Here is a 56173-nt window from a genome sequence, read left to right as displayed (position 1 = left end):
CGGTCATGACGGCGACGGGTACGGAGATGAAGCCCACCGTCAGCACCAGTGCGAGGACGTTGGCGATGGTCTTGAGGGCACGGTCACGGGTCGCGTTACCCGCGCCGAGGGTCTGGGCGGCACTCCAGAAGCCGTGCTGGACGTGGAGTCCGAGGGCGAGCATGGCGACGATGTAGATGGTGTTGCCGTACCAGGTGGAGAAGGTGTCGATGACGTTCTGGTACGGGTGCCCGGACTGGAATCCGCCGGAGTGCACGGTGCCCGTCGTCAGGTCGAGGATGTGCCAGACGATGAACAGGGCGAGGATGATCCCGCCCCAGCGCATGGTGCGGGTGGCGTAGCTCGCCCGGGGCTTCTTGTGGACGTACTTGCTGGGCCGTGCCCTGATGTCGCGACGGCTCAGCTGGTACGCGGAGGTGGCATGCAGCACTACGGCGGCGACGAGCACGACGCGGACGATCCACAGGGCCCACTCGTAGTGCAGGAAGGGCTCGCCCATGGTCCGCAGCCAGTGCGCGTAATGGTTGAACTCGCCGGATCCGAAGAAGATCTTCAGGTTGCCGATCATATGGACAACCAAGTAGAGGAGCATGACCAGGCCGCTCACGGCCATGATCGTCTTCTTGCCGACGGACGAGTCCCAGAGCGTACGCGTCATGGACGGCCGTCGGTCCGTCCGTGTTGCCAATGCCATGGACACGACGCTAGGGCCGAAAGGCCCCATCAGTCCAAGACATGGAGCAGCTCATCTTCATAGGCGTGGGCTATCATGCCCGCTAGGCTGAGTGTATGCAATTCCAGCAGCTGACGTACTTCGTGGCCGTGGCCGAGACCCGTCACTTCACTCGCGCCGCCGAGGAGGTGCATGTTTCACAGCCCTCGCTCTCCCAGCAGATCAGAGCGCTGGAGAACGAGCTGGGGGCGGAGCTGTTCAGCCGGGCCCGCGGCAACATCACCCTCACCGATGCGGGCGAGGCCCTGCTGCCGCTCGCCCGGCGTATCCTCGCGGATGCCGACACCGCACGCCACCAGGTGCAGGAGCTGGCTCAGCTGCGCCGGGGCCGGGTCCGGCTCGGCGCCACACCCAGCCTCTGCACGGGCCTGCTCCCCGACGTTCTGCGCGCCTTCCACGACCGGCATCCGGGAATCCAACTGCTGCTGGAGGAGGGCGGTTCGCTCGACCTCGTACGGGAGCTGGCACGCGGAGCACTCGATCTGGCCCTGATCGTGCTGCCGCTGCCCGCGGCGTCCCCCGCGCTCACCACGGTCGAACTGCTCCAGGAGGATCTGGTCGTGGTGTCGTCGGCACAGGCGCCGCGGCCCGGCCGGGGTGGGAGCGTGAGGATCGCCGACCTGCAGGGGGAATCCCTGGTGATGTTCCGGCACGGCTACGACCTGCGCGAACTGACGGTCGCCGCCTGCCGCGCGGAGGGCTTCGAGCCGTCGTTCACGGTGGAGGGCGGGGAGATGGACGCGGTGCTCGGCTTCGTCCGGGCAGGGCTCGGGATCGCTGTGGTGCCCAGCATGGTCGCCGTCCGGGCCGGCCACGACCTGCGGACCACGCCGCTGGCCCGCCCGGGCCTGCGGCGCACGATCGCGCTCGCGCACCGCAGCGATGTGGCACCACCGCGCGCGGCGCGCGAGCTGCAGAAGGTGGTACTCGCAGCCGGACGGCCCTGAGCCGGCCCCGGGCCGCCGGTTACGCGGCCTACGGCCGCGCTTCGTTCTCGATCGCCGGACGGGCTTGATCTTCGCGATTGAGCACGGGACGTCGACCGGACGGCCTCGGCGCCTTCACTCCCCCGCCCCCTCACACCGCGTCGGCCAGCAACAGTGAGTGGATCCGGTCGGGCGCACCGGGGCGGGCGTAGTACCACCCCTGGGCCGTGTCGCACCCCAGCTCCCGCAACTGCTCCGCCTGGGCCCCGGTCTCCACGCCCTCCACCGTCACCGCGAGGTCCAGGCTGTGCGCCAGCGAGACGATTCCCTCGACGATCTTCAGATCGACCGGATCCGCCGGATGCTGCTGCATGCCCTGTGTGAAGGAGCGGTCCAGCTTGAGGACGCTCACCGGAAGCCTGCGCAGGTTCGCCAGGTTCGAGTACCCGGTGCCGAAGTCGTCGAGTGCTATGTCGACGCCCATGTCCGCCAGTTGCCGCAGCGGCTTCAGCAGATCGTCGTCGGCGCCGATGAGCGCGGACTCGGTGACCTCCAGGCACAGGGCCCCGGGTTCGAGCCCCGACCGCTCCAGCACGTCGACCGTCTCGGCGACCAGCCGCGGATGGTGCAACTGGGTCGGCGAGAGGTTGACGTTTATCCGCAGCGGACCGCCGTCGCTGTGCCGCTCCTGCCAGAAGTGGGCCTGCCGCACGGACTCCTCCAGCACCCAGCGGCCGAGCGGCACGATCAGCCCGGTGTGTTCGGCGAGCGGGATGAACCGGTCGGGACCGAGCACCCCGTGCTGCGGATGGCACCAGCGCACCAGTGCCTCCGCACCGTGCACCGTGCCGTCGCCGAGGTGCACGAGGGGCTGGTACTCGATGAAGAACTCACCGCGCTCCAGAGCGGCGGGCAGCGCGGTGGTCAGCCCGTGCCGGGTGATGGCACGGGCATCCGCCTCGGCGTCGGCGAGCTCGAAGCGGTTGCCGCCCGCCGACTTGGCCCGGTACATCGTGATGTCGGCGCTGCGCAGTACCTCTGCGGCGCTGCGTTCACCGGCCGGCCCTTCGACGATCCCGATGGAGCCGCGTACGGTCAGCTCACGGCCCTCCAGCCGGATCGGGGTTCCGAGCACGCCGAGGATGCGGCAGGCCAGCTCGTCGACCTCCTTCCGGGTGTCGGGGCCGGTGGTCAGGGCCACGAACTCGTCGCCGCCGAGCCGAGCCACCATCTCGCCGGGCGCGGTCGCACAGGTCTGCAGCCGGTCGGCCACCTCGACCAGCAGCCGGTCCCCCGACGCGTGGCCGAGGCTGTCGTTGATCGCCTTGAAGCCGTCGAGGTCCAGATAGCACAGGCCGAAGCGACTGCCGTCGTCGGCGGAGAGCGCCTTCTCCAGCCGCTCGAAGAACAGTGTCCGGTTGGGCAGGCCGGTGAGCGCGTCATGCGTGGCCTCGTACCGCAGCCGCAGGTTGAGCAGCCGACGCTCCGTGGTGTCCTCCATCAGCGCCAGCTGATACTCCGGCCTGCCCTCGGAGTCGCGCAGCAGTGACACCGTCAGATTGGTCCACAGCACGGTGCCGTCGTTGCGGTAGTACGGCTTTTCGACCCGGTAGTGCTCGCGTTCGCCACGTACCAGCTCGTTGTAGTACTTCCACACCTGGGGCGAGTCCTCGGGGTGGACCCACTCGTTGAACTTGTGGCTGCGCACATGGTGCTCGAGCCCGCCGAACATCCGGGTGAGCGTGTCGTTGACCTCCAGCACATTGCCGTCCAGGTCGGCGATCCCGATGCCGATGGCCGCGTCCCTGAAGACGGCGCGGAAGCGTGCCTCGGTGGCGTGCAGAGCCTGCTCGGCATCCGAGCGGGCGGTGAGCGCCGAGCGGGCGATGGCCTCCTGTTCGGCGAGGGTCCGCTCGCGCAGCGCCCCGGTGAAGCCGCCTGCGAGGGCATGCTGTATCCGGGCGCAGCGGGCTCTGCTGTCCTCGGTCGACAGTGCCGTCGCGCCGTTGCTTCCGCAGTAGAGCACGAGGTAGGACTCGATGACGCCGAGCGTGCTGCTGAGTGCGTCCGGGTCCGTGCAGTGTGCGGCCACGAGGGCGACGCCCACCTCGCTCGCGGGCGTCGCGTCGAAGGGCCGCGCGTGCAGGATGTCGCTGAGCCCGCGGGCCAGCGGCAGCAGATGCTGTTCGAACTCCGTGCGCGTCATGGAGGTGGCCGTCGACGGGAAGGTGGCCCGGCTCCAGATCGTGGCGAATCTCCGGAGCCGGTCCTCGGGCCCGTCGGGCTCCGTGTCGGGCGCTCCGGACGACTGGGCGGGAATGCTCACGCCTTGCGTCCCACCCCTGCGAAGCCGGAGAAGGCAAATGGGTCCTCGTGCTCCACCGCATGGGGGGCGTCGGGGCGCCAGTTCGGCATCGACACGAGTCCGGGCTCGACCATCTCGTGTCCCTCGAAGAAGCGGGCGATCTCTTCGCGCGACCGCATGACCAGGGGGTTGCGGATGTTGTTGTAGACGCCGACCGCGCCGCCCGCCTCCTCCTGGGTGAGCGGAATCCCCTCGTACGAGGCGTGGGTGATGACGATGAGGCTGCCGGGGACGAGTTGCCCGCGCAGCTCGGCGACCGCGGTGTGCGGGTCGTCGGAGTCCTCGATGAAGTGGAGTACGGCGACGAGCAGCAGAGCCACCGGCCGGTCCAGGTCGAGCAGTTCGGAGATCACCGGGCTTTTCACGATCTCCTGCGGACGGCGCAGATCCCCGGCGGCGACCACCGCCCGGTCGTTTCCTTCGAGTACGGCCCGGCTGTGCGCGACCGCGACGGGGTCGTGATCGACATACGCCACCCGGGCCTCGGGGTCGGCCGCCTGTGCGACTTCGTGCACATTCCCGAAAGTCGGTATTCCGGAACCGATGTCCAGAAACTGGGTGATGCCCTGACTCACCGCATAACGCACGGCCCTGCGCATAAAGGCGCGATTCGCCTGCATGATCTTGGGGAGTCCCGGCATGAACTCCATGGCCTTGCGAGCCGCTTCCCGGTCCACCTCGAAATTGTGCGATCCGCCCAGATAGAAGTCGTACATGCGAGACACGCTCGGCACCGAAATGTCTATGCCTTGCGGTGCCCAGGCGGGACGCTCCATCGATGTCTCCAACAAGTCGCCACGGCGATCCGGCCATGTTCATGGTCAGTGTTGACCAGAGGCTACTGATCGACCGCCAGGAGAGCGAGCGGAAACGGAAATTAGCCGTCCGTTATTGGTCACACACCAGTGGCATGTGCAACCGGCCCGTCGCTGCGTGTGACATCCGGCGACGGACCGGCCCGGAGGGGCGCTGTCGGGCTACTTGGGGGCGCCCACAAGTTTGGCGTCGGGGGACACCGCGTACCATGTGCCCCCGGCGCCCTGGCCGTTGGTGTCTCCGGGCTTCACATCGCCGGAGAAGGTATAGACCGGCCAGCAGTCGATGGCTTGTTGCTTGATTCCGTCGGGCCGATTGAAGGTGACAAAACCCTTGGTCGTGACGCCTTTGACGTCTTTCTTTGCCAATGGGGCAACGACCGGCCACTTCGAGAGACAGGAACCTGTGCAGGCCGACTTCATCGGCCAGGCGACATCCTTCTTGAACCGATAGACCGTCATGCCGCGCTTGTCCACGACGATGTCCCCGAGTTTTGGATCCTTGCGGACCGAAAGCCCCGCGAGTTCGGCCGGTTCGGCGCCCGCCGGGCTGTCGGCGTTCACCGCGGCCTTCTTGCCGTCCGGTGCGGACGCGAACCAGGTGCCGCCCACGCCCTGCCCATTGGCGTCGCCGGGCGCGGTGTCCTTGGCATAGCGGTACATCGGCCGGCCCGCAATGGTGAGTTGCCGGGTGCCGTCGGAGCGGGTGACCTTGCCGATCAGTGCGGGATCGGTACCGGCCGCTGCCGTGACATTGCCCGCGGGCACCACCGGCCAGATCTTCGCGCACTCGCCTTCGCAATTCGACTTGGGCGGACTCGCGGTGTCCTTGTCGAAGCGGTAGAGCGTGAAACCCTCACTGTCCGTGAGGACTTTGCCGAGCTTCTTGCTGTTCCACACCCCGAGCCGGCCGGCCTCCTCGCCCGTGCCGCCCTGCTCCGCGCCGTCGGAGCCGTAGCCGCTGCCGGAGCCGTAACCGCCGCCGGAGCCGTAACCGCTGTCCGATCCGTAGCCGGTTCCCGTCTCCTGTCCGGCCGGGTCGGCGTTGCCGACGTTCTGCCCGTTGGGCGTCTCGGTTCCCTTGTCCTGACCGCACGCCGTCGTCAGCGTCAACAGGGCCGCCGCCGTCACTGCGAGCGAGGCGTTCCGCCAGGTGCTGCTCATGTCAACTCCCGTTCGTACAAAGCGAGTTATGACGCGTCTTCGCGCCATCCATGGCCTTGGATACGGGCGGCGGGCCCCTCTTTGTTCAACGCGTTCACAGAATTTCCCTGAGCCGCAAACACTCGGCGCCCCATGTCCCCACCATCAGGGGAATCCGGTGCGCCCCCGGCGTGCCCTGCGACCGGCCGGAACATGCTCCTCGTCGTGTACGGATCACTCATAGGACGGCTCACGGCAGCCGTCGCACTTCTCTGGCTGCTGACCGCCCCGGCACCCGCGGTGGCGGACAGCTGCGCGTACGCCTCCATCGGTGAGGGCGGCGCGAGTTCGGCGGTCGCCGTGTCGGGCAACGGTCACTGTCACGCGGGCCCGGCGCCCAAGCCGACTCCACCGCCCGCACCTCCGCCCCCTCCACCTCCACCACCACCCCCACTTCCTCCCCCTCCGCCTCCACCACCCCCTCCGCCACCACCGCCCCCCGCACCACCACGACCGGAACCGGAGCCCGTGCCACCGCCTCCTTCACCCTCACCCTCCGTACGCCCCACGCATCCGGTGCCCCGGCCCGTGGCGCTCCCCGCCTACCGCAAGCCGCCGCGCAAGGTCCCGCGACGCGGCACCTCCCTGGTCACCCTCACCCTGCTGATCACGGCCCCCGCGGTGTTCGCCGTCGCCGTGCTGCGTCCCCGCTCCCGATGACCTCCGGAGGAACCCATGTCGGAATGGCTTGTTCTCACCCTCGCGATGGTCGCGGCGAGCGCCGTCGTCCTGACCATCGCCGTACTCAACAACCGTCGGATCAAAGACGATGACGACCCGTCCGAGACCCCCGACGTCATCGAGTACATGACGATGATGATCGGCGTGGTCTACGCGATCGTGCTGGGTCTCGCCATCGCGGGCGTCTGGGAGGGCCGCAGCGCCGCCCAGGAGTACGTACGCCAGGAGGCCCAGGCGCTGCACGAGGTGAACGTCCGCTCCGCCGTCTACCCGGCCGGGGCGCGTACGCGCATCCGCGCCGACGTCGACGCCTACGTCCGCCACGTCGTCCACGACGAGTGGCGGTCGATGACCGAGCACGGCTCTCTCACCGACGAGGGGGCCCGGCTCCTGGGCAAGGTGCGCACCGATGTCGCCGACTACCGGCCGAGGAACGATCACGAGGGGCAGGCATATCAGCCACTGGTCGATCAGGTCGCCGCAGCCGACGACGCACGCAGCGCACGCGGACAGAGTGCCGGTGCGACCATGCCGGGCGTGGTCTGGTTCGGCCTGATCATCGGGGCGCTGGTCACCGTCGGGCTGATCTTCACGCTGCAGATCCGCAGAACCTTCCGCGAACTGCTGCTGGCCGGCCTCTTCAGCGTGCTGATCGCATTTCTCCTCTTCCTGATCTGGGACTTCGACTCCCCCTTCGGCCGGGGCATCTCGGCCACCGCGGCACCGTTCCTCGATCTGTTCCCCGGCGCGGCGGGCGGTTAGCGGTCCACCGGAATGCCGACGGTGCGCCGCCCGGGGGAAACAGGTGCCCCGGGCGGCGCACTCCGATCGCGAACAAAATGCGCAACTTCTAGCGTTTGGCGCGTCGAGGCGCATTTCTGACGCTATGTGGAAATCCGTTCCGCAACTGCTCCTCGGGGACCCGGAGGATTCACCCATGCGCGCAATAGGTGCCGCACCCGTCGCCCTGCTCGGCGCCGCCGCTCTCGCCCTGACCGCTCCGGCTGCAACCGCATTCGCCGCGACGTCGGGAGGCGCGTCCTCCGCGACCGGATACACCGTCACTCCGTCGGTGATCGCGCCGGGGAGCCAGGTCGTCCTGGCCGCCCGGGGGTGCTCTACAACCGCCACAGCCGGCTCCGGAGTGTTCGACACGGTCACCATTCCCAGGGGCGCGGCCGTCGCGGCCACGGTCGACTGGGACGCAGAACCTGGCGCCGCCTACGAGGTGACGTTCATCTGTAATACGTCACCCGGCTCCACGACGAAGGCCGGACTCACGGTCCGCGCGGCCTCCGACGCACCCGCCACGAGTACCCCGGTCTCGCCGGCCGGTGTACAGGGCGGACTCGGCGGCAGCGTCGACAGGATGAACGCCGCGGAGATCGCCGCCGGAACGGCGCTGGCGGTGGTCACGGCCACTGGCACCATCTATGTCGTACGTGAGCGCAAGGGGAGCCGCCCGCACTGAGAGCAGGGCAGTGCGGCCTGATACGCCCGTCGCCCCGGGTCCTCCTGCAGGACTCGGGGCGACGGGCGTATCAGGCCGGCACCACCCGTTCGCCCTTCACTGATCGCCGCCCGGCCGTCCCGCGCCTAGCGTTCCAAGCGTCGCGACGAAGGGAGAATCATGGGCCGGGACAACTGGCGCGTCGAACGGACCAGGCACTCGCCGTGGGGCGCTCTCGCCCTGGTGCTGCTCACCGGCCTGGCATTGATGCAGAACGGCGCGGACTTCTCCCTGGGCCCTCCCCGGCCGGCCGCCTCCACATCGGTCGATCTCCATCGGGCAGCCCCCGGAGTACCCAGCGGCAGCCCTGTCCGGGACGTTGCCGCAGCCCGGGCCGGGGTCGGTGCCGGGACCGGATAGCCTCACTGCCGTGACAGACCAACAGCCCCACCAGTTCGAACGTGGCACAGACGGCCCAAGAGTGATCGTCGCAGGCCTCGACGGGTCCGATTCCTCCATGCATGCCGCGGCGTACGCGGCGGGGCTCGCCCGTCGTCAGGGGGCCATGCTCGCCCTCGTCTATGTCCAGCCCGTGCTGCCCGCGGGGGCCGCGCTCGGCGCACCGGTCGCCGATACGACCGGAGAGGTCGCGGAGGAGCTGGTGAACGAGATCCGGGAGGCGACGGAGCGGATCAAGGACATATGGGATGTGCGCTGGGAGTTCCACACCTTCCGCGGTGATCCCTACAACGGGCTCGTCACAGCGGCGGAGGAGCTGAAGGCCGATGCCGTCGTGGTGGGAGCGTCGGAGTCGGCCGGGCACCGGTTCATCGGATCGGTGGCGATCCGGCTGGTGAAGGCGGGCCGTTGGCCCGTCACGGTGGTGCCGTAACCGTCGCGGAATCCTCGCCTCGGTCGGACGGCACGCCTTCTTTCGCACCGGACTCACCTGGGCCATCATGAGCGCCCGTCAGGGACAGCCGTCAGCGGAGAGGTGACTCATGGCAAGGCTCCGAGTGGGCGAGGGTGTACTGCGCCGCAAGCCGATCGAACAGATCGACGAGAAAGCGCCGGCGGGGGACGTCACCACTCAGCTCACCAGAACGCTCGGGTTGTGGCAGCTCACGGCGATCGGCGTGGGCGGCATCATCGGCGCGGGCATCTTCACCCTTGCCGGCACAGTGGCGAACGGCACCGCCGGGCCCGCGGTCCTGATCTCCTTCCTGATCGCGGGCGTGGCGAGCGCGGCGGCCGCCTTCAGCTACGCGGAGTTCGCCGGTCTGATCCCGAAAGCCGGCTCCGCCTACACCTACGGCTACGCGGTACTCGGCGAGCTGGTGGGCTGGTTCATCGGCTGGGACCTGCTGCTGGAGTACACGGCGATCGTGGCCGTGGTCGCGATCGGCATCTCCGGCTACTTCAGCTTTCTGCTCGGGGAGACGGGGCTCGAACTGCCGAAGTGGATGCTGGGCGCGCCCAGCACCGGGTCGGGCCATCGGGTGGACCTGTTCGCCGCGCTGCTCTGCCTGCTCGTGGCGTACCTTCTGACCCTCGGCATCAAGAACGCGGCCCGCTTCGAAACGGTCGTGGTGGTCCTGAAGGTCCTGGTCGTTCTGCTGGTCATCGGCGTCGGCGTGTTCCACATCAACACCGCCAACTACAACCCGTTCTTCCCGTTCGGGGTGAGTGGTGCCTTCACCGGTGCGGCCACGGTGTTCTTCGCGGTGTTCGGGTACGACGCCATGTCGACGGCGGCCGAGGAGTCCAAGGACGCCCAGCGGCACATGCCGAAGGCGATCCTGTACTCCCTCGGAATCTCCATGGTGCTCTATGTGGCGGCCTGTCTGGTGCTGACGGGGATGCAGAGCTACAAGGACATCGACCCGGAGTCCGGATTCTCCACGGCCTTCAAGTCGGTGGGGCTCAGCGGACTCGCCGATGTGATCGCGGTGGGCGCGATCATCGGCATCCTCACGGTGATGTTCACCTTCATGCTCGGCGTGACCCGGGTGTGGTTCTCGATGAGCCGCGACGGGCTGCTGCCGAAGTGGTTCGCCAAGACCCACCCGACCCGGCACGTACCGACCCGGGTGACCTGGATCGTCGGCGCGGCCTCGGCCGTGATCGCCGGGTTCCTGCCGATCGGCGAGGCTGCCGAGCTGACGAACATCGGCATTCTGCTGGCGTTCGTGGTGGTGTGCGTCGCGGTGATCGTTCTGCGTTACAAGCAGCCCGATCTGCCGCGTACGTTCCGCACCCCCGGCATGCCGTTCGTGCCGGCCCTGGGTGTGGTGTTCTCGATCTGGCTGATCACCTTTCTGCAGTGGCAGACATGGGTGCGGTTCGCGGTGTGGTTCCTGATCGGTCTGGTGATCTATTTCGGTTACTCGTACCGGAAGTCGGAGATGGCGAAGACACCGGAGACGGGTACGGGGGCGGATACGGGTACGGGTTGATCCATCGCCTGCAAGAACACCCGGTCGACCGCCGCCCGACCGTTCACCGCACCATTCGCCGCACTGTGCGACCGCTCGTCGCACGGAGCCGCCCGTCGCCTGTTCCTCGGCGCCCCGATGCGTTCGTATACGCCAGTCGGCAGCGAAGCGGCAAGGAGCCACTGCGGGGAAGGGCGTTCACGATGACCACCACGACGACCGATGAGCGGGCGCTGGCGGATCTCCAGCGGGACCACGGCCCCGCCGTTCTCACTTTCCTGCTCGGGCTGACCTTCGGCGACCGGCAGCGGGCCGAGGATCTGCTCCAGGAGACGCTGGTGCGGGCCTGGCAGAACCCGGAGGCCTTCGACGCTCCGTACGACTCGATGCGGCCCTGGCTCTTCACCGTGGCCCGGCGCCTCGCGATCGATGCGCGCCGCTCCAGGCAAGCCCGGCCGACCGAGGTGAGTGACATCATGCTGGAGGCCGCCGCGGGCGGGAAGGACACCGCCGAGTCCACGGTCTCGGCCCTCGACGTACGCGATGCGGTACGCACCCTCAGCCCGGAACACCGTGCGGTCCTCGTCCAGATATATTTCCGTGGGCTGAGCGTGGGCGAGACGGCCCGGACTCTCGGTATTCCGGCGGGCACGGTCAAGTCCCGGTCCCACTACGCGCTGCGTCAGCTCTCCCGTAACCTGCCGGGCTACTCCAGCAGATCCTCCACGGTGATCAGGGCGAGCAGCGACACGGCCTCCGCGACCTCCATGTAGTCGGCGGCGCAGCGGTCGCAGGACTGCAGATGGCGGGAGACCGTTCGGGTCTCGCCGTCCGTGAGCGCATCGAGAACATAGGCGCCGAGCGACTGCCGCACGTGCGGGCCCTCTCCATGATCGGCGGTCATCGCATCCTCGTGTCGTGGACGGATCCGGTCGTGACGGATCCTGTCTTTCTGGCCACGTAGGGCGCGCTCCCCCGGTTCAATGCTCCGTGAAGCCCGGTGCCGAGAAGAGAAAGAGGCGAGACGGGATGCACCCGGAACGTCAGGATGGAACCAGTGGGGGCGGGCTGCTGGTCCCGATGGCCTGGATGTACGCCGAGTACATCGCCGACGAGCTGCTGCGGACCGGCGATCTGATGGAGCCGTCCACGCTGGAGTACCGCGCGGGGCGGGATGCGCTCGCGCTCACCGTCTTCCTCTCCGACGGCAGGGTGCCCGACGCCCTGCCCGCGGCCCGGATGGACGAGCTGCGGCTGTTGACGGCGTACGGTGCGGCCTGGCGCGGCTGGGTCTGTGAGCGGCTCGACGCACTTGAGGCGGCCCCCGGGCTCGCGCCCGGCGACGCGGATCCCGATCTGGCGCTGGCCCGCGCGGCCTGGCGGTGGCTGGAGGAGACCGAACTGCTCGCGGCCGACCTCGATACGATCGGTCCGCCGCCCTGGGAACCGATGAACGGCGGGGCTGACGCGGAGGAGGCGGCCCAGGTGTGGACACCGGCCTGGCAGCTGGGGCTGCCGCTGGGGCATCTGGCGATCCATCTGCACTGATCGCCGCCCCACCGAGTGGTCAGGAACCGTGCACCCCAGCACGGTACTTCGGCAGCCGTACCGTGACCTTCATCCCGGCGCCGATGCCCGTCTCGATGACGAGTCCGTAGTCGTCCCCGTACACCTGGCGCAGCCGTTCGTCGACGTTGAGCAGCCCGATCCCGGTCGACTTGCCGCCCTCGCCGCGCAGGATGTGGCGCAGGCGTTCCGGATCCATGCCGGTGCCGTTGTCCTCGATGACGACCTCGGCCTCCGACCCGGCGTCGAGTGCGCGGATGGTGATGCGGGTGGGGGTCTCCCCCGCTCGAACGGAGTCGGGAGCCCGGGGAAGGGTGACGGCTCCTTCGAGGCCGTGTTTGACGGCGTTCTCGACCAGGGGCTGGAGGCAGAGGAACGGCAGGGCGACGGGCAGTACTTCGGGGGCGACCTGGAGGGTGACCGCAAGCCGTTCTCCGAAGCGGGCCCGTACCAGTGCCAGGTACTGGTCGATGGAGTGGAGTTCGTCGGCGAGGGTGGTGAAGTCACCGTGGCTGCGGAACGAGTAGCGGGTGAAGTCGGCGAATTCCAGCAGGAGTTCACGGGCCTGCTCGGGGTCGGTGCGGACGAACGAGGCGATGGCGGCCAGTGAGTTGAAGATGAAGTGCGGGGAGATCTGGGCCCGCAGCGCCCTGATCTCGGCCTCGATGAGCTGGGTGCGGGAGCGGTCGAGTTCGGCGAGTTCCAGCTGTACGCAGACCCAGCGGGCCACCTCTCCGGCCGCTCTCGCCAGCACCGCGGATTCGCGCGGGGCATAGGCGATGAGGGTGCCGAGGACCCGGTGGTCGACGGTGAGCGGCACGGCGACGGCCCAGCGCAACGGGCAGTCGAGGTCGTCGCAGTCGCTGTGGAAGGCGGTGTCCCGGCCGCTGGCGAGGAGGTCTCGTACCTGGTCCATGACGTGCCGGCCGTGGTGTTCGCCCTCGCCGTCCCAGACGAGCACCCGGTCGCGGTCGGTGAGGCAGAGGGCGTCGGTGCCGAGCAGGGAGCGGAGCCTGCGGGCGGATTTGCGGGCGCTCTCCTCGGTGAGTCCGGCGCGCAGTGGGGGCGCGGCGAGCGAAGCGGTGTGCAGGGTCTCGAAGGTGGCGTGCTCGACGGGGGTTCCGACGTCGCTGGTACGAACCGGGCGGGCGGTGCGGCGGCCGAGCAGGAAGCCCGCGCCGAGCAGCAGGAGGACGAGTACGGCGTATCCGGCCCCGGTCATCGGTTTCTCCCCGAGGTCAGGAGGGCCCTGCAGTGGGCAGTGCGACGCCGCGAAGCCCGCTGCCGGGCCCTCACAGCGCTTCCGGCAGGTGGAAGCGGGTCATGGCGGCATTCGTACCGGGAGGTATGGAGCCGGGCGTGGCCAGGGACACCAGGACCATGGCGAGGAAGCCGACCGGCACCGACCAGACGGCGGGCCAGGCGAGCAGGGCGTGCGGCCAGCCGGGCGGGCGTACCGCGCCGCTGACGGTGATGGCGACGGACAGGAACGCGGAGCCGCCGCCGAGCAGCAGACCGGCGATCGCGCCGGGCGGGGTGAGCCCCCGCCACCAGATGCCGAGGACCAGCAGCGGGCAGAAGGAGGACGCGGAGACGGCGAAGGCCATCCCCACCGAGTCGGCCACGGGCACCCGGCTCACCATCAGCGAACCGGCCAGCGGTACGCACATGGCGAGGACGGTGGCCAGCCGGAAGTGCCGTACCCCGCGCGACGGGAGCACGTCCTGGGTGATGACTCCGGCGACGGCCATCGTGAGGCCGGAGGCGGTCGACAGGAACGCGGCGAATGCGCCGCCCGCGATGAGCGCGCCGAGCAGGTTCCCGCCGAGCCCGCCGATGACGCGTTCGGGCAGCAGCAGCACGGCGGCGTCCGCGTCCCCGCCGTGGATCAGCTCGGGGGCGTACAGCCTGCCCAGTGCGCCGTAGACCGGTGGCAGCAGATAGAACAGGCCGATGAGGGCGAGGACAGCGACCGTCGTGCGTCTGGCGTCGCGGCCATTGGGGCTGGTGTAGAAGCGGACGACGACATGCGGGAGGCCCATGGTGCCGAGGAACGTCGCGACGATCAGCCCGTAGGTGGCGTACAGCGGATGGTCGGCGCGGAACACGGAGAGCTGCTCGTCGAAGTGGACGCGGGGCTGCCCGTCGCCCTGCCAGGCGAGCACCAGGAAGATCGCGGGGACGAGGAGTGCGGTCAGCTTCAGCCAGTACTGGAAGACCTGTACGAAGGTGATGGACCGCATGCCGCCCGCGGCGACGGCGATGACGACGACGGAGGCCACGAGCACATCGCCGAGCCAGCCGGGCGCCCCGGTCAGGATCTTGAGCGTCAGCCCCGCGCCCTGGAGCTGCGGTACGAGATAGAGCCAGCCCGCCGCGACGACGAAGACGCTCACCAGCCTGCGCACCTGCCGCGATTCCAGCCGCCCCTCGGCGAAGTCGGGCAGGGTGTACGCCCCCGAGCGGCGCAGCGGTGCGGCGACGAACACCAGCAGCACCAGATAGCCCGCGGTGTATCCGACCGGGTACCAGAGCATGTCCGGGCCGTGCACGAGCACCAGGCCGGCGATGCCGAGGAAGGAGGCGGCGGAGAGGTATTCGCCGCTGATCGCTGCGGCGTTGAGCCGGGGCCGCACGGTGCGTGAGGCGACGTAGAAGTCGGAGGTGGTACGGGAGATGCGCAGCCCGAAACCGCCGACGAGGACGGTCGCGACGACGACGGCGGCGACGGCCGCCACCGCGTACGTATGGCTCACTGTGCGGGGCGGCCTTCCACGAGCCGGGCGAAGTCGCGTTCATTGCGCTCGGCCCGTCGCACGTACCACCAGGCGGCCAGGGTCAGTGGTGGATAGGCGGCGAATCCCAGGACGGCCCAGACGAGCGCGGCGCTCTGCAGGGCTTCGAAGACGAGCGGCAGTGTGCCGACGACGACGGCGAGGACGGTGAACGCGGTGAGTCCGGCCCTCAGTTGGCTGCGCATCAGCGACCGGACGTAGGCGCCGCCGAGTGCGGTCTGCTCGTCGATCTCCGACTGGGTGCGGTAGCGCGGCAGCGGGCGCACCCGCCGGGGCTCCCCCGTCACCACTTCACGCCGGGGTGTTGGCTCTGCGGACATGGGCCCGGAGTGTACGCAGCACCGGACGGTCGTGGGAAGGGGTTCGAGCCCGGGCAGAGCCTGGTCAGCGGCCGGTCCGGCGCATCAGCAGATCGCGCAGCGCGCGGGCGTGGCGACGGCTCACGGCGAGCTCCGCAGCGCCGATGCGCACGCTCATGCTGCCCGCGTCGAGCCGGAGTTCGTCGATCCGCCCCAGCGCGACGAGATGGCGGCGGTGGATGCGTACGAAGCCGCGCGAGCGCCAGCGTTCCTCCAGAGTGGTGAGGGGGACGCGGACGAGGTGGCTGCCGTTGTCGGTGTGCAGCCGGGCGTAGTCGCCCTGGGCCTCGGCGTAGGCGATGTCGTCGACCGGGATGAACCGGATCACTCCGCCGAGCTCCACCGGTATCTGGTCGTTCGCGGTGTCGAGTGCGGGTGCGGAGCGGTCGCCGACCTGTTCGGCCACGCGCCGTACCGCTTCGGCGAGGCGTTCGCGGCGGACCGGCTTGAGGACGTAGTCGACGGCTTTCAGGTCGAAGGCATGGACGGCGAAGCCCTCGTGTGCGGTGACGAAGACGATGAGCGGGGGCGCGGCGAATCCGGCCAGCAGCTGGGCGACGTCGAGACCGGTGAGGCCCGCCATGTGGATGTCGAGGAAGACGACGTCGATGGCGGACGGGTCGTCGGGGCCCGCCTCGACGGCGCTGCCGATGCGGCGCAGCGCCTCGGTGGCCCCGGTGGCGCCCTCGGCGCTGCGGATGCGGGGATCGGCGCGCAGGAGGTAGAGGAGTTCCTCCAGGGCGGGTTCTTCGTCGTCGACGGCGAGTACGCGCAGCATGGGGCGGAGTTTAGGACGTACACGGGGGTTCCGCGCTGAGTGATTCACCGCTTCTTTCCGTACCGGACAGCATGCGCACCCTGGAACCTCATCGTGATGTCGGCGCCCATGCACTGGGTGTACTCGGCGCCGCCGATGCCTTCCGATTCGAGGAGCATCTGGCGGAGTGTGCCCGGTGCCGGCTCATGGCGGCGGAGTTCGCCGGGGTGGTGGCCGTGCTTGAGCGGTACACCCGGCCGACACCGCCGGGGGTCGGTCCGGTGGAGCGGGCGAGCCCCGGGTTGTTGCGTCGCGCGGTGGGTGCGGCGGCGGCCCGGCGGCGCCGGAGCCGGGGGCGGCGGATCGCACTGGTGGCGGTCGCGGTGATCCTGACGGCGGGCGGTCCGTTCGCGGTGGCCGGCGGGCCGGGCGGGGCGGGGGCACAGCGGTGGGCGGGGTCGGACCGGGCCTCGGGGGCTGCGGCAGTGGTGACGACCCGGGCGCGTGAGTGGGGCACGGATGTGGATCTCGATGTGGCGCGGGTGCCGGCGGCGGGGGTGTGCGCACTGGTCGCGGTGGGGCGGGACGGGAGTGAGGAGACGGTGGCCACCTGGTCGGTGCGCGGTCCGGGGCCGAAGCCGGTGCTGGTACAGGGCGGGGTCGCGCTGCGGCCCGAGGGGATCGACCACTTCGAGGTGCGGACGGCGGCCGGGCAACGGCTGCTGCGGATCACTCGCTGAACCGCGCTACTTGAGCAGTCTGGAAAGCCGTCGGTCGGCCAGCGGTTTGCCGCCGGTCTGGCAGGTCGGACAGTACTGGAGCGAGGAGTCGCTGAACGACACCTCGCGGATGGTGTCCCCGCATACGGGGCAGGCTTCGCCGGTGCGTCCGTGGACGCGCATCCCGCTCTTCTTCTCGGCCTTGAGCTTTCCGGCCGCCAGTCCGCTGGAGCGTGTGACCGCGTCGCGGAGCGTGGTGCGCAGCGCGGTGTGGAGCCGGGTGATCTCGTCGTCGGTGAGGTTCGCGGTGAGCAGATACGGAGACATCTTCGCGGCGTGCAGGATTTCGTCGCTGTAGGCGTTGCCGATGCCGGCGATCAGGGACTGGTCGCGCAGGGCGCCTTTGATCCGGCGGCGTTCCCCGGCGAGCAGTGCGGCGAACACGTCACGGTCGAAGGAGTCGTCGAGGGGGTCGGGGCCCAGGCGGGCGATGCCCGGGACCTCGGCCGGGTCGTGCACCAGATATACGGAGAGGCGTTTGGTGGTGCCCGCCTCGGTGAGGTCGAAGCCGTCGCCACCGGTGAGTACGGTACGCAGCGCCAGGGGCCCCTTGCCGGGGCGCGGCGGCGCGGCGGGGAAACTCTCCTTCCAGCGCAGCCGGCCGGCCCGGGCGAGATGGGTGATCAGGTGCAGCGGGCCGACGCCGATGTCCAGGAACTTTCCGTGCCGGGCGATGCCCGTGACCGTGGCGCCGTGCAGGGCGGTCAGCGGTGGGTCGTACGTCTTCAGGACGCTGACGGTGAGCGGCAGGACGCGGTCGATCTCCTTGCCGACCAGGTGGTCGGCAAGGAAGACCCGCAGGGCTTCGACTTCCGGCAGTTCGGGCATGGTTCCAGACTGCCGAAGCCGTCGCCCGGATGCCTGTCAGAGGCCGTAGACGCGCTCGGCAGTGGTGGCGAGGACGTGCGTTCGCTCGTCGTCGGTGAGGGCATCGGTCAGGGTGTGTGCCGCTTCGACGACCTCCTCGTACGTCGCGGCGAGCCGGCACACCGGCCAGTCGGAGCCGAACATCAGCCGGCCCGGTCCGAAGGCGTCCAGGACGGTGTCGGCATAGGGGCGCAGATCGCTCACGGTCCAGGAGTGCACATCGGCCTCGGTGACCAGGCCGGAGAGTTTGCACACGGTGTTGGGGCGGGCGGCCAGGGCCCGGAGGTCGTCGGCCCAGGGGTGCAGTTCACCGGTGGCGACGGGCGGCTTGCCGGCGTGGTCGAGTACGAAGGTCAGCCCGGGCAGCAGGGCGGCGGCCTCGACGGTGGCGGGCAGCTGGTGGGCCTGGACGACGAGGTCGTAGACGAGCCCTGCGTCGGCGACGGCACGCAGTCCGCGCCGGACGTCGGGGCGCAGCAGCCATTCGGGGTCGGGTTCGCCCTGGAGCTGGTGGCGGATACCGACGAGCCGGTCGCCGCCGGGCAGTTCACGCAGCGCGGCAAGGGTGTCGGCGACGTCCGGCGCCGTGAGGTCGCACCAGCCGACGACTCCCGCGACGAGGTCGTTGTCGTGGGCGAGGGCCAGGAACTCGGGCGTCTCCTCGGGGACGGTGACGGTCTGGACGAGGACGGTGGCGTACACCCCGACGGCGCGCGCCTCGGGTTCCAGGTCGGCGAGGGTGAACGTACGCCGGAGCGGGGCGAGTTCGTCGCCGGTGATCCAGTCCTGGTCGCGCACCGACAGATCCCACACATGGTGGTGGGCGTCGACGATCCGTTGCTGACCGGTCATGTCACAGCTCCCAGGCGACCGGGAGACCGGCTTCGGCGCCGTCCGACGAGTAGTCGTGCGCGACATCGAGGAGTTCGTCCATCCTCGCCTGCCAGGCGACGTTGACGGGGAGTTTCTCCAGTTCGGCAAGGAGTGCGGCGTAGTCCTCGCAGTCGATGACGTGGAAGAGATCGGTGCCGCTGCGCCAGATCGTCCAGGACGTGGCGCCCGCTGCTCGGATCGCGGTGGTCAGCTCCGCGGGGACTTCGCGGTGCGCGGCCTCGTACTCCTCGATGCGGTCCGCGCGGACCTTGGTGTGCAGGGCGATTCTCATGTCAGTGTCCGTCCTCGGTCAGCAGGCCCTCGGCGCGCAGGTCGTCCCAGAGGGCGTCCGGGATCTCGCGGCGGAGCAGGGCGGCGGCGTCGCGCACCTCGTCCGGGGAGCGGGTGCCGACGAGTACTCCGGCGACGGCCGGGTGCGCGAGCGGGTAGTGGAGGGCCGCGGCCCGCAGCGGGACGCCGTGGCGCTCGGTGACGGCCTTGATGCGCAGCGCCCGGTCCAGGAGGGCCAGGGGCGCGGCCGTGTAGTCGTATGTGGCACCGGGGCGCGGGTCGGCGAGCAGCCCGGAGTTGAAGACCCCGCCGACGACGACGCTGCGGCCGCGGGCGGCCGCCTCGGGCAGCAGCTCGGTCAGGGCGGACTGGTCGAGGAGGGTGTATCGGCCCGCGCAGAGCACGACGTCGACATCGGTGTCGCGCACGAAGCGGGTGAGCATCGCGGTCTGGTTCATGCCCGCGCCGATCGCGCCGATGACACCCTGCGCACGCAGCTTCTCCAGTTCGGGGTATGCCTCGTGGAACGCGGTCTCCGCGTGGTCGTCCGGGTCGTGGAGATACGCGATGTCGATGCGGTCGAGGTCGAGCCGTTCCAGGCTGTCCTCGATGCTGCGGCGTACACCTTCGGCGCTGAAGTCCCAGCGGCGGCGGTGCGTGGCCCGTACGGCGAAGCCCTCGGAGAGACCGTCGGACATGTTCTCGCCGGCCGTACCGGTGTCGGCGGGCAGCGGGTCGAGCACCCGTCCCACCTTGGTGGACAGCACATACGAGTCACGGGGTCTGGCGCGCAGGGCCTCGCCGAGCCGTCGTTCGGAGAGGCCGAGTCCGTAGTGCGGCGCGGTGTCGAAGTAGCGGACGCCCTCGTCCCATGCGGCGTCGACGGCGGCCGCCGCCTGCGCGGGGTCGACCGCGCTGAAGAGATTGCCGATGGCAGCCGCTCCGAAGGACAGCTCGGTGATCTCGACCGCGCTGCTTCCCAGCCTGTTGCGCCGCATGCTTCCGCCGCCCTCCCCGGTGATCGCTTCCTGCACACAGCGAATATTCATCGGATCACTTGGGCACGTCAACACCTCAGACACCATGAACCACAGCGCATTCCCAGAAATCTGTCCGATCTATGGCCGATCTGGGCGGCCATTCACCGAGCGGGCAGCAGGGCGAGCAGCTGCGCCACCTCGTCGTCGGCGCAGCCCGCCAGACGCTCCAGATCCGGCAGCGCCTTGCCGTCGGCCACCAGCCCGACCTGTACCCGGCCGCCATAGGTGGACAGGGCGATGGCCAGGGACTGGCCGCGGGCCAGCGGTGCCATCGGATAGACGGCGCGCAGCGGGCAGCCGCCGAGCGAGAGTGCCGAACGCGGCAGGGGCACGCTGGTGACCAGGACATCGAAGAGCATCCTGGCCGCGTTCCCGGCGATCGGTGCGCCGAAGCGGTGGGCCAGCGAGGGCAGTTGATCGGCGAGTACGGCCACCGCACCGGCCCCGCGGAAGGGCCCTGCGGCCTTGTTGCGGTCCATGGCCGTGCGGACGGTACGGAGCCGCTTCCAGGGGTCGGGCTCGGAGACGGGGAGCCCGAGCAGATAGGCGGAGAGCTTGTTCCCGCTCGCGGCGGCCTGGCCCGGCCTGCGGCGGGAGACCGGCACCAGGGCGCGCGGGTCCTCGGCGGGCAGCGGTTCGCCGCGCTCCAGCATCCAGCGGCGCAACGCCCCGGCGACGACTGCGAGCAGGACATCGTTGGTCGTTCCTCCGGCGGCCCGCCGGATCCGCTGGACGGCGTCGAGGTCCAGGTCCGCAGTGACCAGCCGCCGGGTGCCGCTGGAGCTCGCGGTGAGTGCGGGCGCGCCGCGCAGATCGAGGCGACTGGCCCGCACCATGGAGGCACCGACCCCGAACGCCCGCCCGAGATCCTCGATCCGGCCCAGCGCGAGGCCGGCGACCTGGCGCGGGCCCGGCATCCAGGAGCGGGGCGGGACCGCGCGCACCCGGCGGGCGGTCATGCCGCTGCGGGCGCGTCCGGCGACGGAGGCGATCTCGTCGAAGATCCCGGCTCCGATGGCGACCGCGCGCATTCCGTCGGCGAGCGCGTGGTGGAGCTTGACGAGTACTGCGAAGGGGCCGCCCTCGGCGCCGCCGATCACATACATCTGCCAGGGCGGCAGACCCCGTTCGAGCGGCCGCTCCATCAGTTCGCCCGCGAGCCGGGTGGCGCCCGCCATGAATCCGCCGTCCTCGCCCCGCGACTCGGCCCCGGTCAGCTGCACCCGCTCGATGTGCCGGTGCACATCGAAGTCCTTGTCCACGAACCAGGCCGCACCGCCGACCGGCAGCAGTACGTCCCTGACCCGCATCCGCAGCCGGGGAATCGCGGCGGCGCGGGTGCCCAGCAACTCCAGCACGGTCTCCGGGCCGGCGCCGTGCGCCGGGTCGGGCGGAGGGGAGAAGACGGCGAGCGCGCCGAGGTGCATGGGGTGGGCATCGGATTCGAGGTGCCAGAAGGCCAGATCGAGAGGTGCCAGTAGCTCAGTGCCCAACGGGTCCTCATGTCATCGAAGACAAAGACTGACGGAGTCGCAGTCAATCGTTCGCGGTCGGTTACGGTCAAGCACATACATGTTACATTCTGTTACTGTCGGGTAGTACTCAACATTGCCGTCATTCGTGTTCCGGAATGACGAATTCGCACCACACGCACTTGCCGCTGCCCCGCGGCTCCACACCCCACAGGTCCGCCAGCCGGTCCACCAGCATCAGCCCTCGCCCGGACACCCCGGCCTGCCCCGCGTCCCGGCGCCGGGGCAGCGCGCTGGAACGGTCCTCGACGTCGACCCGCAGCCGCCGCTCGGGCCCGGTGAGCACCCGGATCGTGACGATCGCCCCGCCGTCGGTGTGCATGAGCGCGTTGGTGACCAGTTCGTCGGCGGCCAGCTCGACCTCGTCGGCCCGCGTCTTGGCGCCCCAGGCCCGCACCGCCGCACGGATCATGTGCCGCGCGGAGCTCAGCGCCTCCGGGTCGCCCTGTGCGACATGCTGCTGGAGCCGGCCGCCCGGCCGGGGTGCGTGAGCGGCCTGTCGGCGCAGCAGCAGGACCGCCACATCGTCCTCGCCGCCACGCTCGTCGACCTCCTCGCAGAGCTGGTCGGCCAGCCGCTGGAGGTCCTGCGGACCGTTGTGCACCATCGACGTCAGCAACTGCATGCCCTCGTCGAGATCGGCTCCGGGCAGCTCCACCAGACCGTCGGTGAACAACACCAGCGTCTGACCGGGGTCCAGCTCGACCGTGCTGACCGGGTATTCGAGCCGCCCGAACTCGGCCGACAGCCCCAGCGGCAGCCCGCCCTCCACGGGCAGCCTGCGACAGCTGCCGTCGGTGTCGCGCACCAGCGGATCGACATGGCCGGCCCGGACCAGCTGCACCACCCCCGTCGTCAGGTCGGCCTCGGCGTAGGAGCAGGTCGCGAAGCGGTCGGTGTCCAGCTCATGGAGGAACACGGAGGCCCGGGCCATCACCGTGGCGGGGCTGTGCCCCTCCGCCGCATAGGCGCGCAGCACGATGCGCAGCTGCCCCATGACAGCCGCGGCATGCGTGTCATGGCCCTGTACGTCCCCGATGACGGCCCCGACCCGGCCGCCGGGCAGCGGGATGACGTCGTACCAGTCGCCCCCGATGTCCCGGCCCAGCCGGGCCGACCGGTACCGCACGGCGACCTGCGCGCCCGGCACGTCCGGGATCCGGCGCGGCAGCATGGCCTGCTGGAGGCCCTCGGCGAGATCGTGCTCCTGCTCGTACAGCATGGCCCGCTGCAGGCTCTGGGCGATGGAGCTGCCGAGCGCGACGAGCAGGTTGCGTTCGTCGCCGGTGAAGCCGTCCTTCTCGCTGTAGAGCAGTCCGAGTGCGCCGATGGGCCGGGCCTGGGCGATCAGCGGCAGATAGGCCGCGGACGTGATGCCCAGGTGGCTGATGTGGGGCCACAGAATCGGGTACGAGGTGGCGAAATCCGTGGCGGACTCGATGAACCGGGGCGAGAGCGTAGTCACCACTTCGCTCATCGGGTACGGCTCGTCCGTCCGGGTGTAACGGGTACCGGGTACGAAGGAGCCCTCCGGGCCGTCCGCCACCAGATGGATGCGTCCCGCCTCGATCAGGCCCACGACCAGGCTGGTCGCACCGAGATGCGCCAGGCCCTGCGAGTTCTTCAGCACGTCGATGACGTCCCGGACCGTCCGGGCGTGGGCCAGCGCGGCCGTGGTGCCCTCCACCAGGCTGGTGCGGCGCTGCCGTTCCATGTCCAGTTCGCGGCGGGCGGTGGAGTCGGCCAGCTCCTGGGTGGCGTCGCGGACGATGCCGATGATGCGATGGGGGCGTCCGGTCTCGTCGCGCTGGATGAAGCCCTGGGTATGGGTCCAGCGCAGCGTGCCGTCGCGCCTCAGGATCCTGAAATACGCGCCGTAATTTCTCTGCCCGCCCTTGAGGGCCTGCGCGACCATCGCGTCGAGCCGGACACCCTCGTCCGGCGGCACCCGCGGCGCGAGCGACTCCGGCCGGTCGTCGTACTCCTCGACCCGCAGATCGAACACATCGAGTGCGGGCCGGTCCATGTGCATGAGGCCACTGTCGAGATCCCAGTCGAAGCTGCCCATACGGTTCAGGGCGAGGCTGAGATCCGGGTGGGCGGGCCAGTCGTCCGGGAGTGACAGGGCACCCGCTACCCGATCATCCATGTGGGTCACTCTGCCATCATTTGTCCGATTCTTCGAGCGAACCCCACACCGGCGGGGAGTCCGGTGTCGCGCAGTCGGAGCACCTCCCCGCCCCCACCGGACACCGGGCCGCAGCCCCCTGGACCGCCCGGAAGGACGCCCGCCCAGAGGCCGCAGGTCAGCAGCGGATACCGTGTCCCGTGGAGCACGGTAAGCCCATCCTTACTTCTACCCTGCGCCGCACTGCCCGCGTCAGCCCGTTCTAAGGACCTGCACTCCATGACCCGCCCCGTCCGCGTCGCCATAGTCGGAGCCGGCCCCGCCGGAATCTACGCAGCGGACGCGCTGCTGAAATCCGAGGCCGCTCAGGACCCGGGTGTTTCGATCGACCTGTTCGAGCGGATGCCCGCCCCCTTCGGCCTGATCCGCTACGGAGTGGCCCCTGACCACCCGCGGATCAAGGGCATCGTCCAGGCACTGCACCAGGTTCTCGACAAGCCGCAGTTGCGACTGTTCGGCAACGTCGACTACCCCGCCGACATCGACCTGGACGATCTGCGGTCCTTCTACGACGCGGTGATCTTCTCCACCGGCGCCGACGCGGACCGCGCGCTCGACATCCCCGGCGGCTCCCTGGACGGTTCCCACGGCGCGGCCGACTTCGTCTCCTGGTACGACGGACACCCCGATGTGGCGCGCACCTGGCCCCTGGACGCGGAGAAGGTCGCCGTGCTCGGGGTGGGCAATGTGGCGCTGGACGTGGCACGCATGCTCGCCAAGACGGCGGACGAACTGCTGCCGACCGAGATACCCGCGAACGTCTACGAGGGCCTCAAGGCCAACAAGGCCCTGGAAGTGCATGTCTTCGGGCGTCGTGGTCCCGCGCAGGCCAAGTTCAGCCCGATGGAGCTGCGGGAGCTGGACCACTCGCCGAACATCGAGGTCATCGTCAACCCCGAGGACATCGAGTACGACGCGGGCTCGATCGAGACCCGGCGCGGCAACAAGCAGGCCAACATGGTCGCCTCCACGCTGGAGAACTGGGCCATCCGCGACGTGGGCGAGCGGCCGCACAAGCTGTTCCTGCACTTCTTCGAGTCCCCGGCAGAGATACTCGGCGAGGACGGCCGGGTCGTCGGTCTGCGCACCGAGCGGACCGAGCTGGACGGCACGGGGAACGTCAAGGGCACCGGACGCTTCACCGACTGGGACGTACAGAGCGTCTACCGCGCGGTCGGCTACTACTCGCAGGAGCTCCCGAAGCTCCCGTTCGACGTGGCCTCCGGAACCGTCCCGCACGCCGCGGGGCGTGTCGTCGACGGCGAGGAGCCCATGCCGTCGGTGTACGTCACGGGGTGGATCAAGCGCGGCCCGATCGGTCTGATCGGCCACACCAAGGGCGATGCCAACGAGACGGTCGCCTGCCTCCTGGACGACCATGCCACCGGCCGGCTGGCCACCCCGGCACAGCCCGAGCCGGAGGCCGTCACCGCCTTCCTGGAGGAGCGCGGCGTCCGCTACACCACCCGCGAGGGCTGGTACCGCCTGGATGCGCACGAGCAGGCCCTGGGCGCGGAGCAGGGACGCGAGAGGATCAAGGTCGTGGAGCGCGACGCCATGCTGGACGCTTCCGAGCCCCGCTCCTGAAGTACGCACCGATGGCCCGGTCGGCCGCCGACGGCGGCCGACCGGAAGGGCAGCTCCATCCGCCTCGGGACGGCCGCCCGGCCTGTGATCGGCTCAACGGCCCTGCAGCGCCTTGACGTTGTCGCCGAACGTCCATCCCTTCGAGCCGTCCCAGTTCAGCGACCAGGTCATCAGGCCCTTGAGACCGCTGCCGTAGTGGTTCCACGCCTGCGACACCTGATCCGGCGTCATATGGCCGCCTCCGGCGCCCGGTTGGGCAGGGAGTCCCGGTACCTGCTTGTCGTAGGGGACCTTGATCGTGGTGCCCTGGATGACAAGGCCCTTGTTCAGACAATCCGTCTGCGCGGTGAACCCTTCGACCGTGCCGGCGGAGTACGAGTCGCCCGCGCACCCGTACATGCTGCCGTTGTAGTACTGCATGTTCAGCCACCACAGGCGGCCGTTGTCCGCGTACTTCTTCACAATGGGCAGGTAGGCGCCCCAGATCGAGCCGTAGGTGATGCTCCCACCGGTGACATAGGCCGTCTCCGGCGCCATCGTCAGGCCGAAGTTCGAGGGCATCCGGGCGAGCACACCGTCGATGATGCGGATGAGGTTGGCCTGCGAGGTCGACAGCTGGTTGATGTCGCCACTGCCGGTCAGACCGGTCTCGATGTCGATGTCGATGCCGTCGAAGTTGTACTCCTTCAGGATCGGCACCACCGTATCGACGAACCGGTCGGCGACCGCGCTGGAGCCGAGGTCGATACCGGCGGTCGCACCGCCGATGGACATCAGGGTGGTGAGTCCGGCGTCCTTGGCCTGGCACATCTCGGCCGGGGTCGGGACCTTCACGGTCGAGTCCATCCCGTCCTCCCACAGGACGGTGCCGTCCGAGAGGATGACGGGGAAGGCCGCATTGATCACGTTGTAGCCGTGACCCGTGATGCGGCTGTCGGTGACCGGAATCCAACCGAGCGGCGGGTGCACGCCGTTGGACGCGCCGTCCCAGTTCTCCCAGTACCCCTGGAGCACCTTGCCCGAGGGCTTCGACCTGACCGCGCACGTGTCCTCCTGCGCGGCGCCCGGCGTTGCGCCGATCAGCAACTGCACGACACAGGCCGCCGCGAGGCCGAGCCCCAGCAGGCGCGATGTCCGACCGATCATGTTCAGTTCCCTTCCCGGACGAATCGAACATTGACTGTCATGGTCCTGACAAACACCCTGACAGGCATCCACCGCGAAGCTCCTCGCGCCACGATGCGCCCAACGTAGGTTGGTCCAGACCTTTCGTCAATGGGTCCGAATCAATGGCGGATGCCGATAACCGGAGGGCCAGTTGTAGACGGAAGTTGGCTTAGCTTAGGCTTACCTAAATCCTCGCAGTCTGCGTGGGATCCAACCGCTCCGTCCACCAACCCATGAGGAACATCCATGTCCCGGTTCACCCGCGTGCGTCGCCGGACGCTCGCCGCAACTGCCACCGCCGCAGCTTTCGTTCTCGTCCTCGGTGGTTGTTCGTCGAGCGACGACGGCAAGGAGACCTCCGGCGCATCCGGGAAGAGCAACGGGGCGTTCCCCGTCTCGATCAAGAACGCGCTCGGCACGGCCGAGATCAAGGAACAGCCCGAACGGATCGTCACCCTCGGCCAGGGCTCGGCCGAGACCGCCATCGCGCTGGGCCACACCCCGGTGGGCATGGAGAAGTACGAGTGGGGCAGCGACAAGACCGGCTATCTGCCCTGGATCCATGAGGCGGTGAAGAAGTCCGGCGACAAGCTGCCGACCCAGTTCACGGGCGGTGAGGACATCGACTTCGAGGCCATCACCGAGCTGGAGCCGGATGTCATCCTGGCGCCGTGGTCCGGGATCACGCAGAAGGATTACGACATCCTCAAGGACATCGCCCCCACCGTCGCCTACCCCGATCTGGCGTGGAGCACGGACTGGGACCAGCAGATAGACATCATCGGCAAGGCGCTGGGACAGACGGACGAGGCGAAGGGCCTCGTCTCGAAGATCGAGAAGCAGCTGTCCGACGCGGCGGCGACCCGGCCGAACTACAAGAACTACAAGTTCTCGTACATCTACAACACAGGTCCCGGCAGCCTCGGCGTGTTCAAGCCCGAGGAGCAGCGCGTCAAGATGCTCACCTCGCTCGGTCTCACCGTCGACCCGGTGGTGAACACCTTCAAGGAGACCGAGGGCACCGACTCTGCGCTCATCGGCCTGGAGAACGCCGAGAAGCTGAAGGACAGCGATCTGCTCTTCACCTTCTACATGGACGACAAGTCCCGCAAGGAGATCGAGGCCCAGCCGCTGTACGCGGCGATGCCCGCGGTCAAGAGCGGCGCCATGGTGTACAGCAATGACAACTCCTTCGTCACGGCCTCCTCCATCATCAACCCGCTCACCGTGCCGTGGGTGATCGACCGTTACCTGCCGCTGATCGACAAGGCCATCAAGGCCGCCGACAACGGCTGAGGCCGGCCACCACCCATATGGCCACCACCACGCACGCACCGCCGAGCGGTGCCGGCACCTCACGGACCGGCACCGCTCGGCGGGTGTCCTCCCTCGTCATCGCACTCGTCGTTCTCGTACTCGCCGTGTTCGCGAGCGTCATGTTCGGCAGCCGGACCACCTCGTTCAGCGATGTGCTGCACGTCCTGTCCGGCACCGCCGATCCGAATGTCACCACCATCGTCGAAAGCCGCTATCCGAGGACCGCGCTCGGTGTGCTCGCCGGTCTCTGCCTGGCCGTCGCGGGCACGCTCATGCAGGGCGTGACCCGCAATCCGCTGGCCGATCCGGGCCTCCTCGGGATCAACGCGGGCGCCTCCGCGAGCATCGTCGCCGCGACGGCGTTCCTCGGGGCGACGGGCAGCACGGAGACCATGTGGTGGGCGCTGCCCGGTGCGCTGATCGCCGGTCTGCTCGTCCATGCGATCGGTTCGGCGGGTTCGGGCAGCGGGCTGGTGCGGCTCGTGCTCGCCGGTGCGGTGCTCTCCGCCGTACTGATGGCATTCATCCAGGCGGTGACCCTGAGCCGCCCGAAGGTGTTCGACAGCTACCGCTACTGGGTCGTCGGCGCGCTCGGCGGACGGGACTTCGACGTCTTCTGGTCGGTGCTGCCGTTCGCCGTGGCCGGTCTGGTGCTGGCCGCGGTGCTCGGTCCCGGTCTCAACACGCTCGCCCTCGGTGATTCCACTGCGGCGTCCCTGGGCGCGAATCCGGCGCTGGTGCGGGCGGGCGGGCTGCTCTCGGCCACGCTGCTGAGCGCGGCGGCCACGGCGGCGGTCGGTCCGATCGCCTTCGTCGGACTGGCCGTTCCGCATGTGGTGCGAGCGCTGGTCGGGGTCGATTTCCGGCTGCAGATCCTCTTCTCGGCGCTGGTCGGCCCGGCGCTGCTGCTCCTGGCGGATGTCGTGGGCCGGGTGGTGATGCGCCCGCAGGAGCTGATGGTCGGTGTCGTGACCGCGTTCATCGGAGCGCCCGCACTGCTCATTGCCGTACGCAGGATGAGGGGCAACTCATGACGTCGCATCAGGCCGGATTCCGTACCGCCTCGCCGAGGGGGTTCCTGAGGATCGGCCGGACCGTCGCGCTGCCGGTCCGGCGGGTGTCCGTGCTGACGGCGCTCGTCCTGTTCCTGCTGCTGGTGGCGGGCGCCGTCGCCACGCTGTCGCTCGGGCGGCTGGGCATTCCGCTCTCCGAACTCGCCGGGGCGGTGACCGGCGGGGCCGAGGGCAAGAACGCGTTCGTCATGGAACGGCTGCGAGGACCGCGTCTGGTGGTGGCCGTGGGTACCGGCGGTGCGCTCGGGCTCTCCGGGGCGCTGTTCCAGTCCGTCACCCGCAATCCGCTCGGCAGCCCCGATGTGATCGGACTGGCGTCCGGTGCCGGGGCGGGCGCCGCGATCGCCGCGCTGCTGTTCCCGGACACCGTGCCGGTGGCGCTCGGAGCGCTGCTCGGCGCCGTCCTCGCCATGGTGCTGGTCTATGCGTCGACCGGGACCGGATTCCGCAACCCGGCCCGGCTCGTCATCGCAGGCATCGGGGTCGCCGCGATCGGCACCGCGATCACCCAGTACGTCGTCTACGCCATGGAGCGGGACCGGGCCGCCGTGCTCACCGCCTATGTCAACGGCAGCCTGTCGGCACGGTCCTGGGACGACGCCACCACGATCTGGCTGGTGCTGCTGGTCGTCGCCCCGCTCACCGCACTGATCGCGCGGCGGCTGGACATCGGGGAGATGGGCGACGACATCGCGGGCGCGCTCGGATCGGAGCCCCGGAGCACGAAGACCATCGCCGTGGTCCTCGCGATCGTGCTCTCCGCCGGCGCCGTCGGCGTCGCCGGACCCATCGCGTTCATCTCGCTCACGGCTCCGCAGATCGCCAAGCGGATCACCCGGGTCTCCGGCCCGCACCTGGTGCTGTCGGCGCTGGCCGGCGCGTTGCTGCTGGTGCTCGCGGATCTCTGCGCCCAGCAACTGCCGCTCTTCGACAACCTGCCCGTCGGCATCTACACGATGGCCATCGGGGGCGTGTACCTCGGATATCTGCTGATACGGGAGTGGCGGCGGGGAGCCCTGTGAGGCGCACGGCGCCGGACGCCACTCGCCGCTGAAGTAGCTGTACGGCGCCACGGAGACGCCCTCGACGACGCACCGCGGGTCGTCCTCCCCTGCCGCCGGGACCACCTCGCCCGGCCCTTCTTGAACATGTTCAAGAAGGGCCGTAGAGTCACGACGAAAGATACTTGAACACGTTCAAGTGGAGGGGGTCGTGATGTCGGTGCTGGTCGGCCTGATCGTGATGCTGGGCATGCTGGTGGTGGTCCCGGTGGGGCTGCGGCTGGCGGGCGCGCCCGAGCTGGACCGGATACGCCGCCTGTGGCCGCTCTTCGCCGTGCCCGGCGCCGTCGCCCTCTGGCTGCCGCGCGGCGTCCCCGCCACCGCCCTGGCGGTCTGCTACGCGCTCGGGGCCGTACTCCTCGCCCTGCACGCACCGCTGCGACTGTTCCGCAATCTTTCGACGTCCGGAGCACCCGCCGAGATCGCCCTGCTCACCGCCCTGATCACGCCGTCGATCGCCGCCACCGCACTGGTCGCCGAACGCTCGGGGCACACGCTCTTCGGCTTCGGGCTCGGCATTCTCGCGCTGACCGTGCCGCACTTCCACTTCGCCGGATTCGCCGCCGCGCTGGTCGCGGGGCTCGTCTGCCGGATCGCCGACAGCCCGGCGGGGAGGTTCGCCGCGCTGAGCGTTCCGCTGGGCACCCTGCTCGTCCTGATCGGCTACTTCATCGGGGACTGGGCCGAACTGGCCGGCGCGGTCGTGCTGACCGCGGGAATGTGGACGGTCGCCCTGCTCACCTGGCGATCGGTCCGCGTCGGACGAGGGGACCGGATCACCCGGGCGCTGCTAGCCGTCTCGTCCGCCGTGCTCGCCGTCACCATGGTGCTCGCCCTGAGCTGGGCACTCGGCGAGGCAACCGGACTCCCCCACCCCACACTGGCCTGGATGGCCGCCACCCACGGCCTCGGCAACGCACTGGGCTTCGCGCTCTGCTCGGTGCTCGCCTGGCGAAGGCTCCAGAACCGCATCGACCACGAAGGCAGGACGGCATGAACGCGTTCACCTACCCCGAGGTCGGAGCCACTCGCCTCGGCCCGCTCCCCGACGGATACCACCACCTCCACCACCGGACCCGGGTCGGCCGCGGCCGGGCCGACTTCGAAGCGGCGGGCGCCGCCGTCACCGGCTGGCGCATGCACCGCACCTCGGGGGCCGGGGTCCAGGCGTCGGCGGACCGCGCCGAGGCCGGGGTCACCGTCCGGGTGTCGCTCGGCGCCGGACCGTTGCGGTTCACCGCTCCCTGCCGCGTCGTCTGGGCGGCGTACGAGAAGGACCTCGCCGGATTCGGGTACGGGACGCTGGTCGGGCACCCCGAGTGCGGCGAGGAGTCCTTCGTCGTGGAGTCGGCGGACGACGGGACGGTGTGGTTCACCGTCATGGCGTTCAGCCGCCCGGCCGCCTGGTACACCCGGCTCGCGGGCCCGCTCGTGCCGTTGACCCAGCGGTGGTACGCCCGCCGGCTCGGATCCACCCTGCGGCGGATCGTCGCCGAGGACCGCGCCGAGCGGGGCTGAAGGGCTGAGCGGAGCCGGCGGGCCGATACTGGAAACGATGGAGTGGTTCACCGCAGACGCGTACTGGCTGAGCCGGCTGATCTTCCAGCGGGCTCTGGCCGGCATCTATCTGGTCGCGTTTCTCACCGCCGCGCTCCAGTTCCGGGCGCTGATCGGCGAACGCGGCATGCTGCCCGTACCGGATTTCCTGCGGCGTACGGACTGGCGCAGCGCGCCCGGCCTCTTCCGGCTCCACTACTCCGACCGATTCTTCGCCCTCGTCTCCTGGACCGGCTGCGCGATCGCCGTCGCCCTGCTCGTGGGGGCGGACTCGTACCTTCCGCTCTGGGCCGCGATGGTGCTCTGGGCGCTGCCCTGGGCGCTCTATCTGTCGATCGTCCAGGTCGGCCAGACCTGGTACGGCTTCGGCTGGGAATCGCTGCTGCTGGAGACCGGATTCCTCGCCGTCTTCCTCGGCAACGCGCACACGGCGCCACCGGTCCTGGTGCTGTGGCTGCTGCGCTGGGTGCTGTTCCGGGTGGAGTTCGGCGCCGGGCTGATCAAGATCCGCGGCGACGAGTGCTGGCGCAAGCTGACGTGTCTGTACTTCCACCACGAGACCCAGCCGATGCCGGGGCCGCTGAGCTGGTTCTTCCACCGGTTGCCGAGGCCCGTCCACCGGGCCGAGGTAGCGGCCAACCATGTCACTCAACTCCTGGTGCCGGTGCTCCTCTTCACTCCGCAACCGGTGGCGAGTGCGGCTGCGGGGCTGATGATCGTCACCCAGCTGTGGCTGGTCGTCTCGGGGAACTTCGCCTGGCTGAACTGGGTGACGATCACTCTCGCCCTGTCCGCCGTCGACTGGTCCCTGTTCACCGAGCCGCCCGCACAGTCCGCGCCGCCGCTCTGGTACGAGATCGTCGTCATCGCGGTCACCGCGCTGGTCGTGGTCCTCAGTTACCGCCCGGCGCGCAATCTGGTCTCCCGCAGCCAGGTGATGAACCGTTCGTTCGACCCACTGCATCTGGTCAATACCTACGGCGCGTTCGGCAGCATCAGCCGGGTCCGGCTGGAGGTCGTGGTGGAGGGAACGGACGAGCAGGTGCTCCACGACGGCACGGTCTGGCAGGAGTACGGCTTCCGCGGCAAGCCGGGCGATCCGCGCCGGCTGCCCCGCCAGTTCGCCCCGTACCATCTGCGGCTCGACTGGCTGATGTGGTTCGCGGCGCTCTCCCCCGCGTACGCGGGCCCCTGGTTCGGCCAGTTCGTGGAGCGGCTGCTGGAGAACGACCGGGACACGCTGCGGCTGCTGCGTCACAACCCGTTCCCAAAGACCCCGCCCACGCATGTCCGCGCCAGGCTGTACCACTACCGGTACACCACCTGGCGCGAACTGCGGGCCACGGGACGCTGGTGGCACCGCGCCTATGTGCGGGACTTCATGCCCCCCGTCTCGCTCGGTCCCTCCTGGCTCAGCCCGACCAGGCGATCTTGAGCACCCAGGCGTGCTTCCCGGTCCTGCGGGCCGCCGCCGGTACGTCGATCACCAGCGAGCCGCCTTTTTCACGGGCCCGCAGCACCACGCGCACTCCGGCGAAAGCCAGGCCGACGAGCATGATGAGCCCGACGTACCACTGACCGACCAGGAAGATCTGCGACACATTGGTGAAGAAGGCATGCCACAGGCCGTCCCAGGAGATTCCGGTGTTCCCGCTGGTGGTGCTGGAGACGGCCTTGGGGGCGCCGTGCCAGATCCGGTCGAAGGACGGCGCCCCGAGCACCATGACGCCGGAGACCAGGCAGAACGGTGCGGTGAGCGCGGTCAGTTCATAGGGGGCGAGCAGGGTGGTCAGTGCCGCCATCAGCAGGGTGCACATGATCGCGCCGACGGCGGCGAGCACATAGGTGGCGGGGTGGTGTCCGAGCGAGGTGACCAGTGCGATGCCAGTGAGACAGCCGCTGTAGCCCTGGAGACCGAGGGCGATGCCCGACCGGTCGACGCCCAGCGCATAGGCGGTCGCCGTGGAGATCAGCGTTCCGAGCGTGGCGAAGAGACCGATCTGCCAGCCCGCCGCCCACAGTCCGGCGAGAATGAACGCGCCCGTCCAGATCCCGGGTTGCAGGTCGACCTGTCCGACGCCGCGCACCGAGGCCAGGAGGTAGGCGATCGGCTGCCGTCTCTCCAGTCTGCGGACGACGTCCGGCTCGGCGATGGGCAAGGCTGACTCCAACGGTCAGGCAGAGAATGCCGCTCTCATGACTTCACAGAGAGGGCGAACAACCACTAACTGCCATACATACATATAAAGAGTCACTGTTCCCGTCGTGGGGCGTTCCGCTCCACCAATCGGGTTCGGCCCGGAGTCGTTCAGCGTGCCGGGTGTCCCGTATCCACCGTTTTCGAGGTCGGCCGGCCCCGCTGTGCGGTCGGTTGCCTGCTGCTGACGGTGGTGGCCGCGTCGGCCGCCGTTACGGCGGGAGCCTTCGGCACGCACATCGCCTTCGGACGCGGCCACCGAACACAGGACGGCGCCTGATGCTCGACTGGTTGCTCGTGCTCGTCGGCGGGCCGGTCGGCGCGCCCCTTCGCCATCCGCTCGGGGTGGGTGCCGAGCTCCGCCTCCACAGCGTCTCGACGTGGTCGACGTTCTCGCACGAGCTGCTGACCCTGGCGCCGGCCCGCCGCCTGGGCATCGCGGCCGGCTGTCTGCTGCTCAGTGTCGGCGCGGGGGTCGGGCTCTCGTTCGCCGGGGCCGCTGTGGCGGACGCGGTCCGCTGACCGGCGGATGCCCGGAGCGGCCGAGCTCCGGCCCACCCCTCGCGGGGTTCGGGCCGGAGCTCGGGTGTGAAGGTATGAAGCAGTCAGTCGACGCTGGGCAGGATGTGCGGCTCGGCCAGGTCGTCCTCGTAGCCGGCCAGCCGGATCGGCGCGGACCTGGCCCAGACCTCGATGTTCCGGAGCTTCTCGGTCTTGCGGGTCCGCTCTCCGTGCCGTTCGGCCGGTTGCTTCTCGCGCTTCGCCAGTTCTGGTGTCGTCACCGCGCACTCCTTCGTGTCGCGTAACCCCGGGGCGTCGCCGACGCCCCGGCCTCATATCCGGGAGTCGACCACCCGCGAGGGGCAGGGGCAAGAACAGTTCGGTCGCGGTGGCGCCGGGTACGGGGCGGGACGGCGACTTGGTTGACAAGACTGTCCCAGGACGGTCGAGGAGGTTTCGTGGACTCCTCGATGACGTCCGTTCGCATCAGAGTAACCAAATGAGCGCGTTCACGCTCGATGGAATGTGTGCACTGGCTCACTTTCGGCCATCGCGTATGGAAAAGACCCGGCCGGGAACGAGTCCTGGGCCGGGTCCACTGCTCCGCGTGATCGATCGACTACCAGTTGGCGGGCGCGTAGTCCTTGAGGAAGCAGCCGTACAGGTCCTCGCCCTCCTCGCCGCGCACGATCGGGTCGTAGACACGGGCGGCGCCGTCGACCAGGTCGAGCGGGGCGTGGAAGCCCTCTTCGGCAAGGCGGATCTTGTCGGGGTGCGGACGCTCGTCGGTGATCCAGCCGGTGTCGACGGCGGTCATCAGAATGCCGTCCCGCTCGAACATCTCCTGGGCGCTCGTGCGGGTGAGCATGTTCAGCGCGGCCTTGGCCATGTTGGTGTGCGGGTGACCCGCGCCCTTGTAGCCACGGCTGAACACGCCCTCCATCGCGGAGACGTTGACCACATAGGCGCGCTTGGCGGCGGTCGCCGCCATCGCCGGGCGGAGCCGGCTGATCAGGATGAAGGGCGCGGTGGAGTTGCAGAGCTGGACTTCCAGCAGCTCGATCGGTTCGACCTCTTCGACGGTCTGGATCCAGCTGTTGGTGTCATGCAGGTCGGGTACGAGACCGCCCGCGTCGATCGCCGTTCCGGCGGCGATCCGCTCCAGGGAGGCGGAGCCGGTGACCAGGGCGAGCTCGGTGACGTCCTGCGCGCTCAGGCCTTCCTTACGGGCGGCCGGGAGGGCCGCGACACGGTCGACCGTGCCGCTGCCGAAGGTGCCGATGACCTCGGCGGCGGGCAGTTCACCCGCCGGAAGCGGGGCCGACTCGGCGTTGACCAGTTCGCTGTACGCGTTCGCCGAACGACGCACGGTCTGCGCCGCGTTGTTGATCAGAATGTCCAGCGGGCCCTCGGCCGCGACCGAGTCGGCGAGCGCGACGACCTGGGCGGGGTCGCGCAGATCGATGCCGACGATCTTCAGCCGGTGGATCCATTCGTCGCTGTCCGGCATCGCCTTGAAGCGGCGGATCGCATCGTTGGGGAAACGGGTCGTGATGGTGGTGTGCGCACCGTCGCGCAGCAGCCGCAGCGCGATGTACATGCCGATCTTCGCGCGGCCGCCGGTGAGGAGCGCGCGCCGGCCGGTGAGGTCGGTCCGTGCGTCGCGGCGCGAGCGGTTCTCCTTGGCGCACTGCTGGCAGAGCTGGTGGTAGAACGCGTCCACCTCGACGTACCTGGTCTTGCAGATGTAGCAGGACCGGGGCCGCTGGAGGACGCCCGCGATCTCCGCACGGGCCGAGGACGACGGCAGGACCCCTTGGGTCTCGTCGTCGATGCGGTCGGCCGAGCCGGTCGCGGTGGCCTCGGTGACGGCCTTGTCGTGCGCGGTCTTGGCGGCGCGGCGCTCCTGACGACGGCGCTGCTTCACGGTCCGGTAGATCCCGGCCGTGGCGCGGCGCACGGTGATGGCGTCGGGGTGGTCGACGTCGATGTTGTCGAGTTCGTCGAGCACGCTCAGGCAGACGGCCAGCCGCTCCGGGTCGATACCGGGACCGAACTCCTCAGTACCGGGAGCGAGCTCCGGGCTGTCCTCTGTCACCGTCATTGCCGTTCCTCTGTCGCTTGTCACTCGTGGCGCCGACCGCCATACATGGTCCTGCCGGGCCGAACGCCCCGATCAAGTCTGCCATGCACCGGATGCTGCTCCGTTCGCGTGACTTCACAGGGGTTCGCCGCAGTTCGCGGGCGCGTGTGCATGACTGCGCCTCTCCGCCTCGACGGCTCCTCCACGGATCGGTCACATATGCTTCCCTGCGATACGGCCAGGGTTGAGCTGTGCCGTCCGTACAAGGGGGTGGAGAGTGGCCGAACTCCCCGCGGGCGGCTCTCCTGCGCAGCCTGTGCGCCCGGCCGCCATCCCCGTACAGAACGGACCTGTGCCGGTCGGCAACGGTTCGGTGTGGGACGTCGATGCCGTGATCCTGCTGGTCGAGGACGACGCCGGTGATGCGCTCCTCGTCGAGGAGATGCTCGCGGACAGCGAGCTGGACTCCGCGCTGACCTGGTGCAGGACGCTCGCGGAGGCACGCCGGTTCCTGGCCGGCTGCCGGACCCCGTGCTGTGTACTGCTCGATCTGCACCTGTCCGATGTGTACGGCCTGGACGCCGTCACCCAGATCGTCGAGTCGGCTCCCGATGCGGCCATTGTGGTGCTGACCGGCAGGGCCGAGGCCGATACGGGCCTGTCGGCCGTGGCGACCGGCGCCCAGGACTATCTCGTCAAGGGGCGGCTCGATCCGGAGGCGCTGGGCCGCTCGGTCCGGTACGCCCTCCAGCGCAAGCAGGTCGAGCGCGCCGCCGCGGCGCTGCGTGCCAACCGGCTGATGGCGCAGGAGAACGCCCGCCTCGAACGCGGGCTGCTGCCCGTGCCGCTGCTGCGCGACGACTCCTTCGAAGCGGTGGCGCGGTACGCACCGGGCCGGGCGCACGCCCTGCTCAGCGGTGACTTCTACGACGTGGTGCAGACGTCCGACGGCACGGTGCACGCGGTGATCGGCGATGTGTCGGGGCACGGGGCGGCGGAGGCGGCGCTGGGTGTCTGTCTGCGGGTGGCCTGGCGCACCGCGGTGTTGTGCGCCACCGGCCAGCTCGAACAAGTCGGGCTGCTGGAGGAGATCCTGGTCGCCGAACGCTCCGACCCGCATGTCTTCGCCACCGTCACCTCGCTGTCCTTCACACCGGACCACCGTCGGGTGCGGGTCGTGCGGGCCGGTCACCCCGGGCTGCTGCTGCGCAGCGGTGCCCGGGTGAGCTGGGTCGAGCCCGAGCCCGGGATGGCCCTGGGGCTGCTCCCGGGTGCGGGACGGTGGAGCGTCTCGGAGCTGTCCCTGCCCGGGGACGGCCGGATCGTCCTCTTCACGGACGGCCTCTTCGAAGGGCGCACGGGACCTGGTTCCCGGCTGGGCGAGGACGGGCTGCTCACCATGGCCCGCAGGCACGGGGCGCTGGCGGCCCGCGCCTTTGTGGACACCCTGGTCGACGAGGCCGCCGGGGCCGCGTCCCCGTACGGCGGTCTCGCCGACGACGTGGCCGTGCTCCATCTGGGCTGGGGACGGGGGGAACCGCGATGAGCGGCCGGGACGCATCGCCGGCCCGCCGGCGCGGCCTCGCCTCACGCCTGTCGGTCCAGAACTGGGTCCATCTGATTCTCGCCGTCTTCGTACTGGTCGTCTGCGCCGGGCTGACCGTCGGTGGCCTGGTGCTGTCCCGGATATCCGACCGCACCACCGAACTGGTGGACCGCATCCAGCCCGCCCGCTCGTCGTCCTTCCAACTGCAGAACGCCCTGCTGGACCAGGAGACCGGGGTCCGCGGATACGCGCTCACCGGTGACTCGACCTTCCTGCGGCCGTACGAGGCGGGGATGCGGGACGAGAAGCTGCGGCTGGCCAAGGTGCGTGCCCTCGTCGGGGACGAGCAGCCCTTCGCCCGCGATCTCGACCGGATCGCCGCAGCCGCGCGCGAGTGGCGCAGCCGGCACGCCGAGCCGCTGGTCGCCGCGGTCCGCCGGGACGGCCCGGCATCCGAGTCCTCGGCCCCGATCCGGCGGAGCAGGGGCGAGTTCGACACTCTGCGGCAGCTGTACACGACACAGCAGGCGCATCTCGACGTGGCGCGCGACCGGGCCCGCGCCGATCTGAGCACGGCACGCACGACCCGTGACCAGGTGCTCATCTCGCTGGTCGTGGGCTTTCTGCTCGCGGTCGTCTCGCTGAGTCTGCTGCTGAACCGGATGGTGGGCCGGCCGCTGCGCCGGCTGACCGCCGCCTCGGACACGGTCAGCTCGGGGGCGTTCCGTAACCGGATCGAGGTCGACGGACCGTCCGATGTGCGGGCGGTGGCGGCGGCCGTGGAGGACATGCGACGCCGCATCGTCGAGGAGCTCGCCGAGTCCCAGGAGCGCGAGACGCTGCTGGCGGAACAGGCACAGGAGCTGCGCCGGTCCAATGCCGAACTGGAGCAGTTCGCCTATGTCGCCTCGCACGATCTGCAGGAACCGCTGCGCAAGGTCGCCTCGTTCTGCCGGCTTCTGGAGAAGCGGTACGCCGCGGAGCTCGACGACCGGGCGCGGCAGTACATCGACTACGCGGTCGACGGCGCCAAGCGGATGCAGGTGCTGATCAACGACCTGCTCACCTTCTCCCGCATGGGGCGGGTTCACGACAAGTGGAAGCCGGTCGACCTCGACCGCTCCCTCGACCGTGCGCTGGCCAATCTCGCGCTGGTCGTCGAGGAGTCCGGCACCACGGTCGTACGGGAGGGCCCGATGCCCGAACCGACCGGGGACGCGACGGCGCTCTCCATGGTCTGGCAGAACCTGATCGGCAACGCGGTGAAGTTCCGCCGCCCCGACGTACCGTGCCGGATCACGATCGGCTGTGCACGGGACGGCGACGACTGGCGCTTCTCCGTTGCGGACAACGGCATCGGTATTCCGCCGGAGTTCTCGCAGAAGGTGTTCGTCATCTTCCAGCGTCTGCACGGCAGGGAGCAGTACGAGGGTACGGGCATCGGTCTGGCCCTGTGCCGGAAGATTGTGGAGTTCCACGGGGGCCGGATCTGGCTGGAGCCGGAGGCCGCCGAAGGCGCCTGTATCCGCTTCACGCTGCCGGTCACTCCCGCCGTACCGGCGCGCACCACTGCTGGGCCGCTCGTCGCACAACCCCTCGGCGGGCGGCCCGGCCATGGCTGAGATCTGCCGGGTTTTCCCCGGAGTGGGACCGTTCGTCGCGGGTAGGCGAACGTCGAGTAGCTGTCATCGAACACCCCTGCGTCGCCCTGGCTGGAGCACATGAACGAACAGGTCACCTCGCGACCGGCCGGCCGCCCCTGCGGAGAGCGGCTCACGGACGTCCTGCACAGCGCCGAGGTGTTCGACGGCGAGCCCGGCTGCATCGCGCAGGCGCGGGCACTGGCCGACCGCTTTCTGGTCCGGCTGGCCGCGGAGTGGCTCGCGGTGTTCGGCGAGCACACCCGCAGCGATCTCATGCTGGCCGTGAGCGAGCTGGTCACCAATGCGGACCGCTACAGCCAGGGCCCGTATCTGCTGGAGCTGGAGGGCACCGCGGAGCGCATCAGCGTCACGGTGTACGACAGCAGCACGGCCTTGCCGCTGTTCTACTCACCCGACCCGACGCGCCCCGGCGGCCACGGCATGGAGATCGTGGTGGCGCTGTGCGACCGGCTGACCGCCGAGCGCGTGCCGGTGGGCAAGCGCATCCGGGCCGAGTTCGAGCTGAGCAGCTGAGCTGTGGGGCGGGCGGGACGCCGCCCGCCCCACGACCACGGTCAGCCCAGTGCGGGCGGGGCGTCCGCGGCAGAAGTACCCCAGTCCGAAGGCTCGCTGCCCACCGTGAAGGAGAGCGAACGGGTCGAGCGGATGTCGTCGGTGGTGAGGTAGGTGCGGGACTGCGCGGTCCCGTCGAGCCGGGCCGACTGGATGTAGCGGTCGGTGTCCGAGGTGCCGGGTGCGCTGACCGTGAGCGATCCGCGCGGGTAGTAGCGACGGTCGAGCTCGATGTCGACGCGCTCGAAGGCGGGCGTGGACAGACCCCAGGTGTCGGTGCCCGGCTGGACCGGGAAGACACCGATGGAGGACAGCACCATCCATGCGGACATGGTGCCGAGGTCGTCGTTCCCCGTCATGCCGGTCGGGGCGTCGGTGAACAGGGTCAGGGCCGCGTGCACCACATCGGTGGTCTTCCACGGCTGGCCCGTGGAGAGATAGGTGTACGGGGCGATGAGGTCGGGCTCGTTCTGCGGGTTGTACTTGTCTGCGTTGTAGTACGCGTACGGGCCATTGACCCAGACCTCACGGGCGGTCTTCGCCGGGTCGGCGAGCAGCTTGTCGTACGCGAAGAAGGAGTCGAGCCGCTGGTTGGCGGCGTCCTTCCCGCCGATCAGTCCGACCATGCCGGGCAGGTCCTGCGGTACGAGCCACTGGTACTGCCAGGACGTGCCCTCGTGGAAGCCCTCGCTCTGGGCCGGGTCGGCGGGTCCGGTGAAGGCCCCGGCCGCGTCGCGGGCGCGGAAGAAGCCGGTCGACGGGTCGAAGATCTTCCGGTAGTTCTGGGCTCGGTCCTCGTACCGCTTCGCATCGGCGTCGTGGCCGAGATCGCGGGCCATCTCGCCGAGCATCGCGTCGGAGAGGGCGTACTCCAAGGTGGCGGACGCGCCGTGGTCGAAGTCCGAGTCGCCGGGCTTGGCGTGCTGACGGTCCTTGATGTACGGGGCGAATCCGTCCTTCAGATACTGCGCGTTGGCTTCCCGGCCGACGGGGGCGGATTCGGCGGGCGGGACGCCGTCGGCATTCTTCTTCAGGGCGCGGAACGCCTCCTCCTCGTAGCCCTTCAGCAGTCCCTGCTGGTAGGCGTTGGTGAGGAACGGGGTGACGGGGTCGCCGGTCATGATGTTCGTCTCGACCGTGCCGTAGCCCCACTTGGGGAGCCAGCCGCTCTCCGCGTCGATGCGCAGGACCGAGATCGCCATGTCGCGCGATTCGCGCGGGGCGAGCAGCGAGAGGAGCTGGGCCTGGGTGCGGTAGGTGTCCCAGAGCGACCAGTTCTGGTAGTAGGTGAAAGCTCCGTCGGAAGCAACAGCACGGTGGATCTTCTGGTCCCAGCCGGTGTAGCGGCCGTCGACGTCGCTGCCGACGTTGGGAGCGAGGAAGGACCGGTACAGGGAGGAGTAGAAGGTGCGGCGGAGCTGGTCGCTGCCGCCCTGCGCCTTCACGCCTTCGAGCCGCTCCTCCCATGCCTGCTGAGCGGCGTGCTCGACCCGGTCGAAGCTGCGGCCGCCCTCGGCACGGAGGTTGAGAGCGGCCCCCTCGGCGTCGACGTAACTCAGCGCGGTGGTGGCCTCGACGGTGCGGTCCTTGGTGGTGTCGAAGCGCAGCCAGGCACCGTTGCGGGCGTCGGTGGCCGAGGACTTCTTGGAGCCCTCGGCGACGGTGTCGCCGTTCCAGGTACCGGATGTGGTGAACGGGCGATCGAAGTGGGTGATCGTGTAAACGGTGTACGGCTTGGTGTCCTGGCAGAAGCCACTGCCGGTGATCGCGGTCCGTACGGTGCGGTTGTCGAGGATCTCCACCGAGGACGAGAGCGTCCGGTGCAGCGACTGGCCCGCGTTGAGCAGGACGTTGGCCTTGTCGGTGGCCGGGAACGTGTAGCGCTGTACGCCGGTGCGCTTGCTCGCGGTGAGCTCGGCGTCGATCCCGGTCTTCAGCCCGACCTTGTAGTAGCCGGGGCTCGCCTTCTCGTCGTCGTGGCTGAACTCCGCCGCGTACTTGGCGTAGTCGGTCTGCGTGACGTCTCCGGTGGTGGGCAGGGTCGGCAGATCGCCGCCCAGGCCGCAGCCGACACCGGAGAGATGGATGGCGGAGAAGCCGCGTATGTGGTTCTCGCCGTAGTCGTAGCCGGTGTTGTGGCCGGTGTCCGGGGAGAGCTGCACCATGCCGAACGGCACGGAGGCTCCGGGGTAGGTGTTGCCCTCGTTCTGGGTCCCGATGAACGAGTTGACCAGATCGGTCAGTTGTCCGTCGGCACGGGGCGCGGCCTGGGCCGTGGCCCCGGTGGTGAGGACACCGCCGAGGAGCGCGACGGCGGCGAGTGCGGCCGCCGGGCCGCAAAGTCGCGGCCGTGAGGTCCGGTACATGGGTGTACTCCTCCTTGGACAACGTTGTCAGAGCGCGATCATTCTTGGTTCCCCGGTGATCCACGTCAAGGGTTCGGACACGAACACTCCGGCCCGCCCGGGGAGGGGCGGGCCGGAGTGCCGTCAGCGGTCAGGCCGACGGGCACCCCGCGACAACGGGGTCGGACGCATCGCGGACGAGCGCGTCCTGCGCCGCCTCGACCCGCTTGACGTCGGGCTTGACGATCCGCCGGTCGTAGGTGAGGAGTCCGTTCAACTCGCCCTCCACGTCGGAGATCTGGGTGTAGACGGCGCCGTTGCCGCCCTTGCAGGCGAGCGCCCGCACCTCGTCCAGCTTGGCGAGGTAGTCATCGGTGTAGGTCGACTGGTCGACCGCGATGTACGACTGCTGCACGGCCCAGGCGTGGCCCGGCACCGCCAGGCCGAGTCCGCCGTACTCGCCGCTGACCAGGGCGCGTTGCCCGTCCGGTGCGGGCAGGGCCGGGCTCGGATAGCCGTGCTCGTCGATGATGTCCCCGGTGCCTCCGTCGACGCCCAGGTTGATGCCCGACATGCTGTTGACCAGCCGGGTCGGGTCCCAGGACTTCGCCTGGTCGGCGATGCGGGCCTCGTCGTACTGGCCCCAGCCCTCGTTGAACGTGACCCACATGACGACGGACGGGTGGTTGTAGTGTTCGTCGATCATCTCCTTCATCTCGTGCTCGTACTCGGCGCGGGCGGCGGCGGACGGGTTGACGGTGTTCATCGCCGGCATGTCCTGCCAGACCAGCAGGCCCAGCTTGTCCGCCCAGTAGAACCACCGGTCGGGCTCCACCTTGATGTGCTTGCGCACGGAGTTGAACCCCATGGCCTTGTGCATCTTCAGGTCGGACGCGAGTGCCTCGTCGGTGGGCGCGGTGTGCAGCCCGTCGGGCCAGAAGCCCTGGTCGAGGGTGGCCATCATGAAGACCGGCTTGCCGTTGAGAACGGTGCGCGGGGTGCCGTTCACCTTCTCCACGGCGATGGACCGCATCCCGAAGTAACTGCCGACCCGGTCGGAGCCGACGGAGACCTTCAACCGGTAGAGGTGCGGGTCGTTCGCGGACCACAGGCGCGGGTGCGGAACACGCAGGTCCAGCGCCGAACCGGTGCGGCCGGTCACGGTGCCGACCTTGCGCTTCCCGTCGTACGCGGTCGCCGTGACCGGCACCCCGTCCCGTACCCCCTGAACCTCGACGGCGACCTTCTCACCCTTGACATCGGGGGTGAGCTTCAGCGAGTCGACGTGGTCTGCGGCGACCGGCTCCATCCACACGGTCTGCCAGATCCCGGACGACGGGGTGTACCAGATGCCGCTCGGGTCGAGGCGCTGCTTGCCCATCGGCGGGTTCTCGCCGTCGGCTGCGTCGGTCGGGTCGTAGACGCCGACGATCAGCTCCTGCGTCCGCCCCGGCTTCAGAGCATCGGTGACATCGGCACTGAACTTGTCGTAGCCGCCCTTGTGTTCAACGACTTTCTTGCCGTTGACGTAAACCTCGGACTGCCAGTCGACGGCCCCGAAGTTCAGCCGCAGATGCTTGCCGGATCCGACCTTCCAGTCCTTGGGGACGGTGAAGGTGCGGCGGTACCACATCCGGTCCTCGTGCCGCTCGACCCCGGAGAGCTGCGACTCGACCGGATACGGAACGAGGATCTTCTCACCGAGCTTCTTGCCGACCGGGGGCTGCTCCCCCGCCTTCGCCGCGGCGAACTCCCAGGAGCCGTTGAGGTTCTGCCAGTTGTCACGGGTGAGCTGGGGGCGCGGGTACTCGGGCAGCGCGTTGCGCGGGCCCACCTCATCGGCCCACTTCGTACGAAGCTCGTACGTGGAGCGGTTGGGCCCGCTGGACCAGAAGGACCCGACGGCCTTCCCGTCCTGGCCGGCCAGCCCGCCCTGACCGTCGTAACGGACATCGGCCAGTCCGTTGGCGTCGCCGGCCTTGTTCCCGACGACCGGTTCCTTGAGCGCGACAGTGAGGCTGCGCGGATCGGCGGGGTCGGCCTTGATGGCCCCCAGCGGCCACGTCGCACCGCCGATGACGGCGTCGAGGTGGTTGGTGAGTCCGTCGGGCAGGGCCGCGAGCTTCTGGGCGAAGTCCAGCTTGAGAGTGCGGCCGTCGGCGAGGACGGTGGCACCGATGGCCCCGTCGTAGGCGAAGTCGTCCGGCAGCCGGAAGGCGGACTGCGGCACGGGCTCCTTGGTGCCACCGGGCTCGGTCCACTTGAGGTGCAGGTTGGACCCGCCGAAGTGTTCGAAGTACTCGACCTTGAAGTCGTAGGCCTTGCCCGCGGTCAACTCGACCGGCTGCGAGGTCTGTTCCTTCTCCCAGTCGTCGACCCAGTGGTCGATGACCGGCTTTCCGTCGATCCAGAGACGGAACCCGTTGTCCCCGATCATCGAGAAGACATGGGAACCGGTCTTCTCCGGCACGATCTTCCCGGTCCACCGGATGCTGGCGTCGTCGGCCTGCCCAGTGGCCGAGCTCAGCCGGGACTCGAGAGTCGGGAAGTCGATGGCCGGGTCGAATCCGGTGGCCTTGAGCTGCCCGAAGTCGAAGGCACCGGGGGCGGACTGGGTGTAGTACTCGCCCTTCAGACCATGCACTTCGCCGGCGTTCCCGGGGTCCGGGGCGGCCGAAGCGGCGGGCACGGCGGACAGACCGGCGGTACCGAGAACGGCGGCGAGAAGTAGAACCAGTTTCTTTCTGATGCGCACGGATCCTCCTTGCTGAGGAAGGGTGGCGGCTCGTTGCAACAGGATGTACAACGTTGGAAGGAATGGCAGTTGGCATGACAGCACGACACCCGTTCCGCTGTCCAGGTGCATGACAAACCCCGAAAGGCCCTCCCCTCCCGCCGAGATCCACAGACACCGCACCCACCGGACCGGCCGCCGCGCCGGCCCTTGGCGCGTCCTGGCCCCGAGCTGGTTCAGGCGTCCGAATTCCCCTCCGCAAACGGTCCTGCACCGGTGCTCGGATCCACCACCGGGCGACGACCGCGGGTGCGAACCGACTGGCGCAACTTCCGCGTGCTCCGGGAACGATTCACGAAAATCGGGGCATCCTGTTGAGGTCCCCCTCGGACGCAGACCTACACCCCACGCCTCATCCCCACCGGAACAAGGGGCACATGCAGCATGCGGATGTCCAAGCCGGTCGCACCCACCGCGCCCACGAATCCGGGCCTCAAGCGGGAAATCGGGCTGATCGGTCTCATCTGGACCTCGGAGGGGTCCATCATCGGGTCCGGCTGGCTGTTCGGCGCCCTGTTCGCCGCGCAGGCAGCCGGCACGGCGGCGCTCATTTCCTGGGGAATCGGGGCACTCGCCATCATTGTGCTGGCGTTCGTCCACGCCGAACTGGGGGCCATGTACCCGGTGGCGGGCGGCACCGCCCGCTTCCCGCACTATGCCTTCGGCAGCGCCGCCGGTGCGTCCTTCGGATGGTTCTCGTGGCTGCAGGCTGTCAGCGTGGCGCCGATCGAGGTCATGGCGTCGCTGAACTATCTCAGCGTCCACGCCCCCTGGGTGCAGACCGGCAAGAATCATCTGACACCCGCGGGGTACGGCCTGGCTGTCGCGTTCATGGCGTTCTTCGTCGTCGTCAACTTCCTCGGCATCAAATGGCTCGCCCACACCAACAGCGTGGCGACGTGGTGGAAAGTAGCCGTCCCCGTCTTCACCATCATCGTGCTGGCCGCCACCACCTTTCACAGCGGCAACTTCGGCTACCAGGGCTTCGCCCCCTTCGGCGCCAGGGGCGTGCTCTCCGCCATCAGCACCAGCGGCATCATCTTCGCGCTCCTCGGCTTCGAGCAGGCCGACCAGCTCGCGGGCGAGAGCCGTAACCCGGCCAGGGACATCCCGCGGGCGGTGATCGGCTCCATCCTCATCGGCGTCCTCGTCTATGTGGCGCTTCAGATCGTCTTCATCGCCGCCCTGCCGCACAGCGCGTTCGCCCACGGCTGGGCCGATCTCTCCTTCAGCGGAAAGGCGGGCCCGTTCGCCGGGCTCGCCACCTCCGTCGGACTCGGCTGGCTCGCCACGCTGTTGTACATCGACGCGGTCGTGTCACCGTCCGGCACGGGCCTGATCTACACCACCGCCACCTCTCGGGTCTCCTACGGCCTGTCCCGCAACGGCTACGTCCCCGCGGTCTTCGAGCGCACCACCGAGCGCGGCGTCCCGTGGTTCGGCCTGCTCTTCGCGTTCGTGGTCGGCCTCATCGTGTTCCTGCCGTTCCCCACGTGGCAGAAGCTGGTCGGCTTCGTCACGTCCGCGAGTGTGCTGATGTACGCGGGGGCACCACTCGCCTTCGGGTGCCTGCGCAAGCAGGACCCGGACCGGCCTCGCCCGTACCGGCTGCCCGGCGGGATGTTCTGGGCGCCCGTGGCCTTCATCGTCTCGAACCTGATCATCTACTGGGCGGGCTGGGACACCCTGTGGCGGCTCGGTGTGGCCATCGTGCTCGGCTATCTGCTGCTGGGCGGCTCCACGCTGCTCAAGCTCAACCCAAAGGTTCCGCACATGGACTGGCGGTCCGCGCAGTGGCTGCCGGTGTACCTCGTGGGCATGGGGCTGATCTCCTGGCAGGGCGGCTTCTGCAGCACCGGCCCGGCGTCGTCGGCGTCCTGCGGTGCGACCGATGCCGTGCCGCTGTGGTGGGACATCGTGCTCATCGCCGCGTTCAGCCTGGTGATCTACTTCTGGGCCCAGGCCGTGCGGCTGCCCGACGAGGAGACCCAGGAGTACATCGGCTCCGTCGAGGTGGTGCCCGACGGGTGACCCGGCCTCGCGCCCGGCTCCGGCGGCGTCCGGGTGTCAGACGTTCTCGAAGACGCAGTCGCCGCACAGACCGCCGGCCGGGCAGCGGTAGTACAGGCAGCAACTTCGCCGGCGGAACGCCGGGTCGTGCGGGGCGCCGGTGTTCCGGAGGTCCGGGTGGTCGAAGAGTTCGGCGACCAGGGCGCGGGCCCGGCCTGACACGTCGGGGCGGCGGTGGGTGCGGGCCCAGGTGACCAATTGACGCAGGGCCCCCGCCAGCGCCGACCCCGCGTTGCCCCACAGCAGCCCGTTCGACAGGGGGCCGTCGCGGTGGATCGCCTCGGCGAGGGGGACGAGATGGGCGTACTGCACGGCTTCCCGAATCCGGGCGGCGGTAGCGGGCAGCGATTCGGCGGTGCTCAGCCACAGGTCGTCGGGGGCGGTGTGCTGTGGGTCCCAGTGCAGGGCATCGGGCGAAAGATCGGGGAAACGGCCGGTCAGGGCCGCCGGGCCGAGTGCGATCGACCAGAGGCGGGAGGCCAGCCCCAGGTGCGCGACGGAGGCGGCGACTCTGCGTTCAGAGGTACGTAGCCGGGCGGCGACCGTGTCGATACGGGCCGTGAGCGGTGCGGACTCCCCCGCGTACAACAGTGCCAGCGGGCGGTGCGCCCCGTCGGACGGTGAAGCGGCACGCAATGTGAAGAATCCGCCCACAGAGGCCGCTGCCGGCTCGTCCATCGTGCTGCTCCCTCTCGGCTCCCCGGCCGCCACTGGTGACATCACGGGCAGGGCACCCGGAGTACCGCGACCCGCCGTTCACCGTAACCCCTCGGGGTGATCGCTCCGGGCCCCTCCGGTGGGAGGACTACCGCCGGGAGGAGGACACTGGGAGTAGTCACGTACTACCAAAGCAGTACGCAGGATTGCCGCCTCAGGGACGACGACGCAGCGGCTTTGGAGGGACATCGTGGTGTACATGAGTTCCCTTGCGCTGTCCGTGCTTCTGTCACTGGTCTCCGCGGTCGCCTATGCGGCCGGGGCGATCGTCCAGGAGCGCGTGGCCACGGCTGGAGACGGCCGCTCGCTCGCGCCCTTGCGAAACCGTGTCTGGTGGGCGGCCGTGGCAATGAACGGCGTGGGCGCGGTGCTGCATGTCGTGGCGCTGGCCTACGGTCCGCTCAGCCTCGTCCAGCCGCTCGGTGCACTGACCATCGTCTTCGCCCTGCCGATGGCGGCACTCTTCGTACGCCGCCGGGCAGGTGCCGTCGCATGGCGCGGCGCGATCATGGCGACCGTCGGTCTGGCGGGCCTGCTCGCGCTCACCGGGAATGCCGAGTCGCACACCCTGAGCGGCCCGGATCAGCTGACGCTCGCCGGTGTGACGCTCGGTGCGGTCGCAGCGCTCTTCCTTGTCTCCAAGGGCTTGCACCGGCCTGTGGTACGGAGTGTGATCCTGGCCGGGGCGGCGGGCGTCGCTTTCGGTATCGCCTCGGTGTTCACGAAGACCGTGGCCGTGCAGTGGACCTCCGGTTCGGCAGGGGCCGGAATGCCGGCGCTGCTGGCGATAGGCACGTTCGCGGCCGCCGGGCTGCTGCTCTCCCAGGCCGCGTACCGGGGCGCCGGGCTGACCGCGCCGCTGGCCACGGTGACCGTGGTGAACCCGGTGATAGCCGCGGCTGTCGGCATCACCATGTTCGATGAGCAGTTCCGGCACGGCACGGCGGGCACCATGCTCGCGCTGGCCTGCGGGGTGGTCGCCGCGGGCGGGCTGATACTTCTCACGACGGAGCGGCTGGGCGCGGAGCAGCGCGCCCGGCGGCCGGCCGGGAGTCAGTACCCGGACGCTCTGGGGGACGGGGCGGACGCGGAGCCCGGCGCCGGTGGTATTGCGGAACCGGCGATGGATCTGGCCAGGCCGGCTGAGACGCAGACGGTCGTCGTTCTTCCCGAGCCCGCACCGCCGACGCCCGCCGCGGCCGTCGAGACCATCGCGGAAACGTTCTCGGCAGCCCCCGTGATGCCGCTGATGATGCCGCTGGAGCGTCGCCTCGGGCAGGTGGAGTTCGGACCCGGGCGGTCGTCGCACACCGGCACCGCAGCACGGCGGGGCGGGGTGTCCGCGGGGCCTGCCGGCCCCGCTGACCCAGCCGGGCCCCAGCCGGTCGTTCAGACGCTGACGCCGCCCGCCCTGAGGTAGGCCAGCGGGTCGATGTCCGAGCCGTAACCGGGGCCGGTACGGATCTCGAAGTGCAGGTGCGGCCCGGTGACGTTCCCGGTGGAGCCCGAGCGCGCAATCCGCTGGCCTGCGGAGACATGCCGGCCCTCACGCACATGAAGCGCGGACAGATGCGCGTACTGGCTGTACTTGCCGTCGCTGTGCCGGATGACGATCTGGTAGCCGTACGCCCCCGCCCAGCCCGCCGAGACGACCGTGCCGGAACCGACCGCCTTCACCGAAGTGCCGGTCGGGACGGGGAAGTCGACACCGGTGTGATAGCCACTGGCCCAGGACCCGGCCTGGTGGTACGGGGTACCGATACCTGCCGCAATCGGCGCGACGAGACCGTCGGAGTGCTTCTCCGCCTGCTGCGGCTGGTGGCTCTCGGCCTTCTTCGGGTGTTGCTTCGGCTTGGCGGTCCGGTGCTGCGGCTTCGCGGCTTGGTGATGCGACGTGGCCGGCTGCTGCTTCGGCTCGGTGGTCCGGTGCTGCGGCTTCGCCTTCTGGTTCGGTGCGGTCTTCGGCCGCGCGGCCGGTGTCGAGCCCGTCCTGGAACCCGCCTTCGGTGCCTGGGCCACATCGAGGCTCAGGCGCTGTCCGGGAAAGATGAGATCCGGATCGTCCCCCACGACCGTGCGGTTCGCCGCGTACAGGTGCTGCCAGCCGCCCCGGACATGCTCGCTCGCCGCGATCGCGGAGAGCGAGTCACCACTGGTCACGGTGTACGACTCGCGTTTGCCGGGCACAGTGGTCGGCTTGGCGGGCGTGGACGACGTCCGCTTCGTCTCCGGCTTCCCGGCGGCAGCCTTCCCGGGCGCCTGTAAGTGGCTGGTCCGCTCCGACTGAGGGTCGATGCCGGGGGCTTCCCCGCCACTGGTCAGCCCCGCCCGTGTCGAGCAGCCCGGCCAGGCGCCGGGTCCCTGCCCTTCGAGCACCTTCTCGGCGATGGCTATCTGCTGGTCCTTGGTGGCCAGGTCGGCGCGCGGAGCGTAGACCGTGCCGCCGTAGGCCGCCCATGTCGACCGGGTGAACTGAAGGCCACCGAAGTAGCCGTTGCCACTGTTGATGTGCCAGTTGCCGGTGGACTCGCAGGCGGCCACCTTCTCCCAGACATCCGTCGAGGCGGCGCCTGCCGAGGCGGCTGCGATGAGCGGGAGCGCGATGCCCGCACCGCCGGCGGTGACCGTGAGCGAGGCACGGTTGAGCCGGCTGGGCTGATATCTGCGGTGCCGTCCGTTTGCAGCCATGACTTGGCTCCCCCACTGGCAGTAGAACACGTCGCAAGCGCCCAACTTATGGGCAGACAAAGGCCGATGACAAGGGAGCGATGGCGGCTCACGGGTCATCCGGCCTTCTCCGGGGGAGAGTTGCCCAGCGGGCGGCGTCGCGGTTGAAGACCGACCGCGCCCGCAGATGGCGTGGCGCGCAGCATCGCGCCCGTGGTCTCGATGGTGCGGTGGTAGGCGGACGACCGGGCGGCGACGGCGGGGCCGATGCGCATCTGCCTCGCCTCGTACCGCCCGAGCCGCTCCCACGCGAACGACCGGCAGGCGTCGGCGAAGGCGACCGGGGCATCTCCATCGGAGCGATGCCCAGGCCCTCCAGGCATGGGCTGGTCCATACGGCCCATGCTGAACAGGCCGTCCCCGTGCCCCGTATCCATACTGAAGATCCCGGCATCCCCCCACACAGATTGCAGAGCACACAGATGAGCGGCACTGCGCAGATCGGCGTCACAGGACTCGCGGTCATGGGCCGCAATCTCGCTCGCAACTTCGCCCGCAACGGCTTCACGGTCGCCCTGCACAACCGCACGACCGCGAAGACGGACGCCTTGGTCGAGGAGTTCGGCGACGAGGGTTCCTTCGTCGCCGCACACACGCCGGAGGAGTTCGTCGCGGCGTTGGAACGTCCGCGCCGGCTGATCATCATGGTGAAGGCGGGCGATCCGACGGACGCCGTGATCCAGGAGTTCGCCCCGCTCCTCGAAGAGGGCGACGTCATCATCGACGGCGGCAACGCACACTTCGAGGACACCCGTCGCCGCGAGAAGGAACTGCGCGAGCGCGGCATTCACTTCGTCGGCGTCGGCATCTCGGGCGGCGAGGAGGGCGCGCTGAACGGGCCGAGCATCATGCCGGGCGGCTCGACCCAGTCGTACGAATCGCTGGGGCCGCTGCTGGAGAAGATCGCCGCCAAGGCGAAGGACGGCGCCCCGTGCACCACCCACATCGGTCCCGACGGTGCCGGGCACTTCGTGAAAATGGTCCACAACGGCATCGAGTACGCGGACATGCAGCTGATCGCGGAGGCGTACGACCTGCTGCGTGCGGTGGCGGGCTACTCCCCGGCAAAGATCGCCGAGACATTCCGCAGCTGGAACACCGGCCGCCTGGACTCGTATCTGATCGAGATCACGGCGGAGGTCCTCGCCCACACCGACGCGGCCACCGGAAAACCCTTCGTCGACATCGTGCAGGACCGGGCGGAGCAGAAGGGCACGGGCCGCTGGACGGTGCAGATCGCGCTGGATCTGGGGGTGCCCGTCTCCGGTATCGCGGAGGCCGTCTTCGCCCGCTCGCTGTCCGGCCATGCGGATCTGCGCGAGGCGGCGCAGGGCCTGGCGGGCCCGTCGCCCAAGGCGCTCGACGAGACAGCGGCCGCAGCCTTCGCCGACCGGGTGGAGCAGGCGCTGTACGCGTCCAAGATCGTCTCGTACACGCAGGGGTTCCACCAGATCCGGGCGGGCAGCGAGGCCTACGACTGGAACATCGACCTCTGCGCGGTGGCGGCGATCTGGCGGGCCGGGTGCATCATCAGGGCCGCGTTCCTGGACCGGATCCGGGCGGCCTACGGCACCCGCCCCGACCTGCTGAGCCTGCTCTCGGACGAGCAGTTCGCCGAGGAGATCGGTGCGGCGCAGGACGACTGGCGCACGGTGGTCGCCGAGGCGGTACGGCAGGGGGTGCCGACGCCGGGGTTCGCAGCCGCGCTCTCGTACTACGACGGCCTGCGCGCGGACCGGCTGCCCGCGGCGCTCACCCAGGGACAGCGCGACTTCTTCGGCGCGCACACATACCGGCGTACGGATCGCGAGGGCTCCTTCCACACGCTCTGGGGCGGCGACCGGTCGGAGGTCGAAGCAGGCTGATACGCGACGCCGGTGGGCGCTCCGCGCCCTCGACGACTGCGGGGGAGCTGCCGGAGACCGGGCTGACACATGTGACCCCGGACCGGGACGCCGCCGGCGGACCACTGCGGAACCGGCCGCGACGACGGACCTGCTGCTGCCGGCCGGGCTGCCCGAGCCGATCGCGACGCTCCTGGCGGACGGCCCGCCGGACCGGACGGTCGTGGTGGACGGCTGACCCCGCGGCCCGGATGAGTCGACGGCCGCCCGGCAGGTCGTCGGCCGGACGCCCCGCGTGAGCGCCGCAAGCGTGCCCGGGAATCACGGGGAACAGGACCATCCGCGTAGTCGCCCGGTCGGGTGACCCGGGGTGCGGCGTCGTCCTGCATGTGCGTAAGTAGCAGCGGGCCCACTTGTCGCCCCGCACCCGCGAGCCCGCTGCCGTTCCCTACCGCTGACGCCCCATGGAGCCCCCGTATGCCCGACGCCACGCCGGAACCTGTGGCGGCCCAGCCCGTCGTCACGCCGCTGACCAGCGCGGCCCTGATCCTGGTCGCCACGATCGAGCCCGGTGGTGAGGCCGCCGTGCGCAAGGTGCTGCCGGATCTGGCGGCGATCGCCCGCTCCATCGGATTCCGGTTCCCGGGCACCGACCTGGTCTCTGTGATCGGCTTCGGTTCCCACGCCTGGGACCGGCTGTTCGCGGGGCCGCGACCTGCGGGGCTCCACCCGTTCCAGGAACTGCACGGTGCCCGCCACCACGCCCCCGCCACTCCGGGGGACCTGCTGCTCCACATCCGGGCCGAGCGGATGGACGTGTGTTACGAGTGGGCGGCCCAGTTCCTCGACCGGCTCGGCGGCGCGGTGAAGGTCGTCGACGAGACGCAGGGATTCCGCTACTTCGACCACCGGGATCTGCTCGGCTTCGTGGACGGCACCGAGAACCCGGTGGGTGCGGGTGCACGGTCGGCAGCCCTGGTCGGCGCCGAGGATCCGGAGTTCGCGGGTGGCAGTTATGTCGTCGTGCAGAAGTATCTGCACGACCTCGCGGCCTGGAACACGCTGAGCACCGAGGCGCAGGAGCGGGTCATCGGCCGTACGAAGTTCGCCGACATCGAGCTCCCCGACGACGTCAAGCCCGCCGACTCGCATGTCGCCCTCAATACGATCACCGACCCGGACGGCACGGAACGCGAGATCCTGCGGGCCAACATGCCGTTCGGCAGCTTCGAACAGGGCGAGTTCGGCACGTACTTCATCGGATACGCCGCCGACCCGGGCGTGACCGAACAGATGCTCCGCAATATGTTCCTCGGCAATCCGACCGGCACGTACGACCGCATCCTCGACTTCTCGACGGCGGTCACCGGCACGCTCTTCTACGTCCCCGGCGCCGACTTCTTCGACGCCCCGCCGCCGTCGCCCGCAGTGATCGCGACCGAGGCCCTGCCGGAGCCGGCGTCCGCGCCGGTGGTGGCATCGGCACCGGCCCCGGTCTGTTCGGACGACGGTTCGCTGCACATCGGCAGCCTGCAAGAAAGCGCCCAGTGATGAACAACCTCCACCGCGAACTCGCCCCTGTTACGGAAGCCGCCTGGGACCAGATCGAAGAAGAGGCCCGGCGCACCTTCAGCCGCCATCTGGCGGGCCGCCGTGTCGTCGACGTGACCGGCCCGGACGGCCCCGAGCTGGCGGCCATCGGCGACGGGCATCTGCGCGACATCGATCCCCCCACGCCGGACGTGATCGCCCGGGCCCGCACCTCGGTGCCCGTCATCGACTGGCGGGTGCCGTTCACGGTGACCCGGTCGGCCGTGGACGACGTCGAGCGCGGTTCCGACGACAGCGACTGGCAGCCCGTCAAGGACGCGGCCCGCACCTGTGCGTTCGCCGAGGACATGGCGATCATCGACGGGTACGCGTCGGCCGGCATCACCGGACTTCGGGACGGCTCCTCGCACTCACCGCTGCCACTGCCGTCCGACGCCCGCGACTACCCGGCCACCATCAGCCAGGCGCTCACTCAACTGCGGCTGGCCGGTGTCGACGGGCCGTACCGGCTGCTGCTCGGTGCCGACGCCTTCACCGAGGCGACCGAGACCTCCGACCACGGATATCCGGTGGCCACCCATCTGGCCCGGTTGCTCGACGACCAGATCCTCTGGGCGCCCGCCGTCGCGGGTGGTGTACTTCTTTCCACCCGTGGCGGCGACTTCGAACTGTGCCTGGGCCAGGATCTGTCGATCGGCTATCAGGACCACGACGCGGCCGGCATCCGGCTCTACTTCCATCAGTCGTTCACCTTCCGGATGCTGACGCCCGAGGCCGTCGTCCCGATCATCGCCTGAGGAACCGCTACCGGTGCCCGGTCGGCCTGACGCTCCAGGTGAGGGTGTCGGTGGCCAGGGCACGGACGGCGGGGTCGCGGATGGCGTCCGTACGGTCCACGGCCTCGGCGGTCACCTTGTGGCTGCGACCGTCCGAGCGGACTCCGAGCGAGGCCGGGGTGACGGAGGTACGTCCCCGGGCGGCGACCTTCTCGACGCCGTCGACGTACCAGCGCAGATCGGTCCTGGCGAGGCCGGTGGCGGCATCGGGCCGCCCGTGCGTGCGGGGCTTGGCGCCGACGGTACCGAGGTCCGCCGGGGTCACCGCGATACGGCGGCCGGGTCCGACGGTGGCGTCCGTGTCGACGGTGCTGCTCAGTGCGTTGCCCGCGCGGTAGAACCCGGCGATCATCGCCTCGCGTCCCGGCAGGTTGAACTCGGTGTTGCTCAGCTCGCGCATGATCGATGAGGCGGTCGGGCGGTAGATGCCGAACGGGTAGTAGGAGCTGCCCTCGTACGTGCCGACCGTGCCGCCCGCCGGGTCGCTCTGCCCCAGCCAGCGGTACCACTTGGCCTGTTTCTCGGTGAGTTGCGCGGGCGTGTAGGTGGTGGAGTTGATTCCGCCCGGCTCGCCTCCGGTCCAGGTGCCGTACGCCTCGTATGTGTACTCGTCGTCGAGCAGGCCCACCGAGTGCCCGATCTCATGGGCGGCGATCAGGCTGGACGCGGCGTGGTCGGAGGAGAGCGTGGAGACTCCGTTGAAGGGGTAGCCCTCGGCCTGGAGTCCGGAGTAGCCCGCGCCGCCGTACTTGGTGGAGTTGGCGATGACGACCACGAGGTCCGCGGCCGGGGCCTTGGCGGCGTAGGCGGCCACCTTGTCGATGTCGGTGCAGATCAGCCGCTCGGTGTCCGAGCACCAGAAGTAGCTTCCGAGTGCGGTGTCCTTGACCGTGTCCGCTCCGGGGTCTCCGCTGACGCCGGACTCGTTGGAAACGGCATCGACGGTCCAGACATTGAACAGACCCTGGTAGCTCTTGTACGGCTCCAGGCCGGTGATGTCGGCCCACTTGGCGGTGGCGTCCGCGTGGAAGTCGTCCTGCTGGCCGGCCGTGTAGCCGTCGCCGATGATCACGACGTCGAGGCGGTCGTCGGTGGGACCGGTCACGGCCTGCTCGCCCACCGTGCCGTCGAGTGCGGCCTCGGCGGGGCTCAGCGGGGCGACGGCAGCTCCGGCCCTCTTCGCGGGGGAAGCGGCGGGGACCTCCACGGTCCTGCCCGGGCCGCCGGGGTCGGGGAAGTACTCGGCCTCGACACGCCGACCACCATCGGTGCCCGTGGGGGTGGCTGACGCGGGGGCGGAGGCGGCGGTCGCCGCCAGGAGGCCGACGA

Annotated in this window: 50 protein-coding genes and 1 pseudogene (2 of these 51 only partly in view); 26 read left to right on the top strand and 25 right to left on the bottom strand. The window is 69.7% G+C overall.

Annotated features, from left to right (window positions below; all coding sequences use genetic code 11):
• Nucleotides 1-694 carry the 5' portion of a succinate dehydrogenase gene (locus tag ACFVYE_RS19445; protein ID WP_389606548.1) on the bottom strand. It extends 14 nt beyond the left edge of the window, so only the first 694 of its 708 coding nucleotides appear in the window; the start codon lies at nucleotides 692-694; its stop codon lies off the left edge, out of view.
• A gap of 95 nt (nucleotides 695-789) precedes the next feature.
• Here ACFVYE_RS19445 and ACFVYE_RS19440 point away from each other — a divergent pair, with 95 nt between their 5' ends.
• Nucleotides 790-1680 carry a LysR family transcriptional regulator gene (locus ACFVYE_RS19440; protein WP_389606546.1) on the top strand — a complete coding sequence of 297 codons (891 nt, stop codon included), beginning with the start codon at nucleotides 790-792 and terminating at the stop codon, nucleotides 1678-1680.
• Nucleotides 1681-1810: 130 nt separating this feature from the next.
• Here the strand turns inward: ACFVYE_RS19440 and ACFVYE_RS19435 are convergent, their stop codons facing one another.
• The 3 genes from ACFVYE_RS19435 to ACFVYE_RS19425 all read right to left on the bottom strand — a co-directional run bounded on the left by ACFVYE_RS19435 (nucleotide 1811) and on the right by ACFVYE_RS19425 (nucleotide 6003).
• Nucleotides 1811-3985 (bottom strand): putative bifunctional diguanylate cyclase/phosphodiesterase, encoded by a 2175-nt coding sequence (locus ACFVYE_RS19435; RefSeq protein ID WP_389606544.1) that lies wholly within the window; start codon nucleotides 3983-3985, stop codon nucleotides 1811-1813.
• A complete protein-coding gene (locus ACFVYE_RS19430) occupies nucleotides 3982-4800 on the bottom strand; it encodes an SAM-dependent methyltransferase (RefSeq protein WP_383961194.1) in 819 nt (272 codons plus the stop codon). Before ACFVYE_RS19430 ends, ACFVYE_RS19435 begins: the two co-directional genes overlap by 4 nt.
• 201 nt (nucleotides 4801-5001) lie before the next feature.
• Complete coding sequence (locus ACFVYE_RS19425; RefSeq protein WP_383961197.1) at nucleotides 5002-6003, bottom strand: SCO0930 family lipoprotein; 1002 nt, start codon at nucleotides 6001-6003, stop codon at nucleotides 5002-5004.
• Nucleotides 6004-6570: 567 nt separating this feature from the next.
• Between ACFVYE_RS19425 and ACFVYE_RS19420 the strand changes: the two genes are divergently transcribed.
• The 7 genes from ACFVYE_RS19420 (at nucleotide 6571) to ACFVYE_RS19390 (ending at nucleotide 11381) form a co-directional block, all read left to right on the top strand.
• Nucleotides 6571-6702, top strand: a complete 132-nt coding sequence (locus ACFVYE_RS19420; protein ID WP_376036430.1) for a hypothetical protein — start codon at nucleotides 6571-6573, stop codon at nucleotides 6700-6702.
• Between the two features lie 15 nt (nucleotides 6703-6717).
• Nucleotides 6718-7485, top strand: a complete 768-nt coding sequence (locus ACFVYE_RS19415; RefSeq protein ID WP_383961200.1) for a hypothetical protein — start codon at nucleotides 6718-6720, stop codon at nucleotides 7483-7485.
• 175 nt (nucleotides 7486-7660) lie between these two features.
• Nucleotides 7661-8194, top strand: a complete 534-nt coding sequence (locus tag ACFVYE_RS19410; protein ID WP_383961203.1) for a hypothetical protein — start codon at nucleotides 7661-7663, stop codon at nucleotides 8192-8194.
• A gap of 159 nt (nucleotides 8195-8353) precedes the next feature.
• Nucleotides 8354-8593 carry a hypothetical protein gene (locus tag ACFVYE_RS19405; RefSeq protein ID WP_383974910.1) on the top strand — a complete coding sequence of 80 codons (240 nt, stop codon included), beginning with the start codon at nucleotides 8354-8356 and terminating at the stop codon, nucleotides 8591-8593.
• 10 nt (nucleotides 8594-8603) lie between these two features.
• The gene (locus ACFVYE_RS19400; protein ID WP_383974907.1) at nucleotides 8604-9065 is read left to right on the top strand and encodes a universal stress protein; all 462 of its coding nucleotides are present in this window, start codon (nucleotides 8604-8606) and stop codon (nucleotides 9063-9065) included.
• Nucleotides 9066-9174: 109 nt separating this feature from the next.
• A complete protein-coding gene (locus ACFVYE_RS19395; protein ID WP_383974904.1) occupies nucleotides 9175-10629 on the top strand; it encodes an amino acid permease in 1455 nt (484 codons plus the stop codon).
• Nucleotides 10630-10811: 182 nt separating this feature from the next.
• The gene (locus ACFVYE_RS19390; RefSeq protein WP_383974903.1) at nucleotides 10812-11381 is read left to right on the top strand and encodes a sigma-70 family RNA polymerase sigma factor; all 570 of its coding nucleotides are present in this window, start codon (nucleotides 10812-10814) and stop codon (nucleotides 11379-11381) included.
• Here ACFVYE_RS19390 and ACFVYE_RS19385 read toward each other — a convergent pair.
• Entirely contained in the window at nucleotides 11315-11512 is a 198-nt protein-coding gene (locus tag ACFVYE_RS19385; RefSeq protein WP_383974900.1) for a zf-HC2 domain-containing protein, read from the bottom strand. The two genes, ACFVYE_RS19390 and ACFVYE_RS19385, sit on opposite strands and share 67 nt — an antisense overlap.
• Before the next feature lie 125 nt (nucleotides 11513-11637).
• On the opposite strand from ACFVYE_RS19385, the gene ACFVYE_RS19380 reads away from it, so the two are divergent.
• Entirely contained in the window at nucleotides 11638-12156 is a 519-nt protein-coding gene (locus ACFVYE_RS19380) for a hypothetical protein (RefSeq protein WP_383974897.1), read from the top strand.
• Between the two features lie 19 nt (nucleotides 12157-12175).
• Here ACFVYE_RS19380 and ACFVYE_RS19375 read toward each other — a convergent pair whose 3' ends face one another.
• The 4 genes from ACFVYE_RS19375 to ACFVYE_RS19360 all read right to left on the bottom strand — a co-directional run bounded on the left by ACFVYE_RS19375 (nucleotide 12176) and on the right by ACFVYE_RS19360 (nucleotide 16106).
• Nucleotides 12176-13396, bottom strand: a complete 1221-nt coding sequence (locus ACFVYE_RS19375) for a sensor histidine kinase (RefSeq protein WP_383974894.1) — start codon at nucleotides 13394-13396, stop codon at nucleotides 12176-12178.
• A 70-nt stretch (nucleotides 13397-13466) separates the two neighbouring features.
• The gene (locus tag ACFVYE_RS19370) at nucleotides 13467-14930 is read right to left on the bottom strand and encodes a cation acetate symporter (RefSeq protein WP_383974891.1); all 1464 of its coding nucleotides are present in this window, start codon (nucleotides 14928-14930) and stop codon (nucleotides 13467-13469) included.
• Entirely contained in the window at nucleotides 14927-15289 is a 363-nt protein-coding gene (locus ACFVYE_RS19365; RefSeq protein ID WP_383974888.1) for a hypothetical protein, read from the bottom strand. Before ACFVYE_RS19365 ends, ACFVYE_RS19370 begins: the two co-directional genes overlap by 4 nt.
• 64 nt (nucleotides 15290-15353) lie before the next feature.
• A complete protein-coding gene (locus tag ACFVYE_RS19360; protein WP_383974885.1) occupies nucleotides 15354-16106 on the bottom strand; it encodes a LytR/AlgR family response regulator transcription factor in 753 nt (250 codons plus the stop codon).
• Between the two features lie 113 nt (nucleotides 16107-16219).
• Here ACFVYE_RS19360 and ACFVYE_RS19355 point away from each other — a divergent pair, with 113 nt between their 5' ends.
• Nucleotides 16220-16825, top strand: coding sequence for a zf-HC2 domain-containing protein (locus ACFVYE_RS19355; protein ID WP_383974914.1), 606 nt, complete (start codon nucleotides 16220-16222; stop codon nucleotides 16823-16825).
• Between the two features lie 6 nt (nucleotides 16826-16831).
• On the opposite strand, the gene ACFVYE_RS19350 is transcribed toward ACFVYE_RS19355, so the two are convergent.
• The 6 genes from ACFVYE_RS19350 to ACFVYE_RS19325 form a co-directional block, all read right to left on the bottom strand.
• Nucleotides 16832-17692 carry an Fpg/Nei family DNA glycosylase gene (locus tag ACFVYE_RS19350; protein ID WP_383974882.1) on the bottom strand — a complete coding sequence of 287 codons (861 nt, stop codon included), beginning with the start codon at nucleotides 17690-17692 and terminating at the stop codon, nucleotides 16832-16834.
• Nucleotides 17693-17728: 36 nt separating this feature from the next.
• Nucleotides 17729-18583 carry an amidohydrolase family protein gene (locus ACFVYE_RS19345; RefSeq protein ID WP_383974880.1) on the bottom strand — a complete coding sequence of 285 codons (855 nt, stop codon included), beginning with the start codon at nucleotides 18581-18583 and terminating at the stop codon, nucleotides 17729-17731.
• 1 nt (nucleotide 18584) lies between these two features.
• Nucleotides 18585-18896, bottom strand: coding sequence for an L-rhamnose mutarotase (locus tag ACFVYE_RS19340; protein ID WP_383974877.1), 312 nt, complete (start codon nucleotides 18894-18896; stop codon nucleotides 18585-18587).
• A gap of 1 nt (nucleotide 18897) precedes the next feature.
• A complete protein-coding gene (locus tag ACFVYE_RS19335) occupies nucleotides 18898-19893 on the bottom strand; it encodes an aldo/keto reductase (protein WP_383974874.1) in 996 nt (331 codons plus the stop codon).
• A gap of 143 nt (nucleotides 19894-20036) precedes the next feature.
• Nucleotides 20037-21428 carry a wax ester/triacylglycerol synthase family O-acyltransferase gene (locus tag ACFVYE_RS19330; RefSeq protein ID WP_383974871.1) on the bottom strand — a complete coding sequence of 464 codons (1392 nt, stop codon included), beginning with the start codon at nucleotides 21426-21428 and terminating at the stop codon, nucleotides 20037-20039.
• A gap of 121 nt (nucleotides 21429-21549) precedes the next feature.
• On the bottom strand, nucleotides 21550-23616 hold the full coding sequence (locus ACFVYE_RS19325) for a SpoIIE family protein phosphatase (RefSeq protein WP_389606538.1): 2067 nt from the start codon (nucleotides 23614-23616) through the stop codon (nucleotides 21550-21552).
• A gap of 258 nt (nucleotides 23617-23874) precedes the next feature.
• Here ACFVYE_RS19325 and ACFVYE_RS19320 point away from each other — a divergent pair, with 258 nt between their 5' ends.
• On the top strand, nucleotides 23875-25242 hold the full coding sequence (locus tag ACFVYE_RS19320) for an FAD-dependent oxidoreductase (RefSeq protein ID WP_383974864.1): 1368 nt from the start codon (nucleotides 23875-23877) through the stop codon (nucleotides 25240-25242).
• Between the two features lie 93 nt (nucleotides 25243-25335).
• Here ACFVYE_RS19320 and ACFVYE_RS19315 read toward each other — a convergent pair whose 3' ends face one another.
• The gene (locus tag ACFVYE_RS19315; RefSeq protein WP_383977482.1) at nucleotides 25336-26385 is read right to left on the bottom strand and encodes a chitinase; all 1050 of its coding nucleotides are present in this window, start codon (nucleotides 26383-26385) and stop codon (nucleotides 25336-25338) included.
• 270 nt (nucleotides 26386-26655) lie between these two features.
• Between ACFVYE_RS19315 and ACFVYE_RS19310 the strand changes: the two genes are divergently transcribed.
• The 6 genes from ACFVYE_RS19310 to ACFVYE_RS19285 all read left to right on the top strand — a co-directional run bounded on the left by ACFVYE_RS19310 (nucleotide 26656) and on the right by ACFVYE_RS19285 (nucleotide 32852).
• Nucleotides 26656-27705, top strand: coding sequence for an iron-siderophore ABC transporter substrate-binding protein (locus ACFVYE_RS19310; protein WP_383977466.1), 1050 nt, complete (start codon nucleotides 26656-26658; stop codon nucleotides 27703-27705).
• 17 nt (nucleotides 27706-27722) lie between these two features.
• Nucleotides 27723-28760, top strand: a complete 1038-nt coding sequence (locus tag ACFVYE_RS19305) for a FecCD family ABC transporter permease (protein ID WP_383977468.1) — start codon at nucleotides 27723-27725, stop codon at nucleotides 28758-28760.
• Nucleotides 28757-29821, top strand: a complete 1065-nt coding sequence (locus ACFVYE_RS19300) for a FecCD family ABC transporter permease (protein WP_383977471.1) — start codon at nucleotides 28757-28759, stop codon at nucleotides 29819-29821. Before ACFVYE_RS19305 ends, ACFVYE_RS19300 begins: the two co-directional genes overlap by 4 nt.
• A gap of 193 nt (nucleotides 29822-30014) precedes the next feature.
• Nucleotides 30015-30857: a YndJ family protein gene (locus tag ACFVYE_RS19295; protein WP_383977485.1), complete on the top strand. Its 843-nt coding sequence runs from the start codon at nucleotides 30015-30017 to the stop codon at nucleotides 30855-30857.
• Complete coding sequence (locus tag ACFVYE_RS19290; RefSeq protein ID WP_383977474.1) at nucleotides 30854-31378, top strand: DUF1990 family protein; 525 nt, start codon at nucleotides 30854-30856, stop codon at nucleotides 31376-31378. Before ACFVYE_RS19295 ends, ACFVYE_RS19290 begins: the two co-directional genes overlap by 4 nt.
• Nucleotides 31379-31415: 37 nt before the next feature.
• Entirely contained in the window at nucleotides 31416-32852 is a 1437-nt protein-coding gene (locus tag ACFVYE_RS19285; RefSeq protein ID WP_383977477.1) for a lipase maturation factor family protein, read from the top strand.
• Between the two features lie 73 nt (nucleotides 32853-32925).
• Here the strand turns inward: ACFVYE_RS19285 and ACFVYE_RS19280 are convergent.
• Nucleotides 32926-33576: pseudogene (locus ACFVYE_RS19280) on the bottom strand (urea transporter); the annotation flags it as partial.
• A 317-nt stretch (nucleotides 33577-33893) separates the two neighbouring features.
• On the opposite strand from ACFVYE_RS19280, the gene ACFVYE_RS19275 reads away from it, so the two are divergent.
• Complete coding sequence (locus ACFVYE_RS19275) at nucleotides 33894-34136, top strand: hypothetical protein (protein WP_383977480.1); 243 nt, start codon at nucleotides 33894-33896, stop codon at nucleotides 34134-34136.
• An 83-nt stretch (nucleotides 34137-34219) separates the two neighbouring features.
• On the opposite strand, the gene ACFVYE_RS19270 is transcribed toward ACFVYE_RS19275, so the two are convergent.
• Entirely contained in the window at nucleotides 34220-34396 is a 177-nt protein-coding gene (locus tag ACFVYE_RS19270) for a hypothetical protein (protein WP_383978834.1), read from the bottom strand.
• A 338-nt stretch (nucleotides 34397-34734) separates the two neighbouring features.
• Entirely contained in the window at nucleotides 34735-36219 is a 1485-nt protein-coding gene (locus ACFVYE_RS19265; protein WP_383978836.1) for an SDR family NAD(P)-dependent oxidoreductase, read from the bottom strand.
• Nucleotides 36220-36475: 256 nt separating this feature from the next.
• Between ACFVYE_RS19265 and ACFVYE_RS19260 the strand changes: the two genes are divergently transcribed.
• The 3 genes from ACFVYE_RS19260 (at nucleotide 36476) to ACFVYE_RS19250 (ending at nucleotide 39921) form a co-directional block, all read left to right on the top strand.
• Nucleotides 36476-37744, top strand: a complete 1269-nt coding sequence (locus ACFVYE_RS19260) for a PP2C family protein-serine/threonine phosphatase (protein ID WP_383978838.1) — start codon at nucleotides 36476-36478, stop codon at nucleotides 37742-37744.
• Nucleotides 37741-39366, top strand: a complete 1626-nt coding sequence (locus ACFVYE_RS19255) for an ATP-binding protein (protein ID WP_383978841.1) — start codon at nucleotides 37741-37743, stop codon at nucleotides 39364-39366. Before ACFVYE_RS19260 ends, ACFVYE_RS19255 begins: the two co-directional genes overlap by 4 nt.
• Before the next feature lie 99 nt (nucleotides 39367-39465).
• A complete protein-coding gene (locus ACFVYE_RS19250; protein ID WP_383978844.1) occupies nucleotides 39466-39921 on the top strand; it encodes an ATP-binding protein in 456 nt (151 codons plus the stop codon).
• 41 nt (nucleotides 39922-39962) lie between these two features.
• On the opposite strand, the gene ACFVYE_RS19245 is transcribed toward ACFVYE_RS19250, so the two are convergent.
• The gene (locus tag ACFVYE_RS19245) at nucleotides 39963-42326 is read right to left on the bottom strand and encodes a GH92 family glycosyl hydrolase (RefSeq protein ID WP_383979675.1); all 2364 of its coding nucleotides are present in this window, start codon (nucleotides 42324-42326) and stop codon (nucleotides 39963-39965) included.
• Nucleotides 42327-42456: 130 nt separating this feature from the next.
• Nucleotides 42457-45060, bottom strand: coding sequence for a PA14 domain-containing protein (locus tag ACFVYE_RS19240; RefSeq protein ID WP_389606532.1), 2604 nt, complete (start codon nucleotides 45058-45060; stop codon nucleotides 42457-42459).
• Nucleotides 45061-45483: 423 nt separating this feature from the next.
• Here ACFVYE_RS19240 and ACFVYE_RS19235 point away from each other — a divergent pair, with 423 nt between their 5' ends.
• Complete coding sequence (locus ACFVYE_RS19235) at nucleotides 45484-47130, top strand: APC family permease (RefSeq protein ID WP_383962041.1); 1647 nt, start codon at nucleotides 45484-45486, stop codon at nucleotides 47128-47130.
• A 36-nt stretch (nucleotides 47131-47166) separates the two neighbouring features.
• Here ACFVYE_RS19235 and ACFVYE_RS19230 read toward each other — a convergent pair whose 3' ends face one another.
• The gene (locus ACFVYE_RS19230) at nucleotides 47167-47847 is read right to left on the bottom strand and encodes a (2Fe-2S)-binding protein (protein ID WP_383962044.1); all 681 of its coding nucleotides are present in this window, start codon (nucleotides 47845-47847) and stop codon (nucleotides 47167-47169) included.
• Nucleotides 47848-48076: 229 nt separating this feature from the next.
• Between ACFVYE_RS19230 and ACFVYE_RS19225 the strand changes: the two genes are divergently transcribed.
• A complete protein-coding gene (locus ACFVYE_RS19225; protein ID WP_383962047.1) occupies nucleotides 48077-49306 on the top strand; it encodes a DMT family transporter in 1230 nt (409 codons plus the stop codon).
• Here the strand turns inward: ACFVYE_RS19225 and ACFVYE_RS19220 are convergent.
• Complete coding sequence (locus tag ACFVYE_RS19220) at nucleotides 49276-50574, bottom strand: transglycosylase family protein (RefSeq protein WP_383962049.1); 1299 nt, start codon at nucleotides 50572-50574, stop codon at nucleotides 49276-49278. The genes ACFVYE_RS19225 and ACFVYE_RS19220 overlap by 31 nt on opposite strands.
• Nucleotides 50575-50669: 95 nt before the next feature.
• Complete coding sequence (locus tag ACFVYE_RS19215; protein ID WP_383962052.1) at nucleotides 50670-50936, bottom strand: hypothetical protein; 267 nt, start codon at nucleotides 50934-50936, stop codon at nucleotides 50670-50672.
• 99 nt (nucleotides 50937-51035) lie between these two features.
• Between ACFVYE_RS19215 and gndA the strand changes: the two genes are divergently transcribed.
• From gndA to ACFVYE_RS19200, 3 genes are all read left to right on the top strand, one after another.
• Nucleotides 51036-52478: an NADP-dependent phosphogluconate dehydrogenase gene (gene gndA, locus ACFVYE_RS19210; protein ID WP_389606529.1), complete on the top strand. Its 1443-nt coding sequence runs from the start codon at nucleotides 51036-51038 to the stop codon at nucleotides 52476-52478.
• Between the two features lie 456 nt (nucleotides 52479-52934).
• On the top strand, nucleotides 52935-54008 hold the full coding sequence (locus ACFVYE_RS19205; RefSeq protein ID WP_389606527.1) for a Dyp-type peroxidase: 1074 nt from the start codon (nucleotides 52935-52937) through the stop codon (nucleotides 54006-54008).
• On the top strand, nucleotides 54008-54805 hold the full coding sequence (locus ACFVYE_RS19200; RefSeq protein ID WP_383962064.1) for a family 1 encapsulin nanocompartment shell protein: 798 nt from the start codon (nucleotides 54008-54010) through the stop codon (nucleotides 54803-54805). Before ACFVYE_RS19205 ends, ACFVYE_RS19200 begins: the two co-directional genes overlap by 1 nt.
• 7 nt (nucleotides 54806-54812) lie before the next feature.
• On the opposite strand, the gene ACFVYE_RS19195 is transcribed toward ACFVYE_RS19200, so the two are convergent.
• Nucleotides 54813-56173, bottom strand: partial view of a M64 family metallopeptidase gene (locus ACFVYE_RS19195; protein ID WP_383962067.1) — the 3' portion only. Its footprint extends 16 nt past the window's final position; the window shows 1361 of its 1377 coding nt (coding positions 17-1377); its start codon lies off the right edge, out of view; its stop codon occupies nucleotides 54813-54815.

The sequence above is a fragment of the Streptomyces sp. NPDC058239 genome, from assembly GCF_042882185.1.
GTDB lineage: Bacteria > Actinomycetota > Actinomycetes > Streptomycetales > Streptomycetaceae > Streptomyces.
Note: the sequence above shows the minus strand (reverse complement) of the source record. Positions and strands in the feature narration are given on the sequence as shown.

Coding starts and splice junctions, on each gene's coding strand:
- ACFVYE_RS19440 (WP_389606546.1), top strand. CDS start 790: ATGCAATTCCAGCAGCTGACGTACTTCGTGGCCGTGGCCGAGACCCGT.
- ACFVYE_RS19430 (WP_383961194.1), bottom strand. CDS start 4,800: ATGGAGCGTCCCGCCTGGGCACCGCAAGGCATAGACATTTCGGTGCCG.
- ACFVYE_RS19425 (WP_383961197.1), bottom strand. CDS start 6,003: ATGAGCAGCACCTGGCGGAACGCCTCGCTCGCAGTGACGGCGGCGGCC.
- ACFVYE_RS19415 (WP_383961200.1), top strand. CDS start 6,718: ATGTCGGAATGGCTTGTTCTCACCCTCGCGATGGTCGCGGCGAGCGCC.
- ACFVYE_RS19410 (WP_383961203.1), top strand. CDS start 7,661: ATGCGCGCAATAGGTGCCGCACCCGTCGCCCTGCTCGGCGCCGCCGCT.
- ACFVYE_RS19405 (WP_383974910.1), top strand. CDS start 8,354: ATGGGCCGGGACAACTGGCGCGTCGAACGGACCAGGCACTCGCCGTGG.
- ACFVYE_RS19395 (WP_383974904.1), top strand. CDS start 9,175: ATGGCAAGGCTCCGAGTGGGCGAGGGTGTACTGCGCCGCAAGCCGATC.
- ACFVYE_RS19390 (WP_383974903.1), top strand. CDS start 10,812: ATGACCACCACGACGACCGATGAGCGGGCGCTGGCGGATCTCCAGCGG.
- ACFVYE_RS19385 (WP_383974900.1), bottom strand. CDS start 11,512: ATGACCGCCGATCATGGAGAGGGCCCGCACGTGCGGCAGTCGCTCGGC.
- ACFVYE_RS19380 (WP_383974897.1), top strand. CDS start 11,638: ATGCACCCGGAACGTCAGGATGGAACCAGTGGGGGCGGGCTGCTGGTC.
- ACFVYE_RS19375 (WP_383974894.1), bottom strand. CDS start 13,396: ATGACCGGGGCCGGATACGCCGTACTCGTCCTCCTGCTGCTCGGCGCG.
- ACFVYE_RS19365 (WP_383974888.1), bottom strand. CDS start 15,289: ATGTCCGCAGAGCCAACACCCCGGCGTGAAGTGGTGACGGGGGAGCCC.
- ACFVYE_RS19360 (WP_383974885.1), bottom strand. CDS start 16,106: ATGCTGCGCGTACTCGCCGTCGACGACGAAGAACCCGCCCTGGAGGAA.
- ACFVYE_RS19350 (WP_383974882.1), bottom strand. CDS start 17,692: ATGCCCGAACTGCCGGAAGTCGAAGCCCTGCGGGTCTTCCTTGCCGAC.
- ACFVYE_RS19345 (WP_383974880.1), bottom strand. CDS start 18,583: ATGACCGGTCAGCAACGGATCGTCGACGCCCACCACCATGTGTGGGAT.
- ACFVYE_RS19340 (WP_383974877.1), bottom strand. CDS start 18,896: ATGAGAATCGCCCTGCACACCAAGGTCCGCGCGGACCGCATCGAGGAG.
- ACFVYE_RS19335 (WP_383974874.1), bottom strand. CDS start 19,893: ATGCGGCGCAACAGGCTGGGAAGCAGCGCGGTCGAGATCACCGAGCTG.
- ACFVYE_RS19325 (WP_389606538.1), bottom strand. CDS start 23,616: ATGGATGATCGGGTAGCGGGTGCCCTGTCACTCCCGGACGACTGGCCC.
- ACFVYE_RS19320 (WP_383974864.1), top strand. CDS start 23,875: ATGACCCGCCCCGTCCGCGTCGCCATAGTCGGAGCCGGCCCCGCCGGA.
- ACFVYE_RS19310 (WP_383977466.1), top strand. CDS start 26,656: ATGTCCCGGTTCACCCGCGTGCGTCGCCGGACGCTCGCCGCAACTGCC.
- ACFVYE_RS19305 (WP_383977468.1), top strand. CDS start 27,723: ATGGCCACCACCACGCACGCACCGCCGAGCGGTGCCGGCACCTCACGG.
- ACFVYE_RS19300 (WP_383977471.1), top strand. CDS start 28,757: ATGACGTCGCATCAGGCCGGATTCCGTACCGCCTCGCCGAGGGGGTTC.
- ACFVYE_RS19295 (WP_383977485.1), top strand. CDS start 30,015: ATGTCGGTGCTGGTCGGCCTGATCGTGATGCTGGGCATGCTGGTGGTG.
- ACFVYE_RS19290 (WP_383977474.1), top strand. CDS start 30,854: ATGAACGCGTTCACCTACCCCGAGGTCGGAGCCACTCGCCTCGGCCCG.
- ACFVYE_RS19285 (WP_383977477.1), top strand. CDS start 31,416: ATGGAGTGGTTCACCGCAGACGCGTACTGGCTGAGCCGGCTGATCTTC.
- ACFVYE_RS19275 (WP_383977480.1), top strand. CDS start 33,894: ATGCTCGACTGGTTGCTCGTGCTCGTCGGCGGGCCGGTCGGCGCGCCC.
- ACFVYE_RS19265 (WP_383978836.1), bottom strand. CDS start 36,219: ATGACGGTGACAGAGGACAGCCCGGAGCTCGCTCCCGGTACTGAGGAG.
- ACFVYE_RS19255 (WP_383978841.1), top strand. CDS start 37,741: ATGAGCGGCCGGGACGCATCGCCGGCCCGCCGGCGCGGCCTCGCCTCA.
- ACFVYE_RS19250 (WP_383978844.1), top strand. CDS start 39,466: ATGAACGAACAGGTCACCTCGCGACCGGCCGGCCGCCCCTGCGGAGAG.
- ACFVYE_RS19245 (WP_383979675.1), bottom strand. CDS start 42,326: ATGTACCGGACCTCACGGCCGCGACTTTGCGGCCCGGCGGCCGCACTC.
- ACFVYE_RS19235 (WP_383962041.1), top strand. CDS start 45,484: ATGCGGATGTCCAAGCCGGTCGCACCCACCGCGCCCACGAATCCGGGC.
- ACFVYE_RS19230 (WP_383962044.1), bottom strand. CDS start 47,847: ATGGACGAGCCGGCAGCGGCCTCTGTGGGCGGATTCTTCACATTGCGT.
- ACFVYE_RS19220 (WP_383962049.1), bottom strand. CDS start 50,574: ATGGCTGCAAACGGACGGCACCGCAGATATCAGCCCAGCCGGCTCAAC.
- ACFVYE_RS19215 (WP_383962052.1), bottom strand. CDS start 50,936: ATGCCTGGAGGGCCTGGGCATCGCTCCGATGGAGATGCCCCGGTCGCC.
- gndA (WP_389606529.1), top strand. CDS start 51,036: ATGAGCGGCACTGCGCAGATCGGCGTCACAGGACTCGCGGTCATGGGC.
- ACFVYE_RS19205 (WP_389606527.1), top strand. CDS start 52,935: ATGCCCGACGCCACGCCGGAACCTGTGGCGGCCCAGCCCGTCGTCACG.
- ACFVYE_RS19200 (WP_383962064.1), top strand. CDS start 54,008: ATGAACAACCTCCACCGCGAACTCGCCCCTGTTACGGAAGCCGCCTGG.